Source organism: Roseateles aquatilis, from assembly GCF_002205645.1.
GTDB lineage: Bacteria > Pseudomonadota > Gammaproteobacteria > Burkholderiales > Burkholderiaceae_C > Roseateles > Roseateles aquatilis.
In genome coordinates, this window is the sequence record NZ_NIOF01000018.1 from 1 (window position 1) to 57,671 (window position 57,671).

The 57,671-nt window shown below is 69.2% G+C and carries 43 protein-coding genes (1 of these 43 running past the window's edge); 31 read left to right on the plus strand and 12 right to left on the minus strand.

The window, feature by feature from the left end; all coding sequences use genetic code 11:
• The 9 genes from CDN99_RS28800 to CDN99_RS24655 all read left to right on the plus strand — a co-directional run.
• Positions 1-736: hypothetical protein (locus CDN99_RS28800; protein ID WP_202820318.1), on the plus strand; the 736-nt coding region annotated here is incomplete at its 5' end.
• Positions 733-1,089, plus strand: a complete 357-nt coding sequence (locus CDN99_RS28475) for a hypothetical protein (RefSeq protein ID WP_141100975.1) — start codon at positions 733-735, stop codon at positions 1,087-1,089. The genes CDN99_RS28800 and CDN99_RS28475, both read left to right, overlap by 4 nt.
• A gap of 284 nt (positions 1,090-1,373) precedes the next feature.
• Positions 1,374-1,922: a gluconokinase gene (locus CDN99_RS24625; protein WP_238139693.1), complete on the plus strand. Its 549-nt coding sequence runs from the start codon at positions 1,374-1,376 to the stop codon at positions 1,920-1,922.
• Entirely contained in the window at positions 1,919-2,458 is a 540-nt protein-coding gene (locus CDN99_RS24630; RefSeq protein ID WP_088387802.1) for a TRAP transporter small permease, read from the plus strand. Before CDN99_RS24625 ends, CDN99_RS24630 begins: the two co-directional genes overlap by 4 nt.
• A 16-nt stretch (positions 2,459-2,474) precedes the next feature.
• Complete coding sequence (locus tag CDN99_RS24635) at positions 2,475-3,767, plus strand: TRAP transporter large permease (RefSeq protein WP_088387804.1); 1,293 nt, start codon at positions 2,475-2,477, stop codon at positions 3,765-3,767.
• Positions 3,768-3,825: 58 nt separating this feature from the next.
• A complete protein-coding gene (locus CDN99_RS24640) occupies positions 3,826-4,854 on the plus strand; it encodes a TRAP transporter substrate-binding protein (RefSeq protein ID WP_088387806.1) in 1,029 nt (342 codons plus the stop codon).
• 196 nt (positions 4,855-5,050) lie between these two features.
• Positions 5,051-5,887: a substrate-binding periplasmic protein gene (locus tag CDN99_RS24645; RefSeq protein ID WP_088387808.1), complete on the plus strand. Its 837-nt coding sequence runs from the start codon at positions 5,051-5,053 to the stop codon at positions 5,885-5,887.
• A 23-nt stretch (positions 5,888-5,910) separates the two neighbouring features.
• Positions 5,911-7,038, plus strand: coding sequence for a patatin-like phospholipase family protein (locus tag CDN99_RS24650; protein ID WP_088387810.1), 1,128 nt, complete (start codon positions 5,911-5,913; stop codon positions 7,036-7,038).
• A gap of 284 nt (positions 7,039-7,322) precedes the next feature.
• On the plus strand, positions 7,323-7,952 hold the full coding sequence (locus CDN99_RS24655; protein ID WP_088387812.1) for a superoxide dismutase: 630 nt from the start codon (positions 7,323-7,325) through the stop codon (positions 7,950-7,952).
• Positions 7,953-8,049: 97 nt separating this feature from the next.
• On the opposite strand, the gene CDN99_RS24660 is transcribed toward CDN99_RS24655, so the two are convergent.
• The 8 genes from CDN99_RS24660 to CDN99_RS24695 all read right to left on the minus strand — a co-directional run bounded on the left by CDN99_RS24660 (position 8,050) and on the right by CDN99_RS24695 (position 28,703).
• Complete coding sequence (locus CDN99_RS24660) at positions 8,050-8,523, minus strand: sensor histidine kinase (RefSeq protein WP_088387814.1); 474 nt, start codon at positions 8,521-8,523, stop codon at positions 8,050-8,052.
• On the minus strand, positions 8,496-9,161 hold the full coding sequence (locus CDN99_RS24665; protein WP_088387816.1) for an ATP-binding response regulator: 666 nt from the start codon (positions 9,159-9,161) through the stop codon (positions 8,496-8,498). The genes CDN99_RS24660 and CDN99_RS24665 overlap by 28 nt, the downstream gene beginning before the upstream one ends.
• Positions 9,162-9,232: 71 nt before the next feature.
• Positions 9,233-10,813 (minus strand): methyl-accepting chemotaxis protein, encoded by a 1,581-nt coding sequence (locus CDN99_RS29685; RefSeq protein ID WP_088387818.1) that lies wholly within the window; start codon positions 10,811-10,813, stop codon positions 9,233-9,235.
• Positions 10,814-11,115: 302 nt separating this feature from the next.
• Positions 11,116-12,123 carry a hypothetical protein gene (locus CDN99_RS24675; protein WP_088387820.1) on the minus strand — a complete coding sequence of 336 codons (1,008 nt, stop codon included), beginning with the start codon at positions 12,121-12,123 and terminating at the stop codon, positions 11,116-11,118.
• A gap of 70 nt (positions 12,124-12,193) precedes the next feature.
• Positions 12,194-12,940 carry a DUF5672 family protein gene (locus CDN99_RS24680; protein WP_088387822.1) on the minus strand — a complete coding sequence of 249 codons (747 nt, stop codon included), beginning with the start codon at positions 12,938-12,940 and terminating at the stop codon, positions 12,194-12,196.
• 1 nt (position 12,941) lies between these two features.
• Positions 12,942-14,063, minus strand: coding sequence for a glycosyltransferase (locus CDN99_RS24685; RefSeq protein ID WP_141100976.1), 1,122 nt, complete (start codon positions 14,061-14,063; stop codon positions 12,942-12,944).
• Positions 14,064-14,500: 437 nt separating this feature from the next.
• Positions 14,501-19,009 carry an SPM autocatalytic domain-containing protein gene (locus CDN99_RS24690; RefSeq protein WP_088387826.1) on the minus strand — a complete coding sequence of 1,503 codons (4,509 nt, stop codon included), beginning with the start codon at positions 19,007-19,009 and terminating at the stop codon, positions 14,501-14,503.
• 229 nt (positions 19,010-19,238) lie between these two features.
• On the minus strand, positions 19,239-28,703 hold the full coding sequence (locus CDN99_RS24695; RefSeq protein WP_088387828.1) for an SPM autocatalytic domain-containing protein: 9,465 nt from the start codon (positions 28,701-28,703) through the stop codon (positions 19,239-19,241).
• A gap of 641 nt (positions 28,704-29,344) precedes the next feature.
• Between CDN99_RS24695 and scpA the strand changes: the two genes are divergently transcribed.
• From scpA to CDN99_RS24725, 7 genes are all read left to right on the plus strand, one after another.
• Positions 29,345-31,564, plus strand: a complete 2,220-nt coding sequence (gene scpA, locus CDN99_RS24700) for a methylmalonyl-CoA mutase (protein WP_169727060.1) — start codon at positions 29,345-29,347, stop codon at positions 31,562-31,564.
• A 5-nt stretch (positions 31,565-31,569) separates the two neighbouring features.
• Positions 31,570-32,787, plus strand: coding sequence for a methylmalonyl Co-A mutase-associated GTPase MeaB (gene meaB / locus CDN99_RS24705; RefSeq protein WP_193531747.1), 1,218 nt, complete (start codon positions 31,570-31,572; stop codon positions 32,785-32,787).
• Positions 32,780-34,312, plus strand: a complete 1,533-nt coding sequence (locus CDN99_RS24710; RefSeq protein WP_088387830.1) for an acyl-CoA carboxylase subunit beta — start codon at positions 32,780-32,782, stop codon at positions 34,310-34,312. The genes meaB and CDN99_RS24710 overlap by 8 nt, the downstream gene beginning before the upstream one ends.
• 20 nt (positions 34,313-34,332) lie before the next feature.
• Positions 34,333-34,455, plus strand: a complete 123-nt coding sequence (locus tag CDN99_RS29545) for a hypothetical protein (RefSeq protein ID WP_259374728.1) — start codon at positions 34,333-34,335, stop codon at positions 34,453-34,455.
• Entirely contained in the window at positions 34,448-36,502 is a 2,055-nt protein-coding gene (locus CDN99_RS24715; RefSeq protein WP_088387832.1) for an acetyl-CoA carboxylase biotin carboxylase subunit, read from the plus strand. Before CDN99_RS29545 ends, CDN99_RS24715 begins: the two co-directional genes overlap by 8 nt.
• A gap of 10 nt (positions 36,503-36,512) precedes the next feature.
• On the plus strand, positions 36,513-37,025 hold the full coding sequence (locus tag CDN99_RS24720) for a VOC family protein (RefSeq protein ID WP_088387834.1): 513 nt from the start codon (positions 36,513-36,515) through the stop codon (positions 37,023-37,025).
• A gap of 333 nt (positions 37,026-37,358) precedes the next feature.
• Positions 37,359-38,054, plus strand: coding sequence for a PEP-CTERM sorting domain-containing protein (locus CDN99_RS24725; RefSeq protein WP_238139694.1), 696 nt, complete (start codon positions 37,359-37,361; stop codon positions 38,052-38,054).
• A 151-nt stretch (positions 38,055-38,205) separates the two neighbouring features.
• Here CDN99_RS24725 and CDN99_RS24730 read toward each other — a convergent pair whose 3' ends face one another.
• Both CDN99_RS24730 and CDN99_RS24735 read right to left on the minus strand, forming a co-directional pair.
• On the minus strand, positions 38,206-38,628 hold the full coding sequence (locus CDN99_RS24730) for an SgcJ/EcaC family oxidoreductase (RefSeq protein WP_088387838.1): 423 nt from the start codon (positions 38,626-38,628) through the stop codon (positions 38,206-38,208).
• A 109-nt stretch (positions 38,629-38,737) separates the two neighbouring features.
• Positions 38,738-39,130, minus strand: a complete 393-nt coding sequence (locus CDN99_RS24735) for a hypothetical protein (protein WP_088387840.1) — start codon at positions 39,128-39,130, stop codon at positions 38,738-38,740.
• A gap of 296 nt (positions 39,131-39,426) precedes the next feature.
• Here CDN99_RS24735 and CDN99_RS24740 point away from each other — a divergent pair, with 296 nt between their 5' ends.
• Positions 39,427-39,609 carry a CsbD family protein gene (locus tag CDN99_RS24740; protein WP_088387842.1) on the plus strand — a complete coding sequence of 61 codons (183 nt, stop codon included), beginning with the start codon at positions 39,427-39,429 and terminating at the stop codon, positions 39,607-39,609.
• A gap of 69 nt (positions 39,610-39,678) precedes the next feature.
• Complete coding sequence (locus tag CDN99_RS24745) at positions 39,679-39,906, plus strand: hypothetical protein (protein ID WP_088387844.1); 228 nt, start codon at positions 39,679-39,681, stop codon at positions 39,904-39,906.
• Positions 39,907-39,967: 61 nt separating this feature from the next.
• On the opposite strand, the gene CDN99_RS24750 is transcribed toward CDN99_RS24745, so the two are convergent.
• Positions 39,968-41,140 carry a DUF4126 family protein gene (locus CDN99_RS24750; RefSeq protein WP_088387846.1) on the minus strand — a complete coding sequence of 391 codons (1,173 nt, stop codon included), beginning with the start codon at positions 41,138-41,140 and terminating at the stop codon, positions 39,968-39,970.
• A gap of 319 nt (positions 41,141-41,459) precedes the next feature.
• Between CDN99_RS24750 and CDN99_RS28940 the strand changes: the two genes are divergently transcribed.
• Both CDN99_RS28940 and CDN99_RS24755 read left to right on the plus strand, forming a co-directional pair.
• The gene (locus CDN99_RS28940; RefSeq protein ID WP_169727061.1) at positions 41,460-41,624 is read left to right on the plus strand and encodes a hypothetical protein; all 165 of its coding nucleotides are present in this window, start codon (positions 41,460-41,462) and stop codon (positions 41,622-41,624) included.
• A 138-nt stretch (positions 41,625-41,762) separates the two neighbouring features.
• On the plus strand, positions 41,763-43,445 hold the full coding sequence (locus CDN99_RS24755; protein WP_088387848.1) for an NAD(P)/FAD-dependent oxidoreductase: 1,683 nt from the start codon (positions 41,763-41,765) through the stop codon (positions 43,443-43,445).
• A gap of 341 nt (positions 43,446-43,786) precedes the next feature.
• Here the strand turns inward: CDN99_RS24755 and CDN99_RS24760 are convergent, their stop codons facing one another.
• Positions 43,787-44,929, minus strand: a complete 1,143-nt coding sequence (locus CDN99_RS24760; protein ID WP_158218955.1) for a lytic polysaccharide monooxygenase — start codon at positions 44,927-44,929, stop codon at positions 43,787-43,789.
• Positions 44,930-45,147: 218 nt separating this feature from the next.
• Here CDN99_RS24760 and CDN99_RS24765 point away from each other — a divergent pair, with 218 nt between their 5' ends.
• The 11 genes from CDN99_RS24765 to accD form a co-directional block, all read left to right on the plus strand.
• Positions 45,148-46,041, plus strand: a complete 894-nt coding sequence (locus tag CDN99_RS24765; protein ID WP_088387852.1) for a LysR family transcriptional regulator — start codon at positions 45,148-45,150, stop codon at positions 46,039-46,041.
• A 13-nt stretch (positions 46,042-46,054) separates the two neighbouring features.
• A complete protein-coding gene (gene leuC, locus CDN99_RS24770) occupies positions 46,055-47,503 on the plus strand; it encodes a 3-isopropylmalate dehydratase large subunit (protein ID WP_088387854.1) in 1,449 nt (482 codons plus the stop codon).
• Positions 47,504-47,519: 16 nt separating this feature from the next.
• A complete protein-coding gene (leuD, locus tag CDN99_RS24775; protein ID WP_088387856.1) occupies positions 47,520-48,170 on the plus strand; it encodes a 3-isopropylmalate dehydratase small subunit in 651 nt (216 codons plus the stop codon).
• A 23-nt stretch (positions 48,171-48,193) separates the two neighbouring features.
• Complete coding sequence (gene leuB, locus CDN99_RS24780; protein WP_088387858.1) at positions 48,194-49,321, plus strand: 3-isopropylmalate dehydrogenase; 1,128 nt, start codon at positions 48,194-48,196, stop codon at positions 49,319-49,321.
• Positions 49,322-49,446: 125 nt separating this feature from the next.
• A complete protein-coding gene (asd, locus tag CDN99_RS24785; protein WP_088387860.1) occupies positions 49,447-50,577 on the plus strand; it encodes an aspartate-semialdehyde dehydrogenase in 1,131 nt (376 codons plus the stop codon).
• A 327-nt stretch (positions 50,578-50,904) separates the two neighbouring features.
• The gene (locus CDN99_RS24790) at positions 50,905-53,640 is read left to right on the plus strand and encodes a FimV/HubP family polar landmark protein (protein WP_238139695.1); all 2,736 of its coding nucleotides are present in this window, start codon (positions 50,905-50,907) and stop codon (positions 53,638-53,640) included.
• A 150-nt stretch (positions 53,641-53,790) separates the two neighbouring features.
• Positions 53,791-54,573, plus strand: a complete 783-nt coding sequence (gene truA / locus CDN99_RS24795) for a tRNA pseudouridine(38-40) synthase TruA (RefSeq protein ID WP_088387864.1) — start codon at positions 53,791-53,793, stop codon at positions 54,571-54,573.
• A 40-nt stretch (positions 54,574-54,613) separates the two neighbouring features.
• The gene (locus CDN99_RS24800; protein WP_088387866.1) at positions 54,614-55,249 is read left to right on the plus strand and encodes a phosphoribosylanthranilate isomerase; all 636 of its coding nucleotides are present in this window, start codon (positions 54,614-54,616) and stop codon (positions 55,247-55,249) included.
• Between the two features lie 82 nt (positions 55,250-55,331).
• The gene (gene trpB, locus CDN99_RS24805; RefSeq protein WP_088387868.1) at positions 55,332-56,645 is read left to right on the plus strand and encodes a tryptophan synthase subunit beta; all 1,314 of its coding nucleotides are present in this window, start codon (positions 55,332-55,334) and stop codon (positions 56,643-56,645) included.
• Complete coding sequence (gene trpA, locus CDN99_RS24810) at positions 56,642-57,439, plus strand: tryptophan synthase subunit alpha (protein WP_088387870.1); 798 nt, start codon at positions 56,642-56,644, stop codon at positions 57,437-57,439. Before trpB ends, trpA begins: the two co-directional genes overlap by 4 nt.
• A 51-nt stretch (positions 57,440-57,490) precedes the next feature.
• Positions 57,491-57,671, plus strand: partial view of an acetyl-CoA carboxylase, carboxyltransferase subunit beta gene (gene accD, locus CDN99_RS24815; RefSeq protein ID WP_088387872.1) — the 5' end (the start) only. It continues 692 nt past the right edge of the window; 181 of the gene's 873 nt are visible here — the first part of the coding sequence; its start codon is at positions 57,491-57,493; its stop codon lies beyond the right edge, outside the window.

Below are 57,671 nucleotides of genomic sequence, written 5' to 3' on the forward strand. Positions count from 1 at the left end.
TATGGGCGGCTGGGGCGAGAGCTCTTGGCAAGCCGTGGCGGTGCATGGGGTGGTGGGGTGTGTGACCTCGATGACCGGAGGTGGGAAATGCGGGCCTGGAATGTTGAGCGCAGGGTTCTCACAAGCTGCGATTGATTTCAAGAATGATCTCGGTGAGATGCTCGGCGGACGACTGATTGGTGGAGCGATCGCCAGCGCGGTCATCGGAGGTACGGCCTCGGTGTTGGGCGGTGGGAAATTCGCGAACGGTGCAGAAACGGCGGCCTTTGGTTATCTATTCAACTGTGCTCGACATGCTTCCTGTTGGAAAGTGCCCAACGATAAGGAAGCCAATTTCTATCGATATGGCACTCCTGCAAATGGTGAGGGTTCTTATGCCCAGGCCGGCGCTTTGGCTGTCATCTACAATCTGGATCACAATTGGGGTGAAATCGATCTCCGGCGCATCGGCATTGGAAATGTGAGCCTGGCCGACGATTCGGTGTTCCCTCCTCACAGCTCCCACCGCGACGGACTTCAGATCGATATTCGCCCGATCCGGATCGATGGAAAGGAAACTGGCGTCAGCTGGCAAAGTCCTCAGTACGACCGGGCGGCGACGCAGCGGATGGTGGATATCCTGAAGAATAATCCGGATGTGGTGAAAGTGTATTTCAACGACCCTAATATCAAGGGAGTTGCGCCCTTGAAAGGCCATGATGATCACCTCCATATTGAGGTAAGGAAAGGCAAATGAGGATTTCAAGCGTTCGCGTGGTGCTATCCTTCTTCACAATTTTTTGGTGTGGGATGGTGCCGGCTCAGGAATATAAGTCGTTGCAAGGCAGGTACGCTGTTTCAGGAGCCCATTTGGTCGATCCTATGCCTGGGGAGAAGCGCGATCGTGCGGTTTTCTTTATCGAAGGGCAAGCGGCAATTGATATGTACAACGGTATGTCGCAGAAGCCCGCCAAGGATCGCTGTGCCGCCGATCTGACTTCAAAAAGCGCCGGAAATCTTGTTTGCTCCAAGACAGACGATAATAAGTTTTTCTGCTCGTTTGCGGTAAGTATGAAAGATGGGCGAACACTGAATGGTCGAACCTGCTGAGAGGGATTGAGTTAAGGCGACTCACCCGATGCCAAAGTTGGCATGTGCCCTTGATGCTGCGCTACGGTTGACGGCTGCCTTCTGGGGCCGAGGTGGATGTGCATCAGCGTCCCCAAACTTCGCGTAATCCCTCTCCTGGTGCCCCGATGCACCACCTAAGATAGCGCTATCCCATCTTGGTGAGCCATCCCTGGATGGGCCTTCTCTCCAGTGACAAGGACCTGACGGCGACCTCGGATCTCCCGATCGCCGTCTCTTTTCAGAATTCGGGATAGCGCTATCCAATGACCCCCACCGCCGCCAACGCAGCATCCATTTCCGCCCGCGCCATCGTCGTGATGGGCGTGGCCGGTTGCGGCAAGACCAGCGTGGGCCAGGGGCTCGCGACGGCGCTCGGGTGGGTGTTCATCGAGGGCGACGCCCATCATTCGCCGGCCTCGATCGCCAAGATGCAGGCCGGTCAGGCGCTCACCGACGAGGACCGCTGGGGTTGGCTGGAACGGCTCGGGCAGATGCTCGCCGACCAGGCCCCAGTGGTGCTCAGTTGCTCGGCGCTCAAGCGCGCTTATCGCGACCGGTTGCGCCTGGCCTGTCCGGCGCTGCGCTTCGTGTTCATCGACATCGACAAGGCGCTCGCGCTCCAGCGCGTGGCCGATCGCGCCGATCGTCATTTCTTCTCGGCCAGCCTCGTCGACAGCCAGTTCACCACGCTTGAATCGCCGATCGGCGAGCCAGGCGTCGTGACCGTGCCGGCGACGCTGGCGCTATCGGCGCAGGTCGAGCGAGCGCTCGATCTGCTGACCCCGCGGAACAACCAGGAGACTCGACCATGACCGCCTCCGCGCAGGATCCCCAACCGACGAAACCGTCCTCGCAAGACCAACCGCGCTCCCGCTGGCAGACCGCCAGCGAGGCCGCGATGGCCTTGTGCCTGGGCGTGATGGCGTTGGCCGTCTTCATCAACGTCGTGCTGCGCTACGGCTTTGGCAGCGGCGTCGCGGCGAGCGAGGAACTCTCCCGCCTGCTGTTCGTGTGGATGGTCTTCATCGGCGCCACCGCCGCCTATCCGCGCGGCGAGCACATGGCCTTCACCAGCCTGCTGTTGCCGCTGCGTCGCAAGCCGCGCGCGCTGACGGCGATCACGGCGCTGATCCGCGTCTCGGTGATCGTCGCGGCCGGGCTGGTCGCGTGGGGCGCATGGCAGCAGGTGATCGTGGGCATGGACAGCAACTCCGTCGTGCTGGGCTACTCCAACGCGCTGCTGCCGTTGCCAGCGCTGCTGTCCTGCGTGGCGATCGCGGTGATGGCGCTGTGGGAGCTGGCGCGCAACAAGCCGCTCGATCTTGAGCACGAGTCGGACGTCGAGTGAGGGCAGGGCGGACATCATGAGCAACGAAGCACTTTCCTTCCTCGTCTTCTGCGGCGGCATGCTGCTGCTGATGGGCATCGGCATCCCGATGGCCTTCGCGCTGGTGCTGACCGGCGCCGGCATGGCCTGGGCGCTGGATTTCTGGGACACCCAGCTGCTGGCGCAGAACCTCGTCGCCGGCATCGACAGCTTCCCGCTGCTGGCCGTGCCCTTCTTCATCCTGGCCGGCGAGTTGATGAACGCCGGCGGCATCAGCCGCCGCATCATCCAGATGGCGCAGGCGTGGGTCGGGCACATCCGCGGCGGGCTGGGCTTCGTCGCGATCGGCGCCGCGGTGCTGATGGCCAGCATGAGCGGATCGGCCCTGGCCGACACGGCCGCGCTGGCCACCATCCTGCTGCCGATGATGCGCGCCCATGGCTACCCGATGGCGACCTCCGCCGGCCTGATCGCGTCGGGCGGCATCATCGCGCCGATCATCCCGCCGTCGATGCCGTTCGTGATCTATGGCGTCACGACCAACACCTCGATCTCGGCGCTGTTCATCTCCGGCATCGTGCCTGGGCTGTTCATGGGCCTGGGCCTGCTGATCGCGTGGAAGCTGCAGCTGCGCAAGATCGACCTGCCGCCCGGTCAGCCGCTGCCGATGGCCGATCGCCTCAAGGCCACCGCCAAGGCGTTCTGGGCGCTGCTGATGCCGATGATCATCATCGGCGGCATGAAGACCGGCGTCTTCACGCCGACCGAGGCCGCCGTCGTGGCCGCGTTCTACGCGCTGGTGGTGAGCTTCCTCGTCCATCGCGAGATGAGCCTGCGCGACCTGCACGGCGTGCTGGTGCGCGCGGCCAAGACGACCGCGATCGTGATGTTCCTGTGCGCCGGCGCGCAGGTCGCCAGCTACATGATCACCCTGGCCGACCTGCCCGGCGTGCTGAGCGGCTGGCTCGGCGGCCTGATCGAATCGCCGCGGCTGCTGATGGCGCTGATGATGGTGATCCTCGTGCTGATCGGCACCGCGCTCGACCTGACGCCGACGATCCTGATCTTCGCGCCGGTGATGCTGCCCATCGCCGTCAAGGCCGGCATCGACCCGGTGTACTTCGGCCTGATGTTCGTGCTCAACGGCGCGATCGGCCTGATCACGCCGCCGGTGGGCACGGTGCTGAACGTCGTGGCCGGTGTCGGCCGGATGTCGATGCACCAGGTCATCAAGGGCGTGAATCCGTTCCTGATCACCTATACGCTGATCCTCGTGCTGTTCACCGCGTTCCCGCAACTCGTCATCGCGCCGATGAAATGGATGCGCTGATCGGCGGCCTATCGGCCGACGCCCCAAGACCCCCGACAACGACCCAGGAGACACCCCCATGAAGACGCTCACCCTGTCCCGTCGCCTCGCCTTGATCGCCGCCGCCGCGCTGGCCGTGACTGCCACGACCTCGGCGCAGGCCGCCGACATCAAGCCGCGCCTGATCCGTTTCGGCTACGGGCTGGCGGAGAACAGCAACCAGGGCCGCGCGGTGAAGGTCTTCGCCGACGAGGTGCAGAAGCTCTCCGGCGGCAAGATGCGCGTGCGCGCGATCGGCGGCGCGGCGCTGGGGCCCGACACGCAGATGCAGCAGGCGCTGATCGGCGGCGCGCAGGAAATGATGGTGGGATCGACCGCGACGCTGGTCGGCATCGCCAAGGAAATGGCGCTGTGGGATACGCCCTTCCTCGTCAACAACGTGCGCGAGGCCGATGCGCTGCTCGACGGCCCGGTCGGCGACAAGGTCCGCGGCAAGCTGGCCGAGAAGGGCATGGTCGGCCTGGCCTACTGGGAAAACGGCTTCCGCAACCTGACCAACAGCAAGCACGCGGTCACGAAGCTCGAAGACCTCAACGGCATCAAGCTGCGCGTGATGCAGAACAACGTCTTCCTCGACAGCTTCAAGCAACTGGGCGCGAACGCGGTGCCGCTGCCGTATTCGGAGCTGTTCACCGCGCTGGAGACGAATGCCGTCGACGGCCAGGAGAACCCGTACAACACCATCCTGTCGGCCAAGTTCTACGAGGTCCAGAAGTACCTGACCGTGACCAACCACGTCTACAGCCCGTGGATCGTGACCGTCAGCCGCAAGTTCTGGGACGGCCTGTCCAAGGACGAGCAGGCCGTGCTGCAGCAGGCCGCGATCAAGAGCCGCGACTTCGAGCGCAAGGACACGCGCGATGAAGCCGCGAAGGCGCTGGCCGAGCTCAAGACCAAGGGCATGCAGGTCAACGAGCTCAGCGCCGCCGAGGCCGCGCGGATGCGGGACAAGCTGACCCGCGTGAACGCGGGCATCGCGACGCAGGTGGGCATGGACCTGTGGAACGAGACCCAGGGGCAACTGGCGAAGCTGCGCGCGGGCAAGTGAACGCGGGACGGGCGCGCCGCCGCTGTCCGCTCGGCGACACGCCCGCTCGGTGTTTTCCCGGCCCGGCTCCGCGCACGAATGCGCGTCCCGACCGTCGCGTCCTGCCAAAACGAAACGTCACCAACCGTAACCACCGCCTATCATCGTTCGAGCCCCTTCCTTCAAGTTCCCTTCAAGAGCCCTTGGCGGATCACGGATGCATCGACGACACCTGGCCCTGCTGGGTCTGGCCTGGCTGAGCGGCGCGCGCGCCGCGGGCCGCGCCGCCTTGCCCCCTCCCGCGCCCTCGGCGCCGCTGCCGGCGATCGCGCCGGGCATGGGGCCGTCCGCGGGCTTCGGGTCGTCGACTGCGTCGCTGCGCCTGTTGAGCGAAGAATTCCCCCCGGTGAATTTCACCGAGGGCGGTCTTGCGCGGGGCCTGGCCGTGGACATCGTGCAGGCGATTCAGCAGCGGCTGGGCCAGGCGCTGCCGATCGAGTTCATGCCCTGGGCGCGCGCGTTCCGCGAGGCGCAGGAGGGGCCGCCCGCCGCGCTTTTTTCCGCCGCGCGGATCCCCGAGCGCGAGAAGCTCTTCCATTGGGTCGGGCCGATCGTGACCTTCCAGAGCACCTTCTACGCGCGCGCCGGCAGCCGCATCCGGCTGCGCTCGCTGGCCGCGGCCAGGCAGATCTCCAAGGTGCTGGTCGTGCGTGACTGGTACACGCTGGCGCAGTTGCAATCGGCGGGCTTCCGCAACCTGCAGCAGATCAGCGATCCGGTACAGGGCGTGCGCATGCTGGCGGCGGGCCGGGCACCGCTGTTCGCGGCGGAGAAGCTGACGATGCCGAGCACGCTGGCGCAGGCGGGCCTGCCGGCGGACGCGCTGGAGGAAGTCTTCAGCTTCGCCAGCACGGCGGGCTATATTGCCTTCTCCCGGAACACACCGCCCGGCACCGTGGCGGCGTGGCAGGCGCAGCTCAACGAGCTCAAGCGCGACGGCAGCTTTCAGGCGATTCACAAGCGCTGGCTGCCGAACGACGCGCCACCGCGCTGACCACCATCGCCGGCACGCACCTCATGCCGACTCCCGCCCGACCGCTCCGCAAGAATCCCGCTCCCTCGCTGGACGAATCGGCCGCTGCTGGTGGGCTGCGGTCCATCGACCTCGCCCTGCAGGGTGGCGGCTCCCACGGCGCCTTCACCTGGGGCGTGCTGGACGCGCTGCTGGAGGACGGCACGCTGCTTTTCGACGGTGTCTCCGGCACCAGCGCCGGCGCGATGAACGCGGCGGTGATGGCGACGGGCTTCGCGCAGGGCGGGGCGCTCGGGGCGCGGCAGGCGATGTCGCGGTTCTGGCAGGACGTGTCGGGCGTGCCGGCGTGTTTCGACGCCGTCGGCCGCACGGCCGCGCCCGGCGCACCTCCGCGGCCCGAGATGCCGGCCTGGTTCTACAACCGCAGCGCCTGGCCCGGCTACGCCGCCTGGGAAGCCTGGCTGCGGCTGTGGAGCCCGTACGAGCTCAACCCGTTCAACCTCGATCCGCTGCGCGACATCGTCCGGCGGCACGTCGACATCGACGCCATCCGCAAGGGGCCGATCAAGGTCTTCGTCACCGCGACCTCGGTGCGCACCGGCCAGCCGCGCGTGTTCAGCGGCGACGACCTGAGCATCGAGGCGTTGATGGCCTCGGCCTGCCTGCCGCAAAGCGCGCAGACGGTGGTGATCGACGGCGAGCCGTTCTGGGACGGCGGCTTCTCCGGCAACCCCGCGCTGTGGCCGCTGGTCTACGGCACGCGGTCGGACGATGTGCTGCTGATTCAGATCAATCCGCGCGAGCACGCCGGCATCCCGCGCACGGCCGCCGAAATCGACGATCGCATCAACGAGATCACTTTCAACGCCAGCCTGGTCGCGGAGATGCGCGCGATCTTCTTCGTGCAGCGGCTGCTGCGCGACCGGCGCATCGATCCGACGCATTACAAGCAGATGCGGCTGCACCGCGTGGCCGACGAGGACGGCCTGGCGCCGTTCGGCGCGTCGAGCAAGCTCAACACCGATCCCGGGCTGCTGACGGCGCTCTTCGCGCTCGGGCGCACCGCGGCGCAGAAGTGGCTGGTGACCTGCGCCGGCAAGGTCGGGCGTGAGAGCTCGCTGGACATCGGCGAGGTGTTCCTGGCGAATCGGGTCAAGGGCGCCAAGACCTAGGGATCCTGGCCCTGGCCTGCAGGGACGTGAGCGTCCAGGCGCGAAGTCCGGCGCAACACCTGACCCCATGCGGCGCGCCGTGTGCCGTCGCCCGGTCCCAGGCTCGCGCAAGTCCATCGGGGGCGAAGGCCTACTCGGCGCGCGGCTTGGGCGGGGCGGGGCTTGCGATGAGAATCGGAGCCCCTGTTCCCCGTCCCACGCACCAGCGACCCTTGGGGGGGAGGTCTGCTCATGCAGGCATTCCTTCGGCAGCACGACGCGGTGGGCTCCACCTGGAGTCGTGCATGTCCCATTCCCTTCCTCCGTTGCCCTACGCCTTCGACGCGCTCGAACCCCACATCGACGCGCGGACGATGGAGATCCATCACGCGAAGCATCATCAAACTTACGTCAACGGCTTGAACGCGGCCGTCGACGGCACGGCCTTCGCGCACTTGCCGGTCGAGGCGCTGATCGCGCGCCTGGACGAACTGCCCGCTGCGCTGCGGGGCCCGGTGCGCAACCATGGCGGCGGTCACGCCAATCACAGCCTGTTCTGGACCGTGATGGCGCCCGCCGGGCAGGGCGGCGGAGGATCGCCGGGCGGCGCGCTGGCTGCGGCGATCGATCGCGACCTGGGCGGCCAGGCCGCCTTCCAGGACGCCTTCACCAAGGCCGCGCTGACGCGTTTCGGCAGCGGCTGGGCGTGGCTGGTGGTCGGCGCCGACGGCAAGCTCGCGGTGGAGAGCAGCGCCAATCAGGACAGCCCGCTGATGCCCGGCGTCGGCTCGGGCGCCACGCCCATCCTCGGCCTGGACGTCTGGGAGCACGCCTACTACCTGCGGTACCAGAACCGCCGGCCCGAGTACGTCGCGGCGTTCTACCAGGTCGTGAACTGGACCGAGGTGGCGCGGCGCTTCGACGCGGCGCGCTGACGGACGACCCCGCCGGCATCGATGTCGATGGCGGTTCGTGTTGGCGTTGGCGGTGGCGGCGCGAGGACTGCCCGCGCGCCTGTGCCGGTCCCGGACCTCAGCACGGCAGCAGCACCAGGAAATGCGTGCCGGTCGCGTCGCTCCGCACGGAGATGTTGCCGCCGTGCGCGTCGACGATCTGGCGGCAGATGAAGAGGCCGAGCCCGAGGTTGGTGCCGCGTCGCTGAACGTCGGCGTCGCCGCGGGTCATCGGCTCGAAGATCTGCGACAGCACGTCCGCCGGGATTGGATCCCCGGCGTTCTCGATGCGCAGGCGCGCGTTGCCGTCGGACTCGTCCAGGACGACCTGGATGGCCTGCTCCGGGTCGCCGTACTGCACCGCGTTGCGCAGCAGGTTCATGACGAGGCGGCTGAGCTTGGCGCGGTCCCATTGCCCGACCGTGTTGGCGCCGTCCTTGAGGACGATGCGCGCGGACGGGCTGGCGGCCTCGATCTCGTCGACGACGGCCGTGACCACCGCGCCCAGGCTGACCGGCTCGCGGCTCAGCGACAGGCCGCTGCCCAGGCGCACGCGGGCGTAGTCGTGTCTTCGAGCATCTGCTTCATGCGGTCGCCCGACGACAGGATGCGCGAGGCGATCCGCAGCGCGGTGGGGGACGACTCCTCGGTGCGCACCATCAGCGTGGCGCTCATGAGGATGGCGTCGAGCGGGCCGCGCAGGTCATGCCCCAGCACGGCGAGGAACAGGTCGCGCGCCTTGTCCTCCTGGCGCCGCGTGTCGTCCAGCTGATCGGCCAGGCGGCGCAGGCGCTCGCGGTTGCGCAGCAGCGCGTCGAGGTTGGCGATCAGCAGTTGCTCGTCGACGGGTTTGGTCAGGTAGGCGTCGGCGCCGGAGCGCAGCCCGGCCACCTTGTCGGCATCGCGGGTGAAGATGCCCGAGCACTGCAGGATCGGCAGGTCCAGATGGCCGTCGAGCGAGCGCAGCCGCTCGCAGACGTCGAGCCCGCTCATGCCCGGGAGGTGGACGTCCAGCACCACGGCGTGCGCCGCGTCGACCAGCGCGATCGCCTCCTCGCCGGTGGCGGCCTCGCGGGTTTGGAAGCCAGCATGACGCAGGTGTTTCGCGGTGGCGTAGCGGCTGGCCTCGTCGTCGTCGACGACCAGGATGGTGTGACGGGAACGATCGACGAGGGCGGAGGAGGGGTGCATGGGTGGCAGATTCTAGGCGCGCCGTCACCCGCGCGTGCACGCCCGCGCCAGCGCCCGCGTCGTGCTCCTCGTCACGCCAGCGACATGCCGCCTTCACGCACCTTGAAGCGCGCGATCGCGTCCGTCAGCGCATGGGCCTGCTGGCGCAGGCTCTCCGCCGCCGCCGCGCTCTGCTCCACCAGCGCCGCGTTCTGCTGCGTGCCGCGGTCGATCGCCGCCACCGCCTCGTTGACCTGCACGATGCCGGTGCTCTGCTGCTCGGTCGACGCGTTGATCTCGCCCATCAGGTCGGTCACCTTGCGGACCTGCGTCATGATCTCGCCCATCGTGCGGCCGGCCTCCTGCACCAGCTGACCGCCGGCGTCGACCTTCTGCACGCTGTCCGAGATCAGCGTCTTGATCTCCTTGGCCGCCTGCGCCGAGCGCTGCGCCAGCGCGCGCACCTCGCCGGCCACGACCGCGAAGCCGCGGCCCTGCTCGCCGGCGCGGGCCGCCTCGACGGCCGCGTTCAGCGCCAGGATGTTGGTCTGGAACGCGATGCCGTCGATCACGCCGATGATGTCGTTGATGCGCTTGCTGGAGCCGTTGATCTGCTCCATGGTCGAGATCACGCGGCTCACCACCTCGCCGCCCTGGCCCGCCACCTGGGCGGCGGCATCGGCCAGGCCGGTCGCCTTGCGTGAGGACTCGGTGTTGACCTGCACCGTGGCCGTCATCTGCGCCATCGAGGAGGCCGTCTCCTGCAGCGCGCTGGCCTGCGTCTCCGTCCGCATGGACAGGTCCTGATTGCCGGTGGCGATCTGCGTGGACGCCGTGGCGATGCCGTCGGCGGCCTGGCGCACGCTGGAGACCATCGTCGACAGGTTGCCGCTCATCGACTTGAGCGCGCCCAGCAGCTGGCTCAACTCGTCGCGGCCGGCCACGTCGATGTCGTCGCGCAGGTCGCCGTCGGCCACCGACTGCGCCACCTGGATCGCGCGATTCAGCGGACGGGTCACCGCCCGGCTGATCAACCAGCCCAGCAGGCCGGCCACGCCGGCCGACAGCAGCGCCGTCACGATCAGCAGCATGCGGTCGTCGCCGAAGCGCTGGGCCGCGGCCACCGTCTCCGCGGCGGAGCGGTCGTCCTCGTAGCGGATGAAATCACCGGTCACCGCCAGCAGCGAGGCCAGCAGCGGCCGGCATTCGCTGTTCATCTTGTTGACGGCCTCGTCACGCTTGCCCTCGTTGGCCAGGCCGACGATCGCCAGCGCCACCTGACCGTACTGTTCCTCGACGGCGGCGACCTTCTCGAACAGCACCTTGTCCTGCGCCGTCGCGTCCAGGCCGCCGCCGATGTCGTCCTTCAGCTTCGCGAGCGACTGCTTGACGGCCTCGTGCGACTTGTTGACCGCGTCCAGCTCCATCGCGCGGTCCTGCGGCGTCGTCACCAGCACCAGGTTGCGCGCCGCGATGGCCCGCGACTTCGCCGCCGATTGCAGCGCGATCACCAGGCGCTCCCGCTTGGCCACGCCGTTGAGGTACTCCTCGAAGCGGGCGTTGGAGTGGTCCAGCCAGTACAGCGCGGCGCCGGACACCGCGATGACGATCAGCGCCATGACGCCGAAGCCCAGCCATAGCTTGGTCTTGACCTTGAAGGACGAGAAGTTCATTTGGTTTTCCCCCTGACGTGCACCGTCGGCGGTACGCCGCGGCTGTCACGAACTATGGGCGCCATCGGGGCGAATATCAATGTGATGGCGGGATATCCGGTTCCGTGCGGTTCTACCGATCCTCGTGTAGTCGATTGACCTACAAGGCGGCGACCAGGCGGGCGCCGTCGGCCGCGATCGACGGCGATCGCCGCGGCGCCGCGGGCTCGGTCCGAAAGCGCGACGCCCGGCTCAAGGCCGGGCGTCGGGAGGGAAACCAGCGGGAAAGGCGCGACAGGCGGCCCCGGCGACGCGGCGTCAGGTCATGCGCCGAAGGCGTGCGCCAGGCCGGCGACCTCGCGCTCGAAGATCATCCGCTCGCGCAGCACCGCCTGCTGGGCGGGGCGCGACAGCTCCAGATACAGCGCGTGCCGACGCATCAGCTCGTTGGCGCCGGCGAAGACCTGGTCCACCTGGTCCGGCTTGAAGTAGCACTCGTCCGGCAGTGCGTAGTCGCGGGCCGCGCCGACGTCCAGGGCGAAGACGCAGCAGTCGCGCATCAGCGCCTCGCGCGCCAGCCGGTCCTTGCCGGGGAAGGTGCCCAGGTCGATGAACAGCTGGCTGCGGTCCAGCGCGTCGTAGACCTGCGCCCGCGTCATGCCGCGGATCAGGTGCACCTTGCAGCCGATCTCGCGCTCCAGCCGCGCCGCGATGGCGCCGACGTCGTAGACGACCTTGTGGTTGGCGTTGAGCGCGATGTCGGTCTTGGCGGCGATGTCGAAGGCGGGCGCGCCGTCCGTGGGCTCCGGCTTGCCGGGCGTGTAGTCCGACAGCGGCAGCGTCCGCGTGCAGCCCAGCGCGCGGATGACGCCGTGCGCGTAGCCCGACTGGTAGGTGTGCAGCACCCGCTCGCTGCGCAGCAGGTTGAGGTTGATCTTGTTGACCGACAGGTACTCGAAGGCGTTGTCGATGCTCAGCCACCAGACCATCGGCGTGCAGGGCTGGAAGTAGCGCAGCCAGTGCACATAGGTCTCCGCCAGCACCACGCAGGTGTCCGGCGTCATGGCGATCTCCTCGGCCAGGCGGACCTGGTACTTGGCGTAGTCGGCCACGGTGTTGGGCCGCGGCTGCAGCTTCAGCGCGGTGCCGGCGGTCAGGCCGTTGCGGCGGAAGAGGTCGTCGACCGCCGGCAGGTCGGTCGGCAGCACGTACCAGACGCGCGCGTCGTGGCCCTGGCGGATCAGCGAGTCGGACAGCTGGTGCAGCGCCTCCGGGCCGCCGGTCTGCACGCCGTGGGGGATCAGGATGACGATTTGCTTCTTGGCGTTCATCGCGGGCTTTCGGAGGAGTCTCGGGTCGTTCTTGCGAGGGGCGCCCGGCGGGTTTGCGCGGGCGCGGCGATCAGCCCAGCGCCGCCAGGCGTTCCTGCAGCCGCTGGGCCGCGGCCGGGGCGACCGCCTGCAGGCCGGGCAGCAGGTAGCCGCTGCGGGTCTTGACGACGCGGTCGGACAGGTGGTCGATCAGGAAGTCCGGCATCTCGCGATAGACATTGGGCAGATGGAAGATGCCGTGGAAGCCGAAGGTCGGGTAGGGCACCGCCGGGAACTCGACCGAGAAGTGCGAGGCGATCGCCTTCGGCGCGAAGCGGCAGTGGGCGCGTTCCAGCGTCTCGCGCATGGTGCGGCAGATGAAGAGGTCCTCGGCCTCGGTCGGGTCGTCGTAGTCCAGCTGCGCGACCGCGTGCACCAGCCGCTTGGAGCGCCACGAGAAACCGCCGTTGCCGACGTCGTTGCGCTCGTAGTTGGGCCACGGCGCGCCGATGTAGTCGTAGTGCAGGAAGTGCGGCGAGAACTGGTCGGCGTTGAGCACGAAGCCGTCGTACTGGATCACCAGCACGAAGTCGGCGCTCAGGTGCTTGGCCAGCTCGCGGGTGATGAGCAGGTTGTATTCGGTGATCGAGCGCAGCGTCGGCACCGGGATCACCGGCAGGCCGGGCCACAGCTCGGGCCGGTCGGAGTAGATCAGCACCTGGCTGAAGGGCAGGCCCTGCTGCTCCATCGCGCGCATGCTGTGCAGCAGCGCCTGGCGCGCCAGGACGTGCAGGTCGGTGTCGACGATGGCGACGGCGAGGCTGGGCTTGGCGCTCATGTCACATCAGGTCCAGCAGTTGTTTCGTCACCGTCGCCCAGGAGAAGCGCTGCGCCAGCCGCTGCCGGGCTGTCTCGCGGCGCGGCGCGGGCGTGAGCCGCTGCTCGACGACCTGCAGCATCGCCTCGCGCAGGTCGTCCAGGTCGGGGACCACGAAGGCGCCGACCGGCTGCGGCGAATCGGCGTCGGTGCCGGGGCGGCTGTGCAGGCGGTGGCAGAGTTCGGGCGGCGTGAAGTCGTCGGTGGCGCCGCCGCCGGTGACGATGGCGTGCGTGCCGCAGCCCATCGCCTCCAGCACCGGCAGGTTGAAGCCTTCGGCGCGGTAGGGCGAGACGTAGGCGTCGGACAGCGCGTACAGCGAGCGCAACTGCGGCAGGTTCAGGCTGGTGGACAGCACCGAGATCCCGTCCCGCACCTGCGACGAGTTCAACTGCGGCGCCCGCGCCGCCATCTCCGCGAAGACGCGCTCGACACCGATGCCGTACAGGCCCTGGTGGTCCTTGAGGATCAGCCGCACCGGCAGGCCCTGCAGGCGCAGCTCGGCGAAGGCCAGCAGGATCAGGTCGATGCCCTTGTTCCAGGTCGCGACACCGACGTTGGTGAAGACGGTCTCGTGCGGCTGCATGCCCAGCGCCGCGCGGGCGGCCTGGCGCTGCTCGGGCGTCATCGGGAAGAAGGTGTCGGTCTTGTAGCCGTGCGGCACGACCAGCACCTTGTCGGCGTCGAAGCCGTAGTCCACCAGCCGCGCCTTGGACCAGCGGGTCGGCGTCACGACGATGTCATCGCCCTGCGTCAGCGCGGACGGCGCCATCTCCGGCGGATCGAAGCTCTTGCCGGACAGGCCGAACTCGGTGACGACGAAGGTCGCGTTGCGGCGCGCGGCGGCGGGGTCGCCCAGGCGCACCGGCGAGGCGATGCGCAGCCGCACGTCCATCACCCGGTCGCCGGGATCGGGCAGGCCGTCGATGATGGCCCGCTCCTCGGGCGCGAAGCCGGAGTCCAGCTTGCTCTTGTCCCAATGGGGCATGAAGAAGGGGGCGTCGCGGTGGAACAGCTCGAACCGCAGGTCCTTCACCATCTCCAGGATCTGGTTCTGGTTGACCATCGCGATGGAGTGATTCACCCCCCGCCAGCCCTCGATGCACAGTGTTTTCAACGCGAGATCCCCTTCGGACGGTCAGGCCGAGCGCCTCCACAGGGGCGGCCGTCCCATCGATCGTTGGACGATTGTGTCGCGCCGCGGATCGCTCCCATGCCCGGATAAGAGGGATAGCGGGCGGCCAACTTCGCGCCGGAGGCGTGTCCGCACGGACCCGCCCGCGGGCCGACCGCCGCGCGAGCCGTGGTCGGTCGGCACGCGTGGCATGTCGGCGTCGACGCGGGGGGGGGCGCCCGGCGTCAAGATCCCCAGCGTCGATCCCGACGGGCCGGTCTGAATGCCAGGCGCACGATCCTGGCGGAAACAGCCGGGGTCATCCGGGCGCGGCGGCGGGACGCTCGTGTGGAAGCCCTGCCTGGCGGGCTGAGGGGCGGCCTGTCGGGCGGGAGGCCTGGCCGTGGCTAGAGCAGCGGTGTCGCGCCGTCCTCTTCCAGCCGCCTGGCCGTGGCGTGCACGGCCGCCATCGCGGCGTGGTGGACGGCCAGGGCGGTCTCGTCCGGCGGGGTCGTCGTCGTGGAGGCGGATGAGGTCGAGACCGTGCTGGCCGCCGCCGCGGCGGTGTGCGCCGCATCGGAGAGCAGGGCGGTCGTGGCCACCGCCGGCGCGGCGAGCAGGTCCTCGGCGACGATGGCCGCCTTGGCGTGCGGGGACCCGTCGGCCGTGGCATCCGTCGTCTTGGCGAACCAGACGTCGCCCATCTGGTGCGCCACGCCATCGGCCGTCTTGTAGCCGGAGATCAGGCCGATCAGGTTGCCGTTGTCGATCGTCGATCCGGCCTTGGCGTTCAGGTCCAGTTCGACGATGCCCAGCTCGGCCAGCGTCTTGAGCTCGCCGGCGTCGGTCTTGCCGTTGCCGTTGGCGTCGGCCCAGATCCGCAACTGGCCGAAGCCGGCGTCGGCGGCGTTCAGCACGTGGTCATGGTTGGTGTCCATCGCCGCCATCGCCTCGTAGCCGTTGGCGGCATGCTTGCCGTTCGCCAGGATCGTGCCGGAGCCGAAGAGTTCCGCGCCCGAGTTGATCTGGCCGTCCCCGTTCAGGTCGCGCGCCAGCAGGCCGTTGCCCTGCGCCATCCAGCCCCATTGCTGGCTGTTGCCGGTGTTGTTGAGGTCGAAGCTGACGCCGTGCGCCGCCGAGACCGTGCCCAGTCCCGTGCCGTCGAGGTTCAGCATGATGGGCGTGGCCAGGAACAGCGCGTCGAGCTGCTTGCCGCTCATCGCGTGCAGCGCGTCGGTGCTGAAGGCCAGCACCTGATCCATGTTCAGCGCCGCCAGGTCGCGGGTCTCGAAGCCGACGACCGCGTCGCTGCCGATGGCGTGGATCTGGTCCACGGTCAGCGCCCGGGCCTGGTCGCGGCTCAAGGCGGCCAGCTCGTCGCTGGACATCGTCGAGAAGCCCTCGGAGGAGATCGCCGCCAGTTGCTGCGTCGTCAGCGCCATCACCTGGTTGCTGTCCAGCGCGGCGATCGCGGCGGAGTTCATCGCGGCCAGCGCCTCGCTGTGCAGGGCGTGCAGCACCTGCGTGCTCAGGCCGTGTACCTGGTCCGAGCCCAGGCTGGCGAAGACGTCGGTGGAGAGCGCGTTCAGCGTCGCCGTGCCCAGCGCCCGGAAGGCGCCGGAGGTCAGCGCCGCGAAGTCGTCGGTGCCGAAGCCGGCCAGTTGCGATTGCGTCATCTCGACCAGCTGCGTGCTGGTCATCGCATGGACCTGGTCGGTGGACAGGGCGGCGAAGTCGCCGGCGTCCATGACCCGGATCGCCCGGCCCGGCAGCAGCGCGATGTCCTGCGAGTCGAGCGCCGCGATCTGGTCGCTGGTCCAGGCCAGCACCTGCACGTTGGTCAGGCCCAGCACCTGGCCGGTGCTCAGCGCCTGGATCTGGTCGGTATGCATCGCCGCGGCCTGCTGGAAGGTCAGCGCGCCGACCTGGTCCGGCCGCAGCGAGGCGATCTGGTCCAGGCTGAGCTCCCCGATCTGGTCGGTGCCCAACGCCCGCAGCGCGGTCGAGTGCAGCACGGCGAGGTCCTGCGTCTCGATCGCCGCGATGTGGGCCGAGTCCAGCGCCGCCAGCTGCGACGAGCGCAGCGCCGCGAACTGCGAGGTCGTGAAGGCCGCCAGCGCGTCCGTCGACAGGGCCGCGATCTGCAGCGAGTTCAGCGCCGCGACCTGGCGGGCCGACAGCGCCGCGATCTGGCCCAGGTCCAGCGAGCCGAACTGGTCGCTGCTCAGGCCCAGCAAGGCCTGCGTGCCGAGGCTGGCGACCTGGGCGGTGCTCAGGAAATCGATCTGGCCGGCGGTCAGGCCCATCAACTGCGTGGACGTCAGCACGGCCAGTTGGGCGTTGCTCATCGCGGCGATGGCGTCGCCGCTCAGCACGCCCAGTTGCGCCGAGCTCAGGCCCAGCAGCGCCCGGGTGCTCAGCCCGACGACGTCCTGCGCCTCCAGGTTGGCCACCTGGCTGATGCTGAACGCCGCCACCTGCCGGGACGAGAACACCGCGAACTGGGTCGAGTCCAGCGCGTTCAGGTCGGCCTGCGTCAGCCCGGCCAGTTGCGCGGTCGTCAGCGAGGCGACCTGGTTGGTGCGCATCGCCGCGAACTGCTCGGGCACCAGCGCGTTCAACTGGTCGGTGGTGAGGGTCTGCAGTGCCTGCGGCGTCAGGCCGCGCAGGCCGTCGGTGGACAGGGCGTCGATCTGCGCCGGCGTCAGCGCCGCGATCTGCGCGGTGCCCAGCAGCGAGGTCTGGCCGCTGCCGAGCGCGCCGACCTGTTCCCGGCTCAGCTCGTGGATCTGGGCCGTCGACAGGGCGGTCAGGTAGATCGGACGCACCGCGGCCAGCAGCTCCGGCGCCAGCGCGCCGATCTCGTCGGTGGAGATCGCGGCCAGCTGGAACGAGCTCAACGCCGCGAAGTGCGCCGTGCCCAGCGCGTTGAAGTCGTCCCGGTTGAGGGTGCGGATCTGCGCGGTGCTCAGCGCCGCCAGCTGGCCGTCGCGCAGCGACGTGAGGCCGGTCGGGCCGAGCGCGTCCAGTTGCGCCGCGGACAGGCCGCGGATCGCCAGCGTGCTGATCGCCTGCAGCGCGTCGGTGCTCAGCGCCTGCAACTGGTTGGCGGTCAGGGCGCCGACCTGGCCGGCGTTCAAGGCATAGGCCTGGGCGGTGCTGATCGCGCCGACCAGCGTCAGGTCCAGCGCCTGGATCTGCGCGCTGCTCAGCGAGCGGATCACCGTCGCCGACAGGGCGCCGAAATCCTCGGTCTGCAGCTGCGCGACCTGGTCGGTCGTCAGCCCGCGGAACTGCGCCGAGCTGAAGGCGGAGAACTGCGCCGTCGTCAGCGTGTTGAGGTCCTGCGGCGACAGCGCGGCCAGTTGCGCGGTGGTCAGCGCGCGGACCTGGTTGCTGGTCAGCGCCACCAGTTGGTCCGAGCTCAGCACGTCCAGTTGCGCCGCCGACAGCGTCGCGATCACACGCGTCGACAGCGCCTGGATCGCGGCGGTGCTGAGCGCGGCGAGCTGCTCGTTGCTCAGGTCACGCAATTGAAGCGTCGTCAGCGCGCCGGCCTGCGCGCCGCCCAGCACGGCGATCTGGCTGGAATCCAGCGCGGCCATCTGCGCTGGCGTCAGGCCGCGCAGCGCGTTGCTGTTCAGCGCGAAAAGGTCGTCGGTGCTCAGCGAGTGGAACTGGTCCGGCGTCAACGCACGCAGTTGTCCGGAGGTGAGCGCCGCCATCTGCGCGGTCGAGAACGCTGCGAGGTCGTCGGTGCCGAAGGCCGCCAACTGGCGCGTCGTGAGCGCCGCGACCTGCAGGGTCTTCAGCGCGCCGAGCTGCTCGGCGCTCAGCGCCGCCAGGACTTCGGGCTTCAGGCCGACCAGCGCGGTGCTGCTCAGCGAGCGCAACTCGTCGGTGCTGAAGGACGGCAGCTGCGCGCTGCCGATGCCGATCAGCTGGGTGGACGTCAGGCTGGCCACCTGCGTCGAGGTCAGCGCGTCGAGCTGGTCGGAGCTGAGCGCCGACAGCTGCTGGGAGTTCAGCGCGCGCAGGCCTTTGGTCCCGATCATGGCCAGGTCCTCGCCCTCCAGGGCGGCCACCTGCGCGGTGCTCAGGGACTTGATCTGCAGCGTGTTCAACGCCGCGGCCTGCTCGGTCGTCAGCGCGGCCAGGGAGTCGGTGCCCAGCGTGCGGAACTGCTGGCTGGTCAGCGCGGCGACCTGGCTGCTGTCCAGCGCCTGCACGGCGTCGGAGCTCAGGTGCGACACGGCCGCGGTGCTCAGCCCCCGGATCGCGTTGGTGGACAGCGCATGCAGCGCCTCGGTATGCAGGCTGGCGAGCTGGTCGCCGGTCAGGCCCTTGCTCTGGCTGCCGCGCAGGGCGGCGAGCTGCTCGGTGCTGAAGGCGTTGAGCTGGTCCGAGCTCAGCGCGCCGATCTGCACGGTGTTCAGCACCTGCATCGCGACGGTGCTGAGCACGCCGACCTCGTCGGTCGACAGCAGCCCGATCTGCTGGCTGCCCAGCCCGCGCACCTGCGTCGAGGACAGCGCGCCGATCTGGTTGCTGTCCAGCGCGCTGAACTGTCCGCTGTCCATGCGGCGCAGCCGGTCCACCGTCAGCGCGGGGATCTGCGTCGTGGTCAGCGCGTGGATCTGGTCCGAGGTCAGCGCCGCCAGCGACGCCGTGGTCAGCGTCCGCAGCGCGCCGGTGTTGATCGCCTGGACATCGGTCAGCTCCATCGCCGACAACTGCCCGGACGCCAGGGCGTTGAGCTGGCGCGCCGTCAGCGCGCTCACCTGCACCGGCGTCAACGCCACCACCTGCGCGGCGGTCAGCAACGCCCACTCCGGCCCCGTCAGCGTCGCGAGCTGGGCGGTGGTGAGCGCGGCGATCTGCTCGGGAGTGAGCGATCCGACGTCGAAAGTGGCCATGCGTGAATGCGCGAATGCCGGCGCGGAGCCGGCGGGTACGACAGGGACGGCAGGGCCCGCCGTGATGGCGGACCCGATGGAAGTTGCCTCGGAACTGGTGTTTCGGAATCTCTCTCGGAATCTCTCCCGGAACTCGTGGGCTGTCGTTGAAGGCCGGTATCAGGACCGGTGAGGGGCCGGCCTCCAACGACAAACCGGGGGCGCGAGGCCCCCGGTTCCGGACCGCCGCTTAGATCAGCGGGCCGGCGCCGTTCTGGTCGTCGTCATGCAGCTTCTTGAGGTGGGCGTTCAACACGTCCGGGCTGACCGGGGCGCTGGTGGACGCCGTCGCCGTGGCCGTCGCCGCGGCGGTGGCCGCCGCCGTGGCCGCGGTCGGTGCCGCGCCGCCCAGCAGGTTGGCTTCCGGCTGCGCCAGCAGGTCGCCCAGGTGCGGCGCCGCCGTGCCGCTGGTGGCGTGCTGCGACGAGCCGTCCTTGGCGAACCACACGTCGGTCATCTCGTGCGTCGTGCCGTCGGACTTGGTGTAGCTCGACACCAGGCCCAGCACGTTGCCGTTGTCGACCGCGGTGCCGGTGATGGCGCCCAGGTTCAGGTCGACGATGCCCAGCTCGGCCAGCGACTTGAGCTCGCCCGCGTCGGTCTTGCCGTCGTGGTTGGCGTCGACCCAGACCTGCAGCTTGCTGAAGTCCACGTCCTTGGCGTTGATGTGGCCGTCATGGTTCGTGTCCAGCGAGGCCAGGGCGGTGAAGCCGTCCAGGCCCTTGCGGCCGTTGACCGTGGTGCCGGCGCCGAAGAGCTCCGCGCCGCTGTCGATCTGGCCGTTGCCGTTGCGATCCATCACCAGCAGGCCGTCGTTGCCGCCGACCCAGCCCCACTTGTCGTTATGACCGGTGGCGTTGAGGTCGAAGTTCACGCCGTGGCTGGCCGACAGCGTCTGGATGCCGTTGCCGTCCAGGTCCAGCACGATCGGGCTGGCCAGGAACAGGGAGTTGGTCTGCTCCCCGGTGAAGCCCACCGTCTGGTCGGACGTGATCGCCAGCACCTGCTGCATGTTCATGCTGGCCAGGTCCTGGGTCTCCCAGCCGATGAACTGGTCGGAGGTCATCGCATGGATCTGGTCGGTCGACAGGCCCTGCACCTGGATCGAGGTCAGCGCATGGATGTCGGACGAATCCATCGCCAGGATCTGGTTCGTCGTGAAGGCGTGCATCTGGGCCGACGTCAGCGCCGCGAAGTGCGTGCTGGTGAAGGCGTTGATGTCGTCCGTCGTCAGGGCCGCGATCTGGTCCGTGCCCAGCGCATGCAGTTGCGCGGTGCTGAACGTGTGGACCTGGTCGCTGGTCAGCGCGCCGATCTGGTCGGTGCCGAAGGCGTGGATGGCGGCCGTGCTCAGGGCATGGATGCCGTCCGTGGTGATGGACGCGATGTCCGCCGTCTCGATGCCCGCCACCTGAGAGGCGCTCACCGCGCTCCACTGCGACGAGGTCAGGGCGTGGATCTGATCCGAGGTGAAGGCCTGGAAGTCCGCCGAGCCGAAGGCCACCATGTTCAGGCTGCTGATCGCCGCCAGGTCACCGCTGTCGATCGCCATCACCTGGTCGGTGGTGAAGGCGTGCAGCTGGGCGGAGTTCAGCGCCACGACCTGGGTCGAGGTCAGCGCCTGCACGTCGTCCGTGGCCATCTGGCTGATCTGCAGCGTCGACAGCGAGGCGACCTGCTGGGTCGTCAGCGCCGCGATCTGGTCGGAGCCCAGCGCCTCCAGCTGCGCGCTGTCCAGCGAGCGGATCGCCAGCGTGGTCAGCGCCCGCAGGTCGGCCGTCTCGAAGGCCGCCATCTGGCCGGTCGTCAGGCCGTCGACCTGCGTCGAGCTCAGCGCCGCGACCTGCGACGAGCTCAGCGCGACGATCGCGTCGGTGCTCAGCGCGCCGATCTGGGCCGAGCCGAAGGCCTGGATCTGGGTCGAGGTCAGCGCGGCGACGTCTTCCGTCGTCATCGTCGAGATCTGCGCCGTGGTCAGGGCCTGCAGCTGGGCGTTGCTCAGCGACTTGATCTGGCTGCTGGTCAGCGCGTTCAGGTCGTCGCTGGACAGGTTGGCGATCTGGCCGGTCGACAGCGCGATGACCTGCTGGGTCGTCAGCGCGGCGATCTGGTCGGAGCCCAGCGCGTCGAGCTGCGTCGAGGTCAGGGCGCGCAGCGCGGTCGTGCTCAGCGCCTTGATGTCGCCGGTTTCGATCGCGGCCATCTGGTCGGTCGTCAGGCCGGCCACCTGCGCGGAGCTCAGCGCCGCCACCTGGCCGGAGGTCAGGGCGACCACCGAGTCGGTGCTCAGCGCGCCGACCTGGGCGGAGCCCAGCGCGGCGATCTGCTGCGAGCTCAGCGCCTGCACGTCGGCGGTCTCCATCGTGCCGATCTGGCCGGTGGTCAGCGCGGCGACCTGCTGGGTCGTCAGCGACCGGACCTGCGCGCTGGTCAGCGCGTTCAGGTCGTCCGACGTCAGGTTGGACACCTGGCCGGTGGACAGGGCGGCGACCTGGGTCGTGGTCAGCGCGGCGACCTGGTCGGAACCGAGGGCGTTGAGCTGATCGCTGGTCAGGGCGCGCAGGGCGGTCGTGGACAGCGCCTTCAGGTCACCGGTCTCGATGGCGGCCATCTGGTCGGTGGTCAGGCCGGCGACCTGCTTGCTGGTCAGCGCGGCGACCTGCTGCGAGCTCAGCGCGACGATCGCGTCCGTGCCCAGGGCGGCGACCTGGGCCGAGCCCAGCGCGGCGATCTGGTTCGTCGCCAGCGCGGCGACGTCCGCGGTCTCCATCGTGCCGATCTGGCCGGTCGTCAGCGCGGCGACCTGGGCGGTGCTCAGGGCCTTGATCTGGGCGCTGGTCAGCGCGTTCAGGTCATCCGACGTCAGGTTGGCCACCTGACCGGTCGTCAGCGCGGCGACTTGTCCCGTGGTCAGCGCGGCGATCTGGTCGCTGTTCAGGGCTTCCAGCTCGGCCGAGGTCAGTGAGGCCACCTGGCCCGTCGTCAGCGCGCGCAGTTGACCGGTGGTCAGCGCGGCGAAGTCGTCGGTCGCCAACTGGCTGACCTGCAGGGTGGTCAGCGAGGACACCTGGGTGGTGGACAGCGCCTGCACCTGGTCGGAGCCCAGCGCTTCCAGCTGGCTGCTGGTCAGGGCACGCAGCGCGACGGTGGACAGCGACCGGATGTCGGCCGTCTCGATGGCGGCCATCTGGTCGGTGGTCAGGCCGGCGACCTGCTTGCTGCTCAGCGCGGCGACCTGGCCGGAGGTCAGGGCGACGATCGAGTCGGTGCTCAGCGCGCCGACCTGGGCCGAGCTCAGCGCGGCCACCTGGTTGGTGCCCAGCGCCTGCACGTCGGCGGATTCCATCGCCGCGATCTGCGCGGTGGTCAGCGCGGCGACCTGCTGGGTCGACAGCGCCTTGATCTGGCCGCTGGTCAGCGCGTTCAGGTCATCGCTGGTCAGGTTGGACACCTGGCCGGTGGTCAGGGCGGCGACCTGCTGGGTGGACAGCGCGGCGATCTGGTCGGAGCCCAGGGCTTCGAGCTGGGCCGAGGTCAGCGCCTGCAGGGCGTTGGTCGACAGCGACTTCAGGTCGGCCGTCTCGATGGCGGCCATCTGGTCGGTGGTCAGGCCCGCGACCTGCTTGCTGTTGAGAGCGGCGACCTGGCCGGAGGTCAGGGCGACGATCGAATCGGTGCTCAGCGCGCCGATCTGGGCCGAGCTCAGCGCGGCGACCTGCTGCGAGCTCAGCGCCTGCACGTCGGCGGACTCCATCGTGGAGACCTGGCCGGTGGTGAGCGCGGCGACCTGCTGGGTCGACAGCGCCCGGACCTGCGCGCTGGTCAGCGCGTTCAGGTCGCTGGAGCTCAGGCTGGACACCTGGCCGGTGGTCAGGGAGGCGACCTGCGCGGTCGTCAGCGCGGCGATCTGGTCCGAGCCCAGCGCGTCGAGCTGGTCGGAGGTCAGCGCGCGCAGCGCGGTGGTGGACAGGGCCCGCAGGTCGGCCGTCTCGATGGCGGCCATCTGGTCGGTGGTCAGGCCGGCGACCTGCTTGGTCGTCAGCGAGGCGACCTGCTGCGAGCTCAGGGCCACGATCGCATCGGTGGCCAGGGCGCCGACTTGCGCCGAGCCCAGGGCCTGCAGCTGCGCGGTGGTCAGCGCGGCGACGTCGGCCGATTCCATCGTGGCGATCTGGCCGGTCGTCAGCGCGGCGACCTGGGCGGTGCCCAGCGCCTTGACCTGCGCGCTGCCCAGCGCGTTCAGGTCCTCGGAGGTCAGGTTGGCCACCTGGCCGGTGGTCAGCGCGGCGACTTGCGCCGTGGTCAGGGCGGCGACCTGGTCGGAGCCCAGGGCGTTGAGCTGGTCGCTGGTCAGGGCGCGCAGGGCGACCGTGGACAGGGACTTCAGGTCACCGGTCTCGATGGCGGCGATCTGGTCGGTGGTCAGGCCGGCGACCTGCTTGGTCGTCAGCGCGGCCACCTGGCCGGAGGTCAGGGCGACGATGGATTCGGTGCTCAGCGCGCCGACCTGGCCGGAGCTCAGCGCGGCGACCTGGTTGGTGCCCAGCGCGGCGACGTCGGCCGATTCCATCGTGGCGATCTGGCCGGTCGTCAACGCGGCGACCTGGGCGGTGCTCAGGGCCTTGACCTGGGCGCTGGTCAGCGCGTTCAGGTCATCGGACGACAGGTTGCTGATCTGGCCGGTGGTCAGCGCGGCGACTTGCGCGGTGGTCAGCGCGCCGATCTGGTCGCTGCCCAGCGCATCGAGTTGCGCGGTGCCGAGCGCGGCGATCTGGGCGGTGCCCAGGGCGCGCAGTTGGCCGGAGGTGAAGGCGCCGAAGTCGTCGGTGGCCAGCGTGCTGACCTGGCCGGTGGACAGCGCGGCGACCTGCTGGGTCGTCAGCGCCTGCACCTGGTCGGAGCCCAGGGCGTTGAGCTGGTCGCTGGTCAGGGCGCGCAGGGCGACCGTGGACAGGGACTTCAGGTCGCCGGTCTCGATGGCGGCCATCTGGTCGGTGGTCAGGCCGGCGACCTGCTTGCTGGTCAGCGCGGCGACTTGCCCGGAGGTCAGGGCGACGATCGATTCGGTGCTCAGCGCGCCGACCTGGGCCGAGCTCAGCGCGGCCACCTGGTTGGTGGCCAGCGCCTGCACGTCGGCGGATTCCATGGCCGCGACCTGCGCGGTGGTCAGCGCGGCGACCTGCTGCGTCGACAGGGCCCGGATCTGGCCGCTGGTCAGCGCGTTCAGGTCTTCGCTGGTCAGGTTGGCGACCTGGCTGGTCGACAGCGCGGCGACCTGCTGGGTCGACAGCGCGGCGATCTGGTCGGAACCGAGGGCTTCGAGCTGCGCGGAGGTCAGCGACTGCAGGGCGTTGGTGCCCAGGGCGCGCAGGTCCACCGTCTCGATGGCGGCGATCTGGTCGGTCGTCAGGCCGGCCACCTGCTTGCTGTTCAGCGCGGCGACCTGCTGCGAGGTCAGGGCGACGATCGAGTCGGTGCCCAGCGCGCCGATCTGGGCCGAGCCCAGCGCCGCCACCTGGTTGGTGGCCAGCGCCTGCACGTCGGCGGACTCCATCGTGGAGACCTGGCCGGTGGTCAGCGCGGCGACCTGGGCGGTGCCCAGCGCGCGGATCTGGCCGCTGGTCAGCGCGTTCAGGTCTTCGCTGGTCAGGCCGGCCACCTGGGCGGTGCTCAGCGCGTTGACCTGGGCGGTGCCCAGCGCGGCGACCTGGTCGGAGCCCAGGGCGTTGAGCTGGTCGGTGGTCAGCGAGCGCAGCGCCGCGGTGTTCAGGGCGCGGAGGTCGCCGGTCTCGATGGCGGCGATCTGGTCGGTGGTCAGGCCGGCGACCTGCTTGGTCGTCAGCGAGGCGACCTGCTGCGAGCTCAGGGCCACGATCGCGTCGGTGGCCAGGGCGCCGACTTGCGCCGAGCCCAGGGCCTGCAACTGGTTGGTGGTCAGCGCGGCGACGTCGGCCGACTCCATCGTGGCGATCTGGCCGGTGGTCAGCGCGGCGACCTGCTGCGTCGACAGGGCCCGGATCTGGCCGCTGGTCAGCGCGTTCAGGTCATCGGAGGACAGGTTGGAGATCTGGCCGGTCGACAGCGAGGCGACCTGCGCGGTCGTCAGCGCGGCGATCTGGTCGGAGCCCAGCGCGCCGAGCTGGTCGGTGCCCAGGGCGCGCAGCGCGGTCGTGGACAGCGCCTTCACGTCGGCCGTCTCCAGGGCGGCCATCTGGTCGGTCGTCAGGCCGGCGACCTGCTTGCTGCTCAGGGCGCCGACCTGCTGCGAGGTCAGCGCGGCGATGTTCTCGGTCGACAGGGCGCCGATCTGGGCCGAGCCCAGCGCGCCGACCTGCTGCGTCGTCAGGGCCTGCACGTCGGCGCTTTCCATGCCGGCGAGCTGGCCGGTGGTCAGCGCGGCGACCTGCGCGGTGCCCAGGGCGCGGATCTGGGCCGAGCCCAGCGCGTTCAGGTCGGCGCTGGACAGCGCCTGCACCTGGCCGGTGGACAGCGCGGCGACCTGCGCCGTGGTCAGCGCGGCGACCTGGTCGGAGGTCAGGGCGTCGACCTGGTCGGTGGTCAGCGCGCGGATCGCGGCGGTGCTCAGCGCTCGCACGTCGACGGTTTCGATGGCGCTGACCTGGTCGGTGGTCAGGCCGCCGACCTGCTTGGTGTTCAGCGGCGCGACCTGCTGCGAGCTCAGCGCGGCCACGTTCTCGGTGGACAGGGCGCCGACCTGGCCGGAGCTCAGCGCGGCGATCTGCTGCGTGGTCAGGGCCTGGACGTCGTCGCTGGTCATGGTCGAGACCTGGCCGGTCGTCAGCGCGGCGACCTGCTGCGTCGACAGCGCCTTGATCTGGCCGCTGGTCAGCGCGTTCAGGTCGTCGGAGGACAGGCTGGACACCTGGCCGGTGGACAGCGCGGCGACTTGCTGCGTGGTCAGCGCGGCGATCTGGTCGGAGCCCAGGGCGTCGAGCTGGGCGCTGGTCAGCGCGCGCAGGGCGGCGGTGCCGATGGCCTTGAGGTCGCCGGTCTCGATGGCGGCCATCTGGTCGGTGGTCAGGCCGCCGACCTGCTTGGTCGACAGCGCGCCGACCTGCTGCGAGGTCAGGGCGGCGACGTTCTCGGTCGACAGCGCGGCAATCTGGTCGGAGCTCAGCGCCTGGACCTGCTGCGAGGACAGCGCCTGCACGTCCTCGCTGGTCATGTTGGCGATCTGGCCGGTGCTCAGCGCGGCGATCTGGGCGGTGCCCAGGGCGCGGATCTGGGCCGAGCCCAACGCGTTCAGGTCATCCGAGGACATCGCCTGGACCTGGCCGGTCGTCAGCGCGGCGATCTGCTGCGTCGACAGGGCGGCGACCTGCGCCGAGCCCAGCGCGTCGAACTGGTCGGTCGTCAGCGAGCGGATCGCGGCCGTGGACAGGGCGCGCAGGTCGGCCGTCTCGATGGCGGCCATCTGGTCGGTGGTCAGGCCGGCGATTTGCTTGGTGGACAGCGCGGCGACCTGCTGCGAGGTCAGCGCGACGATGCTGTCGGTGGACAGGGCGCCCAGTTGGCCGGAGCTCAGCGCGCCGACTTGCTGGGTGGTCAGCGCCTGCACGTCGGCGCTTTCCATGGTGGAGACCTGGCCGGTGGTGAGCGCGGCGACCTGCGCCGTGCCCAGGGCGCGGATCTGGGCCGAGCCCAGCGCGTTCAGGTCGTCGGACGCCATGGCCTGCACCTGACCGGTGGTCAGCGCGGCGATCTGGGCGGTGGACAGCGCGGCGACCTGGTCGGAGCCCAGGGCGTCGAACTGAGCGGTCGTCAGCGAACGGATCGCGGCCGTGGACATGGCGCGCAGGTCACCCGACTCGATGGCGGCCATCTGGTCGGTGGTCAGGCCGGCGATCTGCTTGGTGGACAGCGCCGCGACCTGCTGCGAGGTCAGCGCCACGATGTTGTCGGTGGACAGCGCGCCGACCTGGCCGGAGCTCAGGGCCTGGACTTGCTGGGTGGTCAGCGCCTGCACGTCGGCGCTTTCCATGCCGGCGACCTGGCCGGTGGTGAGCGCGGCGACCTGCGCCGTGCCCAGGGCGCGGATCTGGGCCGAGCCCAGCGCGTTCAGGTCGTCCGAGGACATGGCGCCGACCTGGCCGGTGGTCAGGGCGGAGATCTGCTGGGTGGACAGCGCGGCGACCTGGTCGGAACCGAGGGCGTCGAACTGGTCGGTGCTGAGCGCGCGGATGGCGCTGGTCGAGAGGGCGCGCAGGTCGGCGGTCTCGATGGCGGCCATCTGGTCGGTCGACAGGCCGGCCAGTTGCTTGGACGTCATGGTGGCCATCTGGCCGGAGGTCAGCGCGACGATGGCTTCGGTCGACAGCGCGGCGACTTGCGCCGAGCTCAGGGCGGCGACCTGGCCGGTGGTCAGGGCCTGCACGTCGGCGCTTTCCATGCCGGCGACCTGGGCGGTCGACAGCGCGGCGACCTGGGCGGTGCCCAGGGCACGGATCTGGCTGCTGTTGAAGGCGTTGAGCTCGTCGGTGGACAACGTGGCGACCTGGCCGGTCGTCAGCGAGGCCACTTGCGCCGAGGTCAGCGCCGACACCTGGTCGGAGTTCAGCGCCTGGAACTGGTCGGTGCCCAGCGCGCGCAGGGTGGCGGTGGACAGCGCCTTCATGTCGTCGGAGCTGATCGCCGCCATCTGGTCGGTGGTCAGGCCCTTGACCTGCGCGGAGGTCAGGGCGCCGACCTGGCCGGAGCTCAGCGCCTCGATCGAGTCGGTGCTCAGGGCGCCGAGCTGGCTGGAGCTCAGCGCGCGGACCTGCGCGGTCGACAGGGCCTGGACGTCGGCGCTGCCGACGCCGGCGAGCTGGTCGGTCGTCAGGGCGGCGATCTGCTGGGTCGTGATGGCACGGACCTGGTCGGTGTTCAGCGCGGCGAGTTCATCGCTGGACAGCTGGCGGATCTGCGCCGTGGTCAGCGCGTTGATCTGCGCGGTCGTGAGCGCGGCGATCTGGTCGGAGTTCAGCGCGGCGATCTGGCTGGTGCCCAGCGCCTGCACGGCGGCGGTGCTCAGCGAGTGCACGGCGTCGGAGCTCAGCGCGGCGGCCTGGCTGGAGTTCAGGGCGGCGGCCTGCGCGCTGGACAGCGCGGCGGCCTGCTGGGTCTGCAAAGCGGCGACGCCCTCGGTGGAGAGGGCGGCGACTTGTTGGGAGTTCAGGGCCTTGATCTGGTTGGTGTTCAAGGCCTGCAGATCGTCGGAGGCCAGGGTGCTGATCAGGCTGGTGGACAGCGCGGCGACCTGGTTGGTGCTCAGCGCCCGGATCTGGTCGGAGGCCAGCGCGTTCAGGTCGTCCGACTCCAGGTTGCGGACCTGCTGCGTGGTCATCGCGCCGACCTGGCGGGTCGTCATCGCGCCGAACTGGTCCGAGCCCAGGGAATTGAGCTGCGCCGTCGTGAAGGTCTGGATGGCCGCGGTGCTCAGCGCCCGCAGGTCGTCCGACTCGATCGCGGCGATGTTGGAAGTCGTGAAGAACGACACCGCCTTGGTCCCGAGCGTCGCGAATTGCGCTGTCGTCAGGGCCTGGAACTGGTCGGTGGTGAACGCCGCCCAATCTTCGCTGGTCAGTCGGGCCAGCGTCGTCGACGTCAGGGCGGCGATCTGAGCGGTAGTCAGGTTTGTAATCAGCGATGCCATCTTGGAACTCCGTGGACCTATGGGGCGGTTGCGCCATAGGCGCGTGATGTGGTTCAGCTTCTCGGGAGGCACCCGGCCTCCCGGCTGCCGTCATTCGGTTTTCGGACGCGGAATGACAAACTTGAGCTAGCCCAGAAATGGTATGGGTGAGTCCGTTAACGTGAACCCAACAAAAGGGCAGGGAGTCGGCCTCAGTTCACGGTTACAGAACGCGCGTAAGCCCCCGGATGCGGGGGGCGATTGCTTGCCGAGGCAAGTAATTTTGGGGTCGTCATCGAACGGTCGTTCGCGCGTCACCGCCCGGACTTCCCTTGTTCATCGGCACTTCACGGCACCGGCTTCAACGCGGCGCGCGTCGGGGCGGGCGGCGATGGGCGGCGGCCTGCCTGAAACGCGATGTAAGCGCAGTTACGGGGGCGCTTGTCGAAACCGGGCCGGATTCCCTGGGCCAAGGGCTGGAGGGGGGGCTTCCGTCACTGTCGTGACATTTTCACGAGGGGTTATCGGCGGGTTATGGGTGCAGGTTTATGTCATTGCCTGAATATTCAGGAATGAGGCTGCTCCACCCCGGTGGCCGGGCCGCCGGTCGGCGGGCGGGGGGGGCGTCCGCCGCTATGATCCGGCGCTTCCAGGAGTCCCCCATGTCGAACGAACAAAAGGTCCCCTCCGCCGCGCCGTCCGCCACAAGCGGGACGACGACTCCGAGCCCCCAGGGTGCCGAGTTTGCGCAGGCGACGCTGGAGCAGTGGCACAAGGCGGCGGCCAGGTCCGCCCCCGGCGGCGACCCCGCCGCGCTGAACTGGCACACGCCCGAGGGCTTGATCGTCAAGCCGCTGTACACCGCCGCGGACACCCGCGACCTGCCGCACGCGGACACGCTGCCGGGTTTCGAGCCCTTCCTGCGCGGGCCGCAGGCCACGATGTACGCCGTCCGGCCGTGGACGATCCGGCAGTACGCCGGTTTCTCCACCGCCGAGGAAAGCAATGCCTTCTATAGGAAGGCGCTGGCCGCCGGCGGGCAGGGCGTCTCGGTCGCCTTCGACCTGGCCACCCACCGCGGTTATGACTCCGACCACCCGCGCGTGACCGGCGACGTCGGCAAGGCCGGCGTGGCGATCGACTCGGTCGAGGACATGAAGATCCTGTTCGACGGCATTCCGCTGGACAAGGTCTCGGTGTCGATGACGATGAACGGCGCGGTGCTGCCGGTGCTGGCCGGTTACGTGGTCGCGGCCGAGGAGCAGGGCGTCCCGCAGGACAAGCTGAGCGGAACCATCCAGAACGACATCCTCAAGGAGTTCATGGTCCGCAACACCTACATCTACCCGCCGGAGCCGTCGATGAAGATCATCGGCGACATCATCGAGTACACCGCGGCCCACATGCCCAAGTTCAACTCGATCTCGATCAGCGGGTATCACATGCAGGAGGCGGGCGCGAACCAGGCGCTGGAGCTGGCCTTCACGCTGGCGGACGGTAAGGAGTACGTGCGGACCGCGACGGCCAAGGGCATGGACGTCGACGACTTCGCCGGCCGGTTGTCCTTCTTCTGGGCGGTCGGCATGAACTTCTATCTGGAGATCGCCAAGATGCGGGCCGCGCGGCTGCTCTGGTGCCGGATCATGAAGGGCTTCGACGCCAGGAACCCCAAGAGCCTGATGCTGCGCACGCACAGCCAGACCTCGGGCTGGAGCCTGACCGAGCAGGACCCCTACAACAACGTCGTGCGCACCACCATCGAGGCGATGGCGGCGGTGTTCGGCGGGACGCAGTCGCTGCATACCAATTCGCTGGACGAGGCGATCGCGCTGCCGACCGAGTTCAGCGCCCGCATCGCCCGCAACACCCAGCTGATCATCCAGGAAGAGACCCACATCACGAACGTGATCGACCCGTGGGCGGGGAGCTACCTGATGGAGTCGCTGACCCACGACATGGCCGAGAAGGCCTGGTCCATCATCGAGGAAGTGGACGCCATGGGCGGCATGACCAAGGCGGTGGACTCCGGCTGGGCCAAGCTCAAGATCGAGGCCAGCGCGGCGGAGAAGCAGGCGCGCATCGACAGCGGCAAGGACGTGATCGTCGGCGTCAACAAGTACCGGCTGGCCAAGGAAGACCCGGTGGACATCCTGGAGGTGGACAACGTCCGCGTCCGGGACAGCCAGATCGAGCGGCTGAAGGCGATCAAGGCGAGCCGCGACGCGGCCGCCGTGCAGGCCGCGCTGGCGGCGCTGACCGAGGCGGCCCGCTCCGGCCAGGGCAACCTGCTGGACCTGAGCATCCGCGCGATCCGGCTGCGGGCCACGGTGGGCGAGGTGTCGGACGCGCTGGAGGCGGTCTTCGGCCGGCACCGCGCCGACACGCAGAAGGTCACCGGGGTGTACGCCGCGGCCTATGACTCGGCCGAGGGTTGGGCCCGGCTGCAGGACGAGATCGCGGCCTTCGCCGAGGACCAGGGCCGCCGGCCGCGCGTGATGATCGCCAAGCTGGGCCAGGACGGGCACGACCGCGGCGCCAAGGTGGTCGCGACGGCCTACGCGGACCTGGGCTTCGACGTCGACATGGGCCCGCTGTTCCAGACGCCCGAGGAGTGCGCCCGCCAGGCCATCGAGAACGACGTGCACGCCGTCGGCGTGTCCACGCTGGCGGCCGGCCACAAGACGCTGGTGCCGGCGATCATTCAGGCGCTGAAGGACCAGGGCGCGGACGACATCGTCGTCTTCGTCGGCGGCGTGATCCCGGCGCAGGACTACGACTTCCTCTACGAGGCCGGCGTCAAGGGCATCTACGGGCCCGGCACGCCCATCCCCGCGAGCGCGAAGGACGTGCTGGAGCAGATCCGCCTGACCGTCGCGGCGTGACGGGCGTGGCGCCAGATTCGCACCCGCTGGCGGCGCCGTTGCTGGGCGCGCCGGGGCCGGCCCAGCGCCGCGCGATCGCCAAGGCGATCACGCTGCTGGAATCGACCCGCGCCGACCACCGCGCGCAGGCCGATGCGCTGCTGACCGAGCTGCTGCCCCGCACCGGGCGCTCGCTGCGGCTGGGCATCTCCGGCGTGCCGGGGGTCGGCAAGAGCACCTTCATCGAGGCGCTGGGGCTGATGCTGATCGAGCGCGGGCATCGCGTCGCGGTGCTGGCGGTGGACCCGTCGAGCTCGGTCTCGGGCGGCTCCATCCTGGGCGACAAAACCCGCATGGAGCGGCTGTCCATGGACGAGCGCGCCTACATCCGCCCCAGCCCGTCCAGCGGCACGCTGGGCGGCGTGGCCGAGAAGACCCGCGAGGCGATGCTGGTCTGCGAGGCCGCCGGCCACGACATCGTCATCGTCGAGACCGTCGGCGTCGGCCAGAGCGAGACGGCGGTGGCGGGCATGACCGACATGTACTGCCTGCTGCAGCTGCCCAACGCCGGCGACGACCTGCAGGCGATCAAGAAGGGCGTGATGGAGCTGGCCGACCTGGTCGTCATCAACAAGGCCGACCTGGACGATGCCGCGGCGACGCGGGCGCAAGCGCAGATCACGTCGTCGCTGCGGCTGTATGGCCTGCATGCGCGCCCCGAGCACGACCGGCGCCCGCCCGGCGCGTCGGAGCTGCCGCCCGGGCATGCGCCGACGGCGGGCACCGCCGTGGCGGCTGCCGTGGGCGGGGGGCATCGCGAGCATGGCGGGGCGGCCTGGCAGCCGCGCGTGATGCGGATGTCCGCGCTCAAGCTGGCCGGTATCGACGCGTTCTGGAACGCCGTCAGCGAATTCAAGGCATTGCAGCAGTCCAATGGCGGCTTCGACGAGAAGCGCCGGCATCAGGCGCTGGCCTGGATGTGGGAACGCATCCAGGCCGGGCTGAAGCAGCAGTTCAAGGCGGCGCCGGCCGTGCGCGCGGCGCTGGCGGAGACGACGGCGCGGGTGCTGGACGGGCGGCTCGCGGCGTCGACGGCGGCGCGCGAGCTGCTGACGAAGTTTTCCGGAGACAAGGATCAGCGCGGATCCGTCGACGCGGGCGGCGAGCCCGGCGTCGAGGCCCGCGCCGATCCGTCGCATCAAGATCGAGATCAAGAGGACCAGAAGGACCGACCCCATGCATGACATTCAACAGATGCTCGAGGACAAGCGCGAGCAGGCGCGCCAGGGCGGCGGCGAGAAGCGCATCGCGGCGCAGCACGCCAAGGGCAAGTTGACCGCACGCGAGCGGCTGGACCTGCTCTTCGACGACGGCACCTTCGAGGAATGGGACATGTTCGTCGAGCACCGCTGTGTCGACTTCGGCATGGCGGACAACAAGGTGCCGGGCGACGGCGTGGTGATCGGCTACGGGATGATCAACGGCCGGCTGGCCTTCGCCTACAGCCAGGACTTCACCGTCTTCGGCGGCGCGCTGTCCGAGGCGCACGCCGAGAAGATCTGCAAGGTGATGGACCAGGCGATGAAGGTCGGCGCGCCGGTGATCGGCCTGAACGACTCGGGCGGCGCGCGCATCCAGGAGGGCGTGGCCTCGCTGGGCGGTTATGCCGAGGTCTTCCAGCGCAACGTCATGGCCTCGGGCGTGATCCCGCAGATCAGCATGATCATGGGGCCGTGCGCCGGCGGCGCGGTGTACTCGCCAGCGATGACCGACTTCATCTTCATGGTCAAGGACAGCAGCTACATGTTCGTCACCGGCCCCGAGGTGGTGAAGACGGTGACGCACGAGGAGGTGACCGCCGAGGAACTGGGCGGCGCGTCCACCCATACCGGCAAGAGCGGCGTGGCGGACCTGTCCTTCGAGAACGACGTCGAGGCCATCCTGATGCTGCGGCGCTTCTACAACTACCTGCCGCTCAACAACCGCGAGAAGGCGCCGTGCCGCCCCAGCGGCGACCCGGGCGCGCGGCTGGACTTCTCGCTGGACACGCTGGTGCCGGAGAACCCCAACAAGCCCTACGACATGAAGGAGCTGATCCTGAAGGTCGTCGACGACGGCGACTTCTTCGAGCTGCAGCCCGATTACGCGAAGAACATCCTCACCGGCTTCGCGCGCATGGAGGGCCAGACGGTGGGCATCGTGGCCAACCAGCCGCTGGTGCTGGCCGGTTGCCTGGACATCAAGAGCAGCATCAAGGCGGCGCGGTTCGTGCGGTTCTGCGATGCGTTCAGCATCCCGGTGATCACCTTCGTCGACGTGCCGGGCTTCATGCCGGGCACCAGCCAGGAGTACGGCGGCATCATCAAGCACGGCGCCAAGCTGCTCTACGCCTATGCGGAGTGCACGGTGCCCAAGGTGACCGTGATCACGCGCAAGGCCTACGGCGGCGCGTACGACGTGATGAGCTCCAAGCACCTGCGCGGCGACGTCAACTTCGCCTGGCCCAACGCGGAGATCGCGGTGATGGGCGCCAAGGGCGCGGTCGAGATCATCTTCCGCGAGGACAAGAACGATCCGGCCAAGCTCGCCGCGCGCGAGGCCGAGTACAAGGCCCGCTTCGCCAACCCCTTCGTGGCCGGCGCGCGCGGCTTCATCGACGACGTCATCCAGCCGCACGAGACCCGCAAGCGCATCAGCCGCTCGCTGGCGATGCTCAAGGACAAGAAGCTCGAGAACCCGTGGCGCAAGCACGGGAACATTCCGCTGTGATCGCGGCCGGAGACATGGACATGTTCAAGAAGATCCTGATCGCCAACCGCGGCGGCGACGCGCGCGAAGCGTGCGGCGATTCAAATTGCATGGCGCGCGCAGCGCGTGCAGGCGATGTCGACGCGGGAGCACCCAATGTTTAAGAAGATCCTGATCGCGAACCGCGGCGAGATCGCCTGCCGGGTCATCAAGACCGCGAGGAAGATGGGCATCGCCACGGTGGCGGTGTATTCGGAGGCGGACAAGGACGCCCGCCACGTCGAGCTGGCCGACGAAGCCGTGCTGCTCGGCCCGGCGCCGTCGCGCGAGTCCTACCTGGTGGCCGACAAGATCATCGCCGCCGCCAAGGCCACGGGCGCCGAGGCCATCCACCCCGGTTACGGCTTCCTGTCCGAGAACGAGGACTTCGCGCGCCGCGTCGAGGAAGAGGGCCTGGTGTTCATCGGACCCAAGCATTACTCGATCGCGGCGATGGGCGACAAGATCGCCTCCAAGAAGCTCGCGAACGAGGCGCGCGTCAACACCATTCCCGGCCACAACGAGCCGATCCAGTCGCCCGACGAGGCCGTGGCCATCGCCAACCGCATCGGGTACCCGGTGATGATCAAGGCCAGCGCGGGCGGCGGCGGCAAGGGCCTGCGCGTCGCGTTCAACGACAAGGACTGCCACGACGGCTTCACCAGCTGCCGCAACGAGGCACGCGCCAGCTTCGGCGACGACCGCGTCTTCATGGAGAAATTCGTCGAGCAGCCGCGCCACATCGAGATCCAGGTGCTGGGCGACGCGCAAGGCGAGGTCGTCTACCTGTGGGAGCGCGAGTGCTCGATCCAGCGCCGTCACCAGAAGGTGATCGAGGAGGCGCCGTCCCCGTTCATCAGCGAGGCCACGCGCCGCGCGATGGGCGAGCAGGCGGTCGCGCTGGCCAAGGCGGTGCGGTACCAGAGCGCCGGCACGGTGGAGTTCGTCGTCGGCAAGGACCAGTCGTTCTATTTCCTGGAGATGAACACGCGGCTGCAGGTCGAGCACCCGGTCACCGAGTGCATCACCGGGCTGGACCTGGTCGAGCTGATGATCCGCGTCGCGGCGGGCCAACCGCTGCCGTTCAAGCAGGACGGCATCAAGCGCGACGGCTGGGCGATCGAGTGCCGTATCAATGCCGAGGACCCGTTCCGAAACTTCCTGCCGTCCACCGGCCGCCTGGTGAAGTACCAGCCGCCGGAAACGACGATGGAGGCGGCCGGCGGCGAGCGCTTCGGCGTGCGCGTGGACACCGGCGTGGACGAGGGCGGCGAGATCCCGATGTTCTACGACTCGATGATCGCCAAGCTGATCGTGCACGGCCGCGACCGCGCCGATGCGATCGCCAGGATGCGCGAGGCGCTGAACGGCTTCGTGATCCGGGGCATCTCCAGCAACATCCCGTTCCAGTCGGCGTTGCTGGCGCATCCGGACTTCCGCGCCGGGGACTTCAACACCGGCTTCATCGCGCAGCATTACAGCGGCGGTTTCCAGGCCGAGGATGTGCCGCACGACGATCCGGACTTCCTGGTCGCGCTGGCCGGCTTCATCCGCCGCAAGGCGCGCGAGCGCGAGGCCGGCATCACCGGCCAGCTGCGCGGCCACGAGGTCCGCATCGAGCACGACTACGTCGCCGTGGTCAACCACGGGCAGGGTGAATTCAGCCGCCATCCGCTCTACATCACCGAGTACGTCGGCGCCGCCGGCGAGGCGCTGATCATGGTGGGCGGCAGGGACGGCAAGCCGTACCGCATCGTCAGCGTCTCGCGGCTGAACGACACGCGCATCGTCGGCACCGTGAACGGCAAGCCCTTCGTCGCGCAGGCCGAGCGCGGCGCGCCGCGGGCGCCGCTGGCCTACCGCATCCAGCACGACGGCCGCGCGATCGAGGTCACGGTGCTGTCGCCGCGCGCGGCGGAGCTGCACGCGCTGATGCCCTACAAGGCGCCGCCGGACACCAGCAAGCAGTTGCTGTCACCGATGCCGGGCCTGCTGGTGCACATCGCCGCGCAGCCGGGTCAGAAGGTGCAGGCGGGCGAGCGCCTGGCGGTGATCGAGGCGATGAAGATGGAGAACATCCTCACCGCCAGCCAGGATGTGACGGTGGCCGAGGTGCTGGCCAGGACCGGCGAGAGCCTGGCGGTGGATCAGCCGATCCTGCGTTTCGAGTGAGGCGGGCGAGATGAGTGACATCGACACCAACGCGGCGCCTCTCGCGGGCGCCAAGCCCTATCGCATCCTGGGCATCCAGCAGATCGCGATCGGCGGCCCGGACAAGACCGCGCTGCGCAAGCTGTGGGTGGACGTGCTGGGCCTCACGGTGACGGGCAACTTCGTCTCCGAGCGCGAGAACGTCGACGAGGACATCTGCGCGATCGGCAGCGGCCCGCACACGGTGGAGGTCGACCTGATGCAGCCGCTGGACCCGGACAGGAAGCCGGCCGTGCACGCCACGCCGCTGAACCATGTCGGCCTGTGGGTCGACGACCTGCCCAAGGCGGTCGAGTGGATGACCGCCCACGGCGTGCGCTTCGCACCGGGCGGCATCCGCCAGGGCGCGGCCGGCCACGACATCTGCTTCATCCACCCCAAGAGCAACGACCAGTTCCCGATCGGCGGGGAAGGGGTGCTGATCGAGCTGGTGCAGGCGCCGGCCGAGGTGGTGAGGGTGTTGGGCGCGGTGGCGGCTCGCTGAGGCCCCGCCTGGGCCGCCGCTGGGGAATCGCCTCGGGCGGCGGCAGATCCGGCCAGGTCGGATCCTGGAAAGGCAACAGTGGTGCTGTGTCCAGCGCTTCCTTGAACAGCAGTTTTCCGCTGTTGTCAGGATTCCTTACATTCATCCACGAGGGTGCGCGATGCGAGGGAGTCGCCGTTCGCCACCGCGTCACGTAACTCATTGATGTGACATCGGAACCCTGGATCGAGGGGGCTCCGTTGGCTCAGGATTTGCAAGCGAGGGGGCGCAGTGGGAGGCGCCCCCGTCGACGGGGCGTTCAGATAAAGCAGATCCGGCACCGCCGACATGACCATGAACTTCGCGACCAAGCTCCTGTTTTCCGCCAGCCTCGCCTTCGCCTCGCTGAGCGCCTCGGCGGCCCTGAGCCCGACCTACGACAGCTTCGGCACCCTGGCGGGCGCCACTTTCGGCGGGACCGGCATTCCGAACAACGCGGTGGCGATCGATACCTTCACCGGCAAGAACCTGTTCGGCCAGAACACCGGCACGATCACGCTGGGCCTGACGGTCACCCCCCGCTACGGCAATCCGGCGGTGACGAACAACGGGCAGGGCGTGTTCAACGCCACCGCCGGCGTCGATCGCACCAGCGCCGGATCCATCCTCGACCAACTGGCGATGTGGAACATCGGCTACTACATCAGCGGCGCCACTTCGAGCAACTTCTACACCTACAAGCTGCTGCTGGACGTCGACCCGAGCAGCAACGAGAACTTCAAGACGCTCTACCTGAGCGCCAACACGCAGGACTCGATCAACATCGGCTCGTTCGTCAATGAGCTGCTGGGCGGCTATACCTTCGACCCGACCCGCACCGGCCAGTACAGCCTGATCCTGGAGGCGGTCCAGTTCGGCACGAACAACATCGTCGGCATGGCCTCGGTGCTGGTGAACGTGAACGCGGTGCCGGAACCCGGCTCGCTGGCCCTGGCCGGCCTGGCGCTGGCGGGTCTGGCGACTGTCGGCCGTCGCCGTCGGAAGGCGTGATCGCGCGAGTCTCCAGGTCGGCCCGGCGCCGACCCTGAGGCCGACTGGATCCAGCGGCCCGGGGCGAGAGTCCCGGGCTGTTTCGTTTCCGGCTTCCTCCGGCTTCCTCCAGCGTCCGCCCGAGTTGCGTCGAAGGACGTGTCGCCGCGCCTCAGCGGCGAACGACCTGCTGGCTGTTGAAGTCCACCGGCACGGAGGTGTGTTGATGGACGACGCGCCAGCGACCGTCGTGCTGGCGCAGGATGACGGACAGGCGGTTCTGCAGTGCCCGCAGCGGCATGCCGGCCTCGTCGAGCGCCGCGAACTCCAGGAGCGCCGAGCCTCCCGCGACCGCGCCGCCGTCGCGCCAGCTCTTCACGTCCGTCGCGGACAGGCGCACCCGCTCATCCCGAATGGCGTCGAACCAGTCCTTGACCAGGCTGGCCCAGGCGTCCCGGCCGTCATGCAGCCATTGGTCCCAGCTGTCGAAGACCTGCACGTCGGGCGCGTAGAGGTCGACCATGGCGTTCAGGTCACGGGCCAGGACCGCCGCGGCGTAGTCGCGGAGGAAGGCGTGGACGGGATCGTCGGACATGAGGGGCTCCTTCGTTGGCAGTGATGGTGTCCTGTCGACGGGCGAGGCCGGGGGATTTCGACAGGTCGCGATGGCAGGGCTCGTCAATGGCCGCCACGGGCCGACGCCATCACGCTTCCCGTTCGCGCGCCCAGAACTCCACGACGATGGTCATCACGATCCAGACCAGCAGGGTCGGCCGCACCTTGTCCGGCACCGCGCCCTGCTGGCGCAGCAGCAGGTCCATCACGTAGGGGAAGGTCCAGGCGTAGAACAGGGCCAGCGCCGCGTACATCACGCGGTGCCGGCTGGACGTGATGTACAGCACGGTGATGACCACCGAGGCCAGCGACAGCAGCAGGACGCCGAACTGCCACTCGCCGAGTTTCTCGGTGCCGGCCAGCACGAAGCCCAGCACCGCGCCAAAGAACATGTTCATGCCGTTGAGGTTGGCCTGGTACTCACCGGATGACATGCGGCCCAGGCCGGCGTGCCTGGGCAGGAATTTCAGCTTGGAAGACATCGGGTCCCTCGTGATGCGGAGGCTTGCTGGATCACGTCACCGCGACGTGGCCGGCCTCTCGAAGGGGGCGATGTTGCCACTTCTTGCCCAGCGCCCGGTGATCGGGCCGATCGGCGCCGAGTCGAGGTCGAATCGATGGCCGAAGAGGCCTTGCCCATGCGCGCCCAGGCCTCGTAGGCGCAGACCGACACCACGACGCGCGCTCGACCTGCACGTGGCCGCCGCCCGTCTCCCTACCATCGGTTCTGTGCAGTAAGCGCTTCCGCGAACCGCGCAGTAACCAACCGGAGATAGCCATGAACAAGGACCAAGTGAAGGGCGCCGTCAAGGACGCCGCTGGCAAGGTGCAGCAGAAGACTGGCGAGGTCATCGGCAGCAAGGAGCAGCAGGCCAAGGGCCTGGCCAAGCAGGTCGAGGGCAAGACCCAGAAGACCTTCGGCGACGCCAAGGAAGCCCTGAAGGACGCCGACAAGCGTTGAGCGTCTTCCCGATGCTGATCAAGCGCGGCTGGCCCGCGCTTTTTCTTGCCTGCATGGGCTGAGGCGGCCATGGAATTCCGCATCCGGATCTCCCAGCTGTCCAGGGTCGACGTGGCGCTGTTCGCGCGCATCGATGTCGCCCGCCCGGCGTCCGATCGGCGGCTGACGATCTATCGGCGCGATCCCGCGCTGGGCCCTGGCCCCACGTTGATCGTCGAAGCCTTCGAGCCGGAAGAGCCGAGCACCATCGACTTCGTGCTGAGCCAGTTCGACTCCGCCGTGGGCGACGACGTCTGACGCGATGTCTGACGCGAGCTCTGGCGGAACGTCGGGCGCGCAGCCTCCAGGCTGCGGCGCGTCAGGTGGCGCCGCCCGCGCGCGCCGTCTCCACGGAGCCGACCGGGTCGTCATCGTCGAGCGTGTCGGACGCTGGACCCGTCGATCCGTCCGTCCGCGCAGCGCCGCGCGCGTTGGGCGCCAGCGATGCGAGGCAGACCATCGCGGCACCGCCGAAGGCGAGCAGGTCCTCCACCGCGGCGACCGGCCAGTCGCGCCCCAGCGCGCGTGACGCCCGGGTGCGGATCGCATGGCCCACGTAGGTGGCCACGAACGAGCCCGCCGCCCCGGCCAGCGCCGCCGGCAGCGATCGTCCGCCCGCCAGCGCGGCGCCCGAGAGCGCGCCGCTGAGCACCCGCGCACCGACACCGCCCGGCATCGTGCGATCCGGCGTGTCGGGCAGCTTGTCGACGATGAGCTCGCCGATCGCCATCGGCGTGGTCACCGCGACTGCGCGCGTCGAGGCGAGGAAGGCCAGCGGCGACCCCTTCACGTCGATCCAGCCCAGCCGCGCGGCCCAGCTCACGACGGCGATCGGCGCGCTGGTGCGCGGGCCCGCGGTCGCGCCGAGCATGAAGGCGTGCAGCAGCGTTTGCCGCGAAGCCGGTTGCGCGGGCGGCTCGCGCCTGATCGGCGCCTCCCGGATCGCGGCTTCCTGGACGATCTCCACCCCGGCCTTCACCCGTCCGAGGAAGCGGCGGAAGAACTGCCGCGCCACTTCGGTGGCGGTGCCGAAGATGAGGTGAGAGGCATAGGAGTAGGGGTGCGACACCACCGGCGCGCGCCAGACTGGATCGCCAAAGCGGAAGGCGGGCACCAGGGTCTCGTCGACGAGCGTGGCGGCCACCACGCCGAACGCCGCGCCCCGTCCGGCCGTGACGCTCGGCGCCCGCTCCGCCGCGGCGCCGTAGACGCCACCGACCAGCGCGCCCATGCCGTTGTGGACCGCTTCGCCGGCCGCGGCACGTTTGCCGTAAGGGAGCGAGCGACCGGCCAGGCGGGTCAATCGATCGGCGGCTTTCTCGGTGGCGGGGGAGCCCTGGACGCCCGACGTGATGCCGCCGCGCGCCAGCAGCGCCTGGAAACCGGTCATGGCCACGGCGCCGACCAGGCCTGCCGCCAGCCCGGAGGCGATGCCCAGGAGCAGATGGCCGTCCTGGACGCCGTCGCCCTCATCGTGGTCGTGGATGTGCATGCGGGTTCTCGCGGTGGTTTTCCGCGCGTGGCCTTCATCGGCCACGCGCGGAACGTGTGGGGATGCCGGCTCGACGGCCGGCGCATCCCCCTTCGGCAAGCCTCATGCCTCCCAGGGGCCGTGGTTGCGCGGGGGTTGGCGAGCGCCTTCGCGCTGGCGGCCGGGCGAGGGACGTCCGTCGAGAGGAGTGGTTGCGTGTAAACTCCCGGCCTTCACCGTATTTCCGACGCTGCTCCAAGCTCGTGGCCCCGTGGCCGGAGTCTGGCGAGTCTGTGACTTCGGGTTGGTGTCACCTCAGTTCATTCATTCCGGAGCCAACATGGGCAACAAGATCATCACCGAAGCCGACCGTCGCGCTTCCCCCCGTCCCGTCGCCCCGAAGGGCGTGACCGTCACGTCCTCGCGCGGCCAGAAGAGCAGCCTGGAGCGTGGCTCGCACACGCGCAGCAAGAAGAACCCGGGCAAGCGTCCGCATTCGGGTTGAGGTCGCGGGGAGCAAGACCCCATCGACCGAACGACAGGCCCACGCCCACCGGCGGGGCCTGTTTTGCTTTGGAGGCGCGCCCGGCCGACGGGCGCCGCTCTCCACCTCCCTCAGCCTCCCGCTGCTCGATCAATCGCCATGATCCGCATCAACGAACTCCGCCTGCCCCTGGACCATCCCGAGGAGGCGCTGCGCGCCGCCGTCGTCGGCCGACTCGGCATCGACGATGCGCAGCTGCAATCCTTCACCGTCTTCAAGCGCAGCTATGACGCGCGCAAGAAGAGCGCGATGGTGCTGATCTACAGCGTCGACTGCGACATCGGCGACGCCGCCGCCGAGGCCTCGTTGCTTGCACGCCTGAGCGGCGACACCCACGTCAAGCCGTCGCCCGACACGGCCTACCGCTTCGTCGGCCACGCGCCGGTCGATTTCTTCGCGGGCGAGCGCCCCCGGCCCGTCGTCATCGGCTTCGGCCCCTGCGGCATCTTCGCGGCGCTGATCCTGGCCCAGATGGGCCTGCGGCCCATCGTGCTGGAGCGCGGCAAGGAAGTGCGCGAGCGCACCAAGGACACCTGGGGTCTGTGGCGCGAGAGCCGGCTCGATCCGGAGTCGAACGTGCAGTTCGGCGAGGGCGGGGCGGGAACCTTCTCCGACGGCAAGCTGTACAGCCAGATCTCCGATCCGCGCTTCCTGACGCGCAAGGTGCTGACCGAGTTCGTCAAGGCCGGCGCGCCGGAGGAGATCCTCTACGTCAGCAAGCCGCACATTGGGACCTTCCGCCTGGTGAGCATGGTGATCAAAATCCGCGCCGAGATCGAACGGCTGGGTGGCGAGATCCGCTTCCAACAGAAGGTCACCGACCTGCTCATCGAGCCGGGGCCGGACGGCCAGCGCCACGTGCGCGGCGTGACGCTCGAATCCGGCGAGGCGCTGCGCGCGGACCACGTCGTGATCGCGCTGGGCCACAGCGCGCGGGATACCTTCACGATGCTGCACGAGCGCGGCGTGCACATGGAGGCCAAGCCGTTCTCGATCGGCTACCGGATCGAGCATCCGCAGTCGATCATCGACAAGGCGCGCTTCGGCCCCAACGCCGGTCATCCGATCCTGGGCGCGGCGGACTACAAGCTGGTCCACCACGCCAGGAACGGGCGCTCGGTCTACAGCTTCTGCATGTGCCCGGGCGGCACGGTGGTGGCGGCGACGTCGGAGCCCCATCGCGTCGTCACCAACGGCATGAGCCAGTACTCGCGCGAGGAGCGCAACGCCAATGCCGGCATCGTTGTCGGCATCACGCCCGAGGACTATCGCCAGGACGGCAAGACCGACGGCAGCGCGGTCAATCCGCTCGACGGCATGGCGTTTCAGCGCATCTGGGAGTCGCGGGCGTACGAGCTCGGAGAAGGCGACTACCGCGCCCCGGGCGCGCTGGTCGGCGACTTCATCAAGCGCCAGCGCAGCACCGCGCTGGGCGGGGTCGAGCCGAGCTACAAGCCCGGTGTCACGATGACCGACCTTCAGCAGAAGGGACTGGGCAGCCTGCCGGGTTACGCGCTGGACGCGATCCGCGAGGCGCTGCCAGCCTTCGAGCGGCAGATCCGCGGCTTCTCGATGGCCGACGCCGTGCTGACCGGCGTGGAGACGCGGACCTCGTCGCCCCTGCGGGTCACGCGTGGCAAGGACTATCAGAGCCTCAATGTCCGCGGGCTGTTCCCGGCGGGTGAGGGCGCTGGCTACGCAGGCGGGATCATGTCCGCCGGGGTGGACGGCATCGAGGTGGCGGAGGCGCTGGCGAAAGCGTTGCTCGGGGTCAAGGACTGACCCTTTGCTCGGTTGTCGCCTGGTATGGGCTTCGCTACTTCGGCGGCTGAGCAACGGCCGAAGGAAGCCCGGGGCCCCGGGTCGTCAGACAAAATTCCTCCCCGGGGCCCCGGGCTCCCTTCGGCCGCGAATCACCGAGACTTTTCGGGGCGTGGCGATCCGTGGGGGCGGGTGTTGGGCGTCGCAGGGGCTGGGTACTTCGGTCGTCCAGCGACGGCCGAAGGAAGCCCGGGGCCCCGGGTCGTCAGACAAAATTCCTCCCCGAGGCCCCGGGCTCCCTTCGGCCGCGAATCACCGAGACTTTTTGGAGCGTGGTGATTCGTGGGTGGTTGGCGATCGCTTTATAGCGCCTGCCAGAGGATGCCCGCGGAGCCTGCCCCCGTCGGGGTCCAGCCTGCGCCCACCCACGCGGTGTGGTTCTGCAGGCAGCGGTACTGCCTGCCCTGGTAGGTCACCACCTGGCCGGTCGTGTAGGTCGTGCCTTCGGCCCAGGCCGGCGCGCCGGGCGTGGTCGGCGGCGTGCTCGGCAGGATGACGTCCAAGGCGTAGCTCGCGCCGGAGTTGGCGTTCTGCAGATAGACGTCCATCACGGTGACCCCGCTTGGGACCACGACGTTGCCCCCCTGCAGCGCGCCCACCTTCACATAGGCCGAGGTCTGGTTGACCTTGGTCGCGATCTGGCCGAGCCACCCGGCCTTGGGCGCCGCGGCGCTCAGCGTCACGACGATGGACTCCAGGTCGGCGCCCGCGCCGTTGAAAACCCGCAGCTTCACCTGGCTGCCGGTGGGCAGATCCTGCGCCGCCGAGACCTGCCCGATCTGCTTGAGCCCCGTGGGCGTGCCGGGCGGCGTCGTGCCGCCACCGCCGAAGTCGACGTCGGAGCAGGCGTAGAACGCCTCCGTGCTGTCCGCCCGCTGCCAAGCCGAGAACAGCACGTGCTTGCCGGTCCGCTTGGGCAGGCTCAGCTTCATCGTGTAGGTCTTGTTGGTGGTGACGATCTGGTCCGGGCCCAGTTGCTGCACCTGCTCCAGGTCCGACCAGCGCAGCGGCGACGTGGTCGGATTCCAGCCATCCCGCGTCAGGAAGAAGGTCCAGTTCAGCGAGCGGTGCGGCGCGGTGGCGTTGTAGCGGTACTCGTACTTGCCGTCCGCGCCCGGGGAGTAGGCCGTCACCGGCCAATCCGCCCGCGCCAGGTCGAAGCCCTTGAACTTCTCCTGGCCACCGGCGCAGATCTTGAGGTCGGGCACCACCGCCGGATGGTTGCCGTTGGCGGCAGCCTGGTTGACGCCGTTCCAGTCGTAGATCGCCTGCTCGCCGCCATAGGCGATCGCGGCCTGGCAGGCCGGCAGCGACGGGTTCTTGAAGCAGTTGTACTGGCGCGAGATCGGGAACTCGGGCGCGCCATGGGCGTGGGCGGCCGGGGCGAAGGCCGCGGAAAGCGCCGTCAGCGCCAGGGCGCCGGTCAGTCGGGCACGGTCATGCATCGATGTCTCCTTTTGATATGGAAGGGAATGGACGCCCGATGTGTGGCCCGACACAACACCAAAGCATGACCACCATAAGACCTGAAGAAGACCAAAGCAAGATGCCGTGCAGTAACCAAAAATCTCCAGCATTCGTGAGGAGCGAAGGGAGTATCATGAACGCCGGTAGTCTTGCTCTCTGAGCGAAGGCTAGAGTTCAACCCAGCCGCCGCCACGCCATGCGCCTCGACCTCACCACGCTCAATCTCGTGCTCGCGATCGAACAGACCCGATCCATCACCCGTGGGGCCGAGCGCGAACACCTGGCACTGGCCGCCGCCAGCAAGCGCATTTCCGACCTGGAGACGCGCCTGGGCGTGCAGCTCTTCGAGCGCCGCGCCCGGGGCGTCGAGCCGACCGAGGCTTGCCGCGCGCTGGTGCGCCACATCCGCTCGCTGCATGCGTCGCTGCATGCGCTGGAGAGCGAGGTCGTCGAGTTCGCCCGTGGCATCAAGGGCCACCTGCGCATCGCCGCCAACGCCGGCGCGATCGCCGAGGCGCTGCCGCCCGATCTGGCGGCGTTCTCGCAGGCCCATCCGCAGATCCGCATCAGCCTGGAGGACCAGACCAGCTCCGAGGTGCAGGCCGCCGTGGCCGAGGGGCGCGCCGATGTCGGCGTGTTCACGACGCCGCTGCTGGACAACCGGCTGCAGACCTGGTCTTACCGGACCGGCCGGCTGTCGGTGCTGGTGCCCGCGAAACACGAGCTGGCCGGGCGCGATGCCGTCAGCTTCGACGACCTGCTGGCGCATGACCTCGTCGGCCTGCACAGCGGCGCCGCGGCGCAGGAACTGATGATGCAGGAAGCCCTGGCCCGCGGCCGCACGCTCAAGGCGCGGCTGCAGGTGCGCGGCTTCGATGCGATCGCCCAGCTGGTCGAGGCCGGCATGGGCGTCGCGGTGCTGCCGGACGCCCCGGCGCGCCGCTTCGCGCAGGTTTTCGACGTGCGCCGCCTGACGCTGGAAGAGCCCTGGGCGCAGCGCGACTATGTTCTGGGCGTGGCGCGTCAGGAGCGCCTGCCCACGGTGGTGCAGCGCTTCGTCGACGCGCTGTGCCCGCCCAACCCGAAGTGATGGAGAGCTCCTCATGACCGCGATCACCGGTATCGCCGGCACCTCCGCCGGCACCCCCCGCACGCTCTACGACAAGCTCTGGGACGAGCATGTCGTGCACACCGAGGACGACGGCACCGCCGTCCTCTACATCGACCGCCACCTGGTGCACGAGGTCACCAGCCCGCAGGCCTTCGAGGGCCTGGACCTGGCCGGGCGCAAGGTCTGGCGCCTGTCGGCCAACCTGGCCGTCAGCGACCACAACGTGCCCACCACCGACCGCAGCGAGGGCATCGCCGATCCGGTGTCGCGCCTGCAGGTCGACACGCTGGACAAGAACTGCGACCACCACGGCATCACGCAGTTCAAGATGAGCGACAAGCGCCAGGGCATCGTGCACGTGATCGGCCCGGAGCAGGGCGCCACGCTGCCCGGCATGACCGTCGTCTGCGGCGACAGCCACACGTCCACGCACGGCGCCTTCGGCGCGCTGGCCCACGGCATCGGCACCTCCGAGGTCGAGCATGTGCTGGCCACGCAAACGCTGCTGGCCAAGAAGGCCAGGAACATGCTGGTGAAGGTGGAGGGCCGCTGCGCGCCCGGCGTCGGCGCCAAGGACATCGTGCTGGCCATCATCGGCCGCATCGGTACCGCCGGCGGCACCGGCTACACGATCGAGTTCGCCGGCGCCGCGATCCGCGCGCTGTCGATGGAAGGCCGCATGACGGTCTGCAACATGGCGATCGAGGCGGGCGCGCGCGCCGGCCTGATCGGCGTCGACGACACGACGGTGCAGTACGTCAAGGGCCGCCCGTTCACGCCCACCGGCCTGGAGTGGGAGCAGGCGGTGCGCTACTGGCGCACGCTGCACTCGGACCCGGGCGCGACGTTCGACCTGGTCGTGGAGCTCGACGCGGCGCAGATCCGCCCGCAGGTGACCTGGGGCACGTCGCCCGAGATGGTCCTGTCCATCGACGATCGCGTGCCCGATCCCGACAAGGAGAAGGACGCGGTCAAGCGCGGCGCGATCGAGCGCGCGCTGCAGTACATGGCGCTGGAGCCCAACAAGGCCATCGACGACATCCGCATCGACAAGGTCTTCATCGGCTCCTGCACCAACAGCCGCATCGAGGACATGCGCGAGGCCGCGGCGGTGGTGAAGCGCGTCGGCGGCCGCATCGCCAGCAACGTCAAGCTGGCGCTGGTGGTGCCGGGCTCAGGCCTGGTGAAGGCGCAGGCCGAGGCCGAGGGCCTGGACCAGATCTTCAAGGCCGCGGGCTTCGAATGGCGCGAGCCGGGCTGCTCGATGTGCCTGGCGATGAACGCCGACCGGCTGGAGCCGGGCGAGCGCTGCGCCTCCACCAGCAACCGCAATTTCGAGGGGCGCCAGGGCGCCGGCGGCCGCACCCATCTGGTCAGCCCGGCGATGGCCGCGGCGGCCGCGATGGAAGGCCATTTCGTCGACGTGCGCCGCATCGCCTGAGACCCGGGAGCAAGACATGGACAAGTTCACCGTGCACAAGGGCCTCGTGGCCCCGATGGATCGCGAGAACGTCGACACCGACGCGATCATCCCCAAGCAATTCCTCAAGTCGATCAAGCGCAGCGGCTTCGGCCCGAATCTCTTCGACGAGTGGCGCTACCTGGACCACGGCGAGCCGGGCCAGGATCCGGCCAGCCGCAAGCCCAACCCGGACTTCGTGCTCAACCAGCCGCGTTACCAGGGCGCCTCGGTGCTGATCGCGCGCGGCAACTTCGGGTGCGGCTCCAGCCGCGAGCACGCGCCCTGGGCGCTGCAGCAATACGGCTTCCGCGCGCTGATCGCGCCGAGCTTCGCCGACATCTTCTTCAACAACACCTTCAAGAACGGCGTGCTGCCCATCGTGTTGCCCGAGCACCAGGTGGCACGGCTGTTCGACGAGGTCTTCGCCTTCCCGGGCTATCAGCTGACGGTCGACCTGGAGCGCCAGGTGGTGGTCAAGCCGGACGGCGAGGAACTGCCCTTCGACGTCCAGCCGTTCCGCAAGTTCTGCCTGCTCAACGGCTTCGACGACATCGGCCTGACGCTGCGCCACGCCGAGAAGATCAAGGCCTTCGAGGCCGAACGCATCGCCACCAAGCCGTGGCTGAACAACCGAATTTCGCGCTGACCGCGGCGCGCTGAAGGAAGCTCATGAAGATCGCAGTCCTGCCGGGCGACGGCATCGGCACCGAAATCGTCGCGGAGGCCGTCAAGGTCCTGCAAGTCCTGGACCTGTCGCTGGAGATGGAATCCGCGCCGGTCGGCGGCGCGGCCTACGAGGCCGCCGGCCACCCGTTGCCCGAGGCGACGCTGAAGCTGGCGCAGGACGCTGACGCGGTGCTGTTCGGCGCCGTCGGCGATTGGAAATACGACAAGCTGGAACGCGCGCTGCGTCCCGAGCAGGCCATCCTGGGCCTGCGCAAGGCGCTGGGGCTGTTCGCCAACCTGCGCCCGGCGATCTGCTACGAGCAGTTGACGCACGCGTCCAGCCTGAAGCCGGAGCTGGTCGCGGGCCTGGACATCCTGATCATCCGCGAGCTGACCGGCGACATCTACTTCGGCCAGCCCCGCGGCCGCCGCACCGCCGTCGACGGCCACTTCCCCGGCGCCGAGGAAGCCTTCGACACGATGCGCTACTCGCGCCCCGAGATCGAACGCATCGCCCACGTCGCCTTCCAGGCCGCCCGCAAGCGCGGCAGGAAGGTCACCAGCGTCGACAAGGCCAACGTGCTGGAGACCTTCCAGTTCTGGAAGGACGTCGTGACCGAGGTGCACGCCCAGTACCCGGACGTCAAGCTCGACCACATGTACGTCGACAACGCCGCGATGCAGCTGGTGAAGGCGCCCAAGAAGTTCGACGTGGTCGTCACCGGCAACATGTTCGGCGACATCCTGTCGGACGAAGCGGCGATGCTGACGGGCTCCATCGGCATGTTGCCCAGTGCCTCGTTGGACAAGAACAACAAAGGTCTGTACGAACCGAGCCATGGCAGCGCGCCGGATATCGCAGGAAAGGGGATTGCCAATCCGCTGGCTACAATCCTGTCCGCTGCCATGATGCTCAAGTTCTCCCTCAACCAGCCCGAAGCCGCCGCTCGTATCGAGTCGGCGGTTCAAGCGGTGCTGGCCCAGGGTCTGCGTACCGCGGACATCTGGAGCGAGGGCACCCAGAAGGTGAGCACCCGCGAGATGGGTGATGCCGTCGTCGCCGCCATTGCGTCCAGCAAGGGCATGCCGTCGACCGTCACCACCACCACGACCAAAACCATCAAGAGCTAGTCCGCTCCGGTTCGTCTCGCCCCACCTCACAAACCCGGCGAAGCGAGCCGGGCAGGCTCCCAGGGTTGGTGACGGTGTTTGGGCGATGCCCGGCCAGCAGTGCCGGGCCAATTCAAGGAACGCAAATGACGACATTGGTTGGTTTGGTGGGCTGGCGCGGCATGGTCGGCTCGGTGCTGATGGACCGCATGGCCCAGGAGCGCGATTTCGATCTGATCGAGCCGCTGTTCTTCAGCACCTCGAACGCTGGCGGCAAGGCCCCGTCCTTCGCGAAGAACGAGACCGCGCTGCAGGACGCCTTCGACATCGAGCAGCTCAAGCGCTGCGACATCGTCATCACCTGCCAGGGCGGCGATTACACGAACGAGGTCTACCCCAAGCTCCGCGCCGCGGGCTGGAACGGCCACTGGATCGATGCCGCGTCCTCGCTGCGCATGGCCGACAACGCCGTGATCGTGCTGGACCCGGTCAACATGCCGGTCATCAAGAACGCCCTGGCCAAGGGCGGCAAGGACTGGATCGGCGGCAACTGCACCGTCAGCTGCATGCTGATGGGCGTGGGCGCGCTGTACAAGGCCGGCCTGGTCGAGTGGATGTCCACGCAGACCTACCAGGCCGCGTCCGGCGGCGGCGCGCAGCACATGCGCGAGCTGCTGACGCAGTACGGCTCGCTCAACGCCGAGGTGAAGTCGCTGCTGGACGATCCCCGGAGCGCCATCCTCGAGATCGACCGCAAGATCATCGCCAGGCAGCGCGGCTTCGCGCCCGAGGAAGTCGCCAACTTCGGCGTGCCGCTGGGCGGCTCGCTGATCCCGTGGATCGACAAGGACCTGGGCAACGGCATGTCGAAGGAAGAGTGGAAGGGCATGGCCGAGACCAACAAGATCCTCGGCCAGGGCGACGGCTTCGGCACCGCCGCGATCCCGGTGGACGGCTTCTGCGTCCGCATCGGCGCGATGCGCTGCCACTCCCAGGCGCTGACCTTCAAGCTGAAGAAGGACGTGCCCGTAACCGACATCGAGGCCATGATCGCCGCGGACAACGAATGGGCCAAAGTCGTGCCCAACACCCGTGAAGCCACGATCAAGGACCTGACGCCGGTCGCCGTCACCGGCACGCTGACCATCCCGGTCGGCCGCGTGCGCAAGCTCGCCATGGGGCCGGAGTACGTGGGCGCGTTCACCGTCGGCGACCAGCTCCTGTGGGGCGCGGCCGAGCCGCTGCGCCGCATGCTGAGGATCCTGCTGGATCGCTGATCCGCGGCCTGGCCTTCTCCCGCGACGGCGGACCTTCGGGTCCGCCGTTTTGTTTTTGACTACTTGTTCAGGGTATTGACGAAATCCCGGGGTCTTCGTCACTCGTTGCCTCCATGCGACAAGCTCGTAACTGCCTGTGAATCAAGGCTAGCTCATAGATGTTATTCAGGAGCTACCTCAGCAACAGAGCGTATATGCTTGCCACCGTTGTGATTTTCTGCCGCAGGCAGGGGCGGATCAGCCTCAAATGGGAAGGTTGCACAACAACAATAGGTCATGACAGGCGGACCCCGAACGCGGGGCCGCTTTGTTGCTTTGGGGGACGCCTTGAAAAAACATGCAAGCGCATATGCGCGATTTGCGCTGAGCCAGGTGGCGGCGGTCACCGCGTTGGGTCTGGCGGCGGGCTCCGCTTGGGGGTTGGGACTGGGCAAGCTGACCGTGCAGTCGGCGCTGGGCGAGACCCTGCGCGCCGAGATCGACGTCAGCAGCCTCACCACCGAGGAAGCGTCCTCGCTGAAGCTGCGCGTGGCGCCGCCCGAGTCCTACCGCAGTTCCGGCCTGGACTACAACGCCGTGCTCGCCAGCGCGCAAGTGCAGCTGGCCCGTCGCGCCGACGGCCGTCCCTACCTGCGTCTGACCAGCGATCGTGCCGTCCAGGAGCCGTTCGTCGACGTGATCCTGGAACTGAACTGGGCCAGCGGCCGCCTGACCCGCGAGTTCACGCTGCTGTTCGATCCGCCCAGCAACACGAACGTTGCCCGCGCGCCTGAGCCGACCACCTCGCCGGTGATCTCCGCCCCGGCGCCGGCCCCGGCGGCCCCCGCCGCGCCGGTGGCGCGCACGCAGCCGCCCGTGGCGTCCGCGCCGGTGCCAGCGCCTGCACCCGCGCCGGTCGCGCAGGCGCCGGCCCAGCCGCCCGCTCCGGCGGTGACGGCCCGCCCGCGTCCGACACCCGCGCCCGCGCCCGCCCCGGCGGCGACGCCGGCCACCGCCGCTTCCGAATACACCGTCAAGCCCGGCGACACGCTGTCGCGCATTGCCGCGCGCAGCCAGTCGCCCGGCGTGTCGCTGGACCAGATGCTGGTCGGGCTGTACCGCAGCAATCCGGACGCGTTCATCAACGAGAACATGAACCGGCTGAAGTCCGGCGCCGTGTTGTCGGTGCCGGGCAGCGACTCGGTCCAGAGCATCACGCCGCAAGAGGCGCGCCGCGTCATCCAGGCACAGAGCAGCGATTTCGGCGGTTACCGCCAGCGCCTGGCCGAGGCCGCGCCGACGCTCAAGCCCAAGGAAAACGAGCGCCAGGCCAAGGGCCAGGTGCAGGCCGCGGTGGAAGACCGCAAGCCGTCCGCCTCCCCGACGCCCGACAAGCTCACCCTGAGCAAGCCCACCACCACCGCCGCCGAGACCAAGGTCTCGAAGGAGACGGAGAAGAAGGACTCGGCCGCCCGCGTCGCGGAGCTGACCCGCAACGTCGAGGAGCTCAAGAAGCTCTCCGCCGCCGCGAAGCCGTCGGCGCCGGTCGCCGCCGCCCCAGCCCCCGCGCCGGCACCGACGCCCGCGCCGACGCCGACGCCGACGCCGGTGGTGCCGCCTCCGGTGACGGTCGCCGCGAACGTGCCGGCCGCGTCCACCACGGCAGCGTCCGCCGCCGCCGTGGCCGAGACCCCGGCCTCGCGTCCGGCCGCCGCGTCCGCGCCCAAGGTCGTTCCAGCGCAGCCCGAGGTGGAGGAGCCCAGCTTCCTCGACTCGTTGTCCGACTACCTGCCGGCGCTGGGCGCCGCGCTGCTCGTGATCGTCGGCGGCGTCGGCTACAACCGCTGGCGCGCTCGCCGCGACGCCGCGTCGCGCTCGGAGACCGCCTTCGCGGAAAGCCGCCTGGCGCCGGACTCGTTCTTCGGCCACAGCGGCGGTCAGCGCGTCGACACGCGCGACGCCTCCACCACCGGCCAGTCGTCGATGAGCTACTCGCTGAGCCAGCTCGACGCGATCGGCGACGTGGATCCGGTCGCCGAGGCCGATGTCTACCTGGCCTACGGCCGCGACCTGCAGGCCGAGGAAATCCTGAAGGAAGCGCTGCGCGCCAACCCCGAGCGTCTGGCGATCCGCCTGAAGCTGCTGGAGGTCTACGGCAAGCGCCGCGACATCAAGGGCTTCGAGCAACTGGCCGTCCAGTTGTACGCCGAGACCAAGGGGCAGGGCGAGGACTGGTCCAAGGTCCAGGAACTCGGCCGTCAGGTCGATCCGGAGAATCCGTTGTATCAACCGGGCGGCGCGCCGGTGATGTTCGAAAGCGATGACGAGCGCCCCGAGCCGATGAATGCCAGCACGCTGCCCGCGGCCGGCATGGCGCATCCGGGCGGCGGGGCGATCGCCCGCGCGGCGGCGGCGGCCGCCGCCGTGGCCGCGCCACGCGACAGTGGCCCGTCCAGCCTGATGGATCTGGACCTCGACCTGGACCTGGGCGGCACGCCGCCGCCGCCGTCCTCGGCGATGGCCGCGACGCAGGCGCTGCCGACCTCGGCCGCGCAGGCGCCGATGAACATGGACCTGGACCTGAGCGCGCCCCCGGCCGCTTCGGCGACGTCGGCCAGCGCGCATGAGCTGGAATTCGACCTGGGCGACCTGGATGACCTCGGCGGTGGCAAGCCGGCCGCGTCCGGTGCCGCGCAGGCGCCCGAGTCGCTGGACTTCGACCTGTCGAGCATCGACCTCGACCTGCCCGCCGCCGCGCCGGCCAGCCGTGACGAGCGCACGCTGGGCAGGGTGGATGACATCGAGGACATCGACGCCGTCGACCTGCCGGACCTGGACATGGTGCCGGCCGCCAAGGCCCCGGTGACCGTCGCCGACACGATGAGCCTGGACGACCTCGGCGTCGGCCTGGACAGCATCGACCCGAACGACGACGAGGCGCTGCAGCGTCAACTGGAGCTGGCCGAGGAATTCCGCCAGATCGGCGACACCGAAGGCGCCCGCGACGTGCTGCAGGAGCTGGTCGGCAAGGCCGCCGGCCCGCTGCGCGACCGCGCTCAGCAGATGCTGGACCAGCTTCGCTAAACTGCGGGCGGTTCACGACAAGGCGCTCGGCCTGGCCGGGCGCCTTTTCTTTTGGGCGTCGCCGTCGGGGCGTCCGCGTTCCCGCATGCCTCGCGGGCCGCGCATGACGCGCGCGGCCGGGCATGCCCCTTTTAACTTCCGGAGAGATGCATGCGCGTGGCGCTGGGCGTGAGTTACCGCGGCGAGGCCTACAACGGCTGGCAGAGCCAGCCTGGCGGCCGCACCGTGCAGGACGCGCTGGAGGCCGCCCTCGCGCAATTCGTCGCGCAGCCGATCCGCACCCTCTGCGCCGGCCGCACCGACACCGGCGTCCACGGCCTGAACCAAGTCGTGCACTTCGACGCGCCGGTCGAGCGCGAGCCGTTCTCCTGGGTGCGTGGCGTCAACCGCTACCTGCCGCGCGACATCGCCGTCCAGTGGGCCGCCTTTCCCGGTGACGACTTCCACGCCCGCAACTGGGCGCGCGGCCGGCGCTACTGGTACCTGCTGCTGGAGTCGAACGTGCGTCCGTCGATCCAGGCCGGCGGCGTGGGCTGGACCTTCCGGCCGCTGGACGGCGACGCGATGCGCGACGCGGCGGCGCGCCTGGTGGGCGAGCACGACTTCAGCTCGTTCCGCTCCTCGGAGTGCCAGGCGGCGTCGCCGGTGAAGATCCTGCGCCGGGTCGAGATCCATCGGCGCGGGCCGTACTGGCGGTTCGAGTTCGACGGCGTCGCCTTCCTGCACCACATGATCCGCAACATCATGGGGTGCCTGATCGCCGTGGGCACCGGGCAGAAGCCGCCGTCGTGGATGGACGAGGTGCTCGCGGCGCGCTCGCGCGACGCGGCGGCGCCCACCTTCCCGCCGGATGGGCTGTACTTCGTCGGCCCGACCTACGACGATCACCTGAACCTGCCGCGCCATACTGCGGCGATGGACTGGCTGCCCTGAGCGCCTTCCCCCTCGAGATCCCTTCACCGCTGACCCCGACATGACCCGGACGCGAATCAAGATCTGCGGGCTGACCCGCGAAGCCGACGTCGACGCCGCCGTCCAGGCCGGCGCCGACGCGATCGGCCTGGTGTTCTACGAGAAAAGCCCGCGCGCCGTCACCGTCGCGCGCGCCGCCGAGCTGGCGCGGCGCCTGCCGCCGTTCGTGACGCCGGTGGGGCTGTTCGTCAATGCGACGCCGGCCGCGATCAAGGCGGCGCTGAACGCGATTCCCAACCTGACGCTGCAGTTCCACGGCGACGAGACGCCCGAGGACTGCGATGGCTGGGCGCGCCCTTATCTGCGCGCGGCTCGCATGGCGCCGGGTTTCGATTTGCTAGACTTCACGCTTCGTTTCCCAAACGCCCAGGCCGTGCTGGTCGACGCTTTCGTCGACGGCTACGGAGGAGGCGGAAAGGTGTTTGATTGGTCACTGCTGCCTCCAAGCGTTCCCTCTCCGGTCGTTTTGTCTGGTGGGTTGAGTGCAGCCAACGTGATCGATGGCGTGCTGAAGGTGCGGCCCTGGGCCGTTGACGTCAGCTCCGGCGTCGAGGCCGCCAAGGGCCTCAAGGACGCCGACAAGATTCGCCAGTTCTGCGATGCCGTGCGCGAGGCCGACCGCCTGAAGTCGGCCTGAGTTCCCGCGCCAGTCCCCGCTCCAGCCCCGGCCGGGCGAGCGGGCCGGGCGCCCCGGCATCCTCCGACACCGAGGATTTCCCATGTCTTCCAAGACCCCGATTCCATCCGCCGCCGGCCCGCTCCCGGGCTACGCGCAGCCGGATGCCCTGGGCCGTTTCGGCCCCGTCTCCACGCCCGCCGCGGGCGGCTACTACGGCGGTCGCTTCGTTGCCGAGACGCTGATCCACGCGCTCGACGAGCTGAACGAGGCCTACGCCCGCTACAGCCAGGACCCGGACTTCATCCGCGAGTTCCAGTACGAGCTGGCCCACTTCGTCGGCCGCCCGAGCCCGATCTATCACGCCAGGCGGCTGAGCGACGAGCTCGGCGGCGCGCAGATCTTCCTCAAGCGCGAGGACCTGAACCACACCGGCGCGCACAAGGTCAACAACACCATCGGCCAGGCGCTGCTCGCGCGCCGCATGGGCAAGAAGCGCGTCATCGCCGAGACCGGCGCCGGCCAGCACGGCGTCGCTACCGCGACGATCTGCGCCCGCTACGGCATGGAGTGCGTGGTGTACATGGGCTCCGAGGACGTGAAGCGCCAGTCGCCCAACGTCTACCGGATGAACCTGCTGGGCGCCCGGGTGGTGCCGGTGGAGTCCGGCTCCAAGACGCTCAAGGACGCGCTCAACGAGGCGATGCGCGACTGGGTCACCCACGTCGAATCGACCTTCTACATCATCGGCACCGTCGCCGGTCCGCATCCGTACCCGATGATGGTGCGGGACTTCCAGCGCATCATCGGCGACGAGTGCCTGGTCCAGATGCCCGAGATGACCGGCCGCCAGCCCGATGCCGTCATCGCCTGCGTGGGCGGCGGCAGCAACGCGATCGGCATCTTCTATCCCTACATCCCGCATGCGGGCGTGCGCCTGATCGGCGTCGAGGCCGCGGGGCAGGGCGTGGACACGCCCCGGCACGCCGCCACGCTGAGCGCCGGGTCGCCGGGCGTGCTGCACGGCAACCGCACCTACCTGCTGCAGGACGACGCGGGGCAGATCATCGAGACCCACTCGATCTCCGCCGGCCTGGACTACCCGGGCGTCGGTCCCGAGCATGCCTACCTGAAGGACATCGGCCGCGCCGAGTACGTCGGCGCCACCGACACCGAGGCGCTCGCCGCCTTCCACCGCCTGTGCCGCACCGAGGGCATCATCCCGGCGCTGGAGTCCAGCCATGCGCTCGCGCATGCGATGAAGATCGCGCCGACGATGCGCCCCGACCAGCACCTGCTGGTGAACCTGTCCGGCCGCGGCGACAAGGACATCGGCACCGTCGCCGACCTGTCGGGCGCCGAGTATTTCGATCGGCCCTCGATGGCCGGCCATGCCGTCAAGGGAGGTGCGCGATGAGCCGCATCCAGTCCACCTTCGCTCGCCTCGCCGCCGAGGGCCGCAAGGCGCTGATCCCTTACGTCACCGCGGGCGATCCGTATGCCGACGTCACCGTCGAGCTGATGCTCGCGATGGCCGGGGCGGGCGCCGACGTGATCGAGCTGGGCGTGCCGTTCTCCGATCCGATGGCCGATGGCCCCGTCATCCAGAAGGCCAGCGAGCGCGCGCTGGCCAAGGGCATCACGCTGACGCACGTGCTGGACATCGTGCGCGACTTCCGCCGCCAGGACGATGTCACGCCGGTCGTGCTGATGGGGTACGCCAACCCGATCGAACGCTTCGGCCCCGACCGCTTCGTCGCCGAGGCCAGGGTGGCCGGTGTCGACGGCGTGCTGGTCGTCGACTACCCACCGGAGGAGTGCGAGACCTTCGCCGCCGCGCTGAAGGCGCAGGGGCTGGATCCGATCTTCCTGCTGGCGCCGACCTCCACTGACGCGCGCGTCGCCCGCATCGGCGCGCTGGCCAGCGGCTACGTCTATTACGTCTCGCTCAAGGGCGTGACCGGCGCCGGCCACCTCGACACGGCGGCGGTCGCCGACGCGATGCCGCGTCTGCGCGCGCATGTGAAGGTGCCGCTGGGGGTCGGTTTTGGCATCCGCGACGGGGCCACCGCCGCGGCGGTGGCGAGGTGTTCGGACGCGGTCGTGATCGGTTCCGCCCTCGTTCAGCTGATCGAGTCGCAGACAAGGGATAATGTCGCGATCCAGGCGGCGGCCTTCATCCGAGACATCCGCGCCGCGCTGGACGCCTGAGCAGGGCCTTTGTCCCGCTTGGCCGTTCCGCGATAAACATAGGAGCCCGCCATGAGTTGGCTTGAGAAACTTCTTCCGCCCAAGATCCAGCAGACCGATCCCGACCAGCGCCGCACGGTGCCGGAAGGCCTCTGGATCAAATGCCCGTCCTGCGAGACGGTGCTGTACAAGACCGACCTCGAGCAGAACGTCAACGTCTGCCCGAAGTGCGGTCACCATCACCGCATCGGCG

Excerpts from the sequence above, each read along its gene's own strand:
- CDN99_RS28475 (WP_141100975.1), top strand. The coding sequence starts at position 733 with ATGAGGATTTCAAGCGTTCGCGTGGTGCTATCCTTCTTCACAATTTTT.
- CDN99_RS24625 (WP_238139693.1), top strand. The coding sequence starts at position 1,374 with ATGACCCCCACCGCCGCCAACGCAGCATCCATTTCCGCCCGCGCCATC.
- CDN99_RS24630 (WP_088387802.1), top strand. The coding sequence starts at position 1,919 with ATGACCGCCTCCGCGCAGGATCCCCAACCGACGAAACCGTCCTCGCAA.
- CDN99_RS24635 (WP_088387804.1), top strand. The coding sequence starts at position 2,475 with ATGAGCAACGAAGCACTTTCCTTCCTCGTCTTCTGCGGCGGCATGCTG.
- CDN99_RS24640 (WP_088387806.1), top strand. The coding sequence starts at position 3,826 with ATGAAGACGCTCACCCTGTCCCGTCGCCTCGCCTTGATCGCCGCCGCC.
- CDN99_RS24645 (WP_088387808.1), top strand. The coding sequence starts at position 5,051 with ATGCATCGACGACACCTGGCCCTGCTGGGTCTGGCCTGGCTGAGCGGC.
- CDN99_RS24650 (WP_088387810.1), top strand. The coding sequence starts at position 5,911 with ATGCCGACTCCCGCCCGACCGCTCCGCAAGAATCCCGCTCCCTCGCTG.
- CDN99_RS24655 (WP_088387812.1), top strand. The coding sequence starts at position 7,323 with ATGTCCCATTCCCTTCCTCCGTTGCCCTACGCCTTCGACGCGCTCGAA.
- CDN99_RS24665 (WP_088387816.1), bottom strand. The coding sequence starts at position 9,161 with ATGCACCCCTCCTCCGCCCTCGTCGATCGTTCCCGTCACACCATCCTG.
- CDN99_RS29685 (WP_088387818.1), bottom strand. The coding sequence starts at position 10,813 with ATGAACTTCTCGTCCTTCAAGGTCAAGACCAAGCTATGGCTGGGCTTC.
- CDN99_RS24675 (WP_088387820.1), bottom strand. The coding sequence starts at position 12,123 with ATGAACGCCAAGAAGCAAATCGTCATCCTGATCCCCCACGGCGTGCAG.
- CDN99_RS24680 (WP_088387822.1), bottom strand. The coding sequence starts at position 12,940 with ATGAGCGCCAAGCCCAGCCTCGCCGTCGCCATCGTCGACACCGACCTG.
- CDN99_RS24690 (WP_088387826.1), bottom strand. The coding sequence starts at position 19,009 with ATGGCCACTTTCGACGTCGGATCGCTCACTCCCGAGCAGATCGCCGCG.
- CDN99_RS24695 (WP_088387828.1), bottom strand. The coding sequence starts at position 28,703 with ATGGCATCGCTGATTACAAACCTGACTACCGCTCAGATCGCCGCCCTG.
- scpA (WP_169727060.1), top strand. The coding sequence starts at position 29,345 with ATGTCGAACGAACAAAAGGTCCCCTCCGCCGCGCCGTCCGCCACAAGC.
- CDN99_RS24710 (WP_088387830.1), top strand. The coding sequence starts at position 32,780 with ATGCATGACATTCAACAGATGCTCGAGGACAAGCGCGAGCAGGCGCGC.
- CDN99_RS29545 (WP_259374728.1), top strand. The coding sequence starts at position 34,333 with ATGTTCAAGAAGATCCTGATCGCCAACCGCGGCGGCGACGCGCGCGAA.
- CDN99_RS24715 (WP_088387832.1), top strand. The coding sequence starts at position 34,448 with ATGTTTAAGAAGATCCTGATCGCGAACCGCGGCGAGATCGCCTGCCGG.
- CDN99_RS24720 (WP_088387834.1), top strand. The coding sequence starts at position 36,513 with ATGAGTGACATCGACACCAACGCGGCGCCTCTCGCGGGCGCCAAGCCC.
- CDN99_RS24725 (WP_238139694.1), top strand. The coding sequence starts at position 37,359 with ATGAACTTCGCGACCAAGCTCCTGTTTTCCGCCAGCCTCGCCTTCGCC.
- CDN99_RS24730 (WP_088387838.1), bottom strand. The coding sequence starts at position 38,628 with ATGTCCGACGATCCCGTCCACGCCTTCCTCCGCGACTACGCCGCGGCG.
- CDN99_RS24735 (WP_088387840.1), bottom strand. The coding sequence starts at position 39,130 with ATGTCTTCCAAGCTGAAATTCCTGCCCAGGCACGCCGGCCTGGGCCGC.
- CDN99_RS24740 (WP_088387842.1), top strand. The coding sequence starts at position 39,427 with ATGAACAAGGACCAAGTGAAGGGCGCCGTCAAGGACGCCGCTGGCAAG.
- CDN99_RS24745 (WP_088387844.1), top strand. The coding sequence starts at position 39,679 with ATGGAATTCCGCATCCGGATCTCCCAGCTGTCCAGGGTCGACGTGGCG.
- CDN99_RS24750 (WP_088387846.1), bottom strand. The coding sequence starts at position 41,140 with ATGCACATCCACGACCACGATGAGGGCGACGGCGTCCAGGACGGCCAT.
- CDN99_RS28940 (WP_169727061.1), top strand. The coding sequence starts at position 41,460 with ATGGGCAACAAGATCATCACCGAAGCCGACCGTCGCGCTTCCCCCCGT.
- CDN99_RS24755 (WP_088387848.1), top strand. The coding sequence starts at position 41,763 with ATGATCCGCATCAACGAACTCCGCCTGCCCCTGGACCATCCCGAGGAG.
- CDN99_RS24760 (WP_158218955.1), bottom strand. The coding sequence starts at position 44,929 with ATGCATGACCGTGCCCGACTGACCGGCGCCCTGGCGCTGACGGCGCTT.
- CDN99_RS24765 (WP_088387852.1), top strand. The coding sequence starts at position 45,148 with ATGCGCCTCGACCTCACCACGCTCAATCTCGTGCTCGCGATCGAACAG.
- leuC (WP_088387854.1), top strand. The coding sequence starts at position 46,055 with ATGACCGCGATCACCGGTATCGCCGGCACCTCCGCCGGCACCCCCCGC.
- leuD (WP_088387856.1), top strand. The coding sequence starts at position 47,520 with ATGGACAAGTTCACCGTGCACAAGGGCCTCGTGGCCCCGATGGATCGC.
- leuB (WP_088387858.1), top strand. The coding sequence starts at position 48,194 with ATGAAGATCGCAGTCCTGCCGGGCGACGGCATCGGCACCGAAATCGTC.
- asd (WP_088387860.1), top strand. The coding sequence starts at position 49,447 with ATGACGACATTGGTTGGTTTGGTGGGCTGGCGCGGCATGGTCGGCTCG.
- truA (WP_088387864.1), top strand. The coding sequence starts at position 53,791 with ATGCGCGTGGCGCTGGGCGTGAGTTACCGCGGCGAGGCCTACAACGGC.
- CDN99_RS24800 (WP_088387866.1), top strand. The coding sequence starts at position 54,614 with ATGACCCGGACGCGAATCAAGATCTGCGGGCTGACCCGCGAAGCCGAC.
- trpB (WP_088387868.1), top strand. The coding sequence starts at position 55,332 with ATGTCTTCCAAGACCCCGATTCCATCCGCCGCCGGCCCGCTCCCGGGC.
- trpA (WP_088387870.1), top strand. The coding sequence starts at position 56,642 with ATGAGCCGCATCCAGTCCACCTTCGCTCGCCTCGCCGCCGAGGGCCGC.